General features: G+C 52.0%; 45 protein-coding genes. 18 read left to right on the top strand and 27 right to left on the bottom strand.

Annotated elements, in window-relative coordinates; all coding sequences use genetic code 11:
- The first annotated feature begins 86 nt into the window (after window positions 1-86).
- From BS639_RS16540 to BS639_RS16500, 9 genes are all read left to right on the top strand, one after another.
- Window positions 87-1,157, top strand: a complete 1,071-nt coding sequence (locus tag BS639_RS16540) for a dipeptidase (protein ID WP_055775853.1) — start codon at window positions 87-89, stop codon at window positions 1,155-1,157.
- A gap of 186 nt (window positions 1,158-1,343) precedes the next feature.
- Window positions 1,344-1,421, top strand: coding sequence for a pyrroloquinoline quinone precursor peptide PqqA (gene pqqA, locus BS639_RS16535; RefSeq protein ID WP_038328232.1), 78 nt, complete (start codon window positions 1,344-1,346; stop codon window positions 1,419-1,421).
- Window positions 1,422-1,478: 57 nt separating this feature from the next.
- Entirely contained in the window at window positions 1,479-2,390 is a 912-nt protein-coding gene (gene pqqB, locus BS639_RS16530; protein ID WP_084983662.1) for a pyrroloquinoline quinone biosynthesis protein PqqB, read from the top strand.
- Between the two features lie 10 nt (window positions 2,391-2,400).
- Window positions 2,401-3,168 carry a pyrroloquinoline-quinone synthase PqqC gene (gene pqqC, locus BS639_RS16525; RefSeq protein ID WP_055775847.1) on the top strand — a complete coding sequence of 256 codons (768 nt, stop codon included), beginning with the start codon at window positions 2,401-2,403 and terminating at the stop codon, window positions 3,166-3,168.
- On the top strand, window positions 3,165-3,452 hold the full coding sequence (gene pqqD, locus BS639_RS16520) for a pyrroloquinoline quinone biosynthesis peptide chaperone PqqD (RefSeq protein ID WP_084983661.1): 288 nt from the start codon (window positions 3,165-3,167) through the stop codon (window positions 3,450-3,452). The genes pqqC and pqqD overlap by 4 nt, the downstream gene beginning before the upstream one ends.
- A complete protein-coding gene (pqqE, locus tag BS639_RS16515; protein WP_084983660.1) occupies window positions 3,439-4,584 on the top strand; it encodes a pyrroloquinoline quinone biosynthesis protein PqqE in 1,146 nt (381 codons plus the stop codon). The genes pqqD and pqqE overlap by 14 nt, the downstream gene beginning before the upstream one ends.
- The gene (gene pqqF, locus BS639_RS16510) at window positions 4,581-7,007 is read left to right on the top strand and encodes a pyrroloquinoline quinone biosynthesis protein PqqF (protein ID WP_206601162.1); all 2,427 of its coding nucleotides are present in this window, start codon (window positions 4,581-4,583) and stop codon (window positions 7,005-7,007) included. The genes pqqE and pqqF overlap by 4 nt, the downstream gene beginning before the upstream one ends.
- Before the next feature lie 189 nt (window positions 7,008-7,196).
- On the top strand, window positions 7,197-7,796 hold the full coding sequence (gene wrbA / locus BS639_RS16505) for an NAD(P)H:quinone oxidoreductase (protein WP_084983659.1): 600 nt from the start codon (window positions 7,197-7,199) through the stop codon (window positions 7,794-7,796).
- Window positions 7,797-8,215: 419 nt separating this feature from the next.
- Window positions 8,216-9,610: an MFS transporter gene (locus BS639_RS16500; RefSeq protein WP_084983663.1), complete on the top strand. Its 1,395-nt coding sequence runs from the start codon at window positions 8,216-8,218 to the stop codon at window positions 9,608-9,610.
- 70 nt (window positions 9,611-9,680) lie between these two features.
- On the opposite strand, the gene BS639_RS25350 is transcribed toward BS639_RS16500, so the two are convergent.
- On the bottom strand, window positions 9,681-9,881 hold the full coding sequence (locus BS639_RS25350) for an HVO_A0114 family putative DNA-binding protein (protein WP_456153888.1): 201 nt from the start codon (window positions 9,879-9,881) through the stop codon (window positions 9,681-9,683).
- A 279-nt stretch (window positions 9,882-10,160) separates the two neighbouring features.
- Here BS639_RS25350 and BS639_RS16490 point away from each other — a divergent pair, with 279 nt between their 5' ends.
- Complete coding sequence (locus BS639_RS16490; protein ID WP_084983658.1) at window positions 10,161-11,288, top strand: GNAT family N-acetyltransferase; 1,128 nt, start codon at window positions 10,161-10,163, stop codon at window positions 11,286-11,288.
- A gap of 7 nt (window positions 11,289-11,295) precedes the next feature.
- Here BS639_RS16490 and BS639_RS16485 read toward each other — a convergent pair whose 3' ends face one another.
- Complete coding sequence (locus tag BS639_RS16485; RefSeq protein WP_084983657.1) at window positions 11,296-13,128, bottom strand: ABC transporter ATP-binding protein; 1,833 nt, start codon at window positions 13,126-13,128, stop codon at window positions 11,296-11,298.
- Window positions 13,129-13,270: 142 nt separating this feature from the next.
- The gene (locus BS639_RS16480; RefSeq protein WP_084983656.1) at window positions 13,271-14,788 is read right to left on the bottom strand and encodes an MDR family MFS transporter; all 1,518 of its coding nucleotides are present in this window, start codon (window positions 14,786-14,788) and stop codon (window positions 13,271-13,273) included.
- 85 nt (window positions 14,789-14,873) lie between these two features.
- Here BS639_RS16480 and BS639_RS16475 point away from each other — a divergent pair, with 85 nt between their 5' ends.
- Complete coding sequence (locus tag BS639_RS16475; protein ID WP_055775827.1) at window positions 14,874-15,584, top strand: TetR/AcrR family transcriptional regulator; 711 nt, start codon at window positions 14,874-14,876, stop codon at window positions 15,582-15,584.
- A gap of 87 nt (window positions 15,585-15,671) precedes the next feature.
- The gene (gene cytX / locus BS639_RS16470) at window positions 15,672-16,937 is read left to right on the top strand and encodes a putative hydroxymethylpyrimidine transporter CytX (protein ID WP_055775824.1); all 1,266 of its coding nucleotides are present in this window, start codon (window positions 15,672-15,674) and stop codon (window positions 16,935-16,937) included.
- On the opposite strand, the gene BS639_RS16465 is transcribed toward cytX, so the two are convergent.
- From BS639_RS16465 to BS639_RS16420, 10 genes are all read right to left on the bottom strand, one after another.
- Window positions 16,934-17,605 (bottom strand): GntR family transcriptional regulator, encoded by a 672-nt coding sequence (locus BS639_RS16465; RefSeq protein WP_055775820.1) that lies wholly within the window; start codon window positions 17,603-17,605, stop codon window positions 16,934-16,936. The genes cytX and BS639_RS16465 overlap by 4 nt on opposite strands.
- Window positions 17,606-17,687: 82 nt before the next feature.
- On the bottom strand, window positions 17,688-18,476 hold the full coding sequence (locus BS639_RS16460; RefSeq protein ID WP_084983655.1) for a carboxymuconolactone decarboxylase family protein: 789 nt from the start codon (window positions 18,474-18,476) through the stop codon (window positions 17,688-17,690).
- Window positions 18,473-18,877, bottom strand: coding sequence for a cupin domain-containing protein (locus tag BS639_RS16455; RefSeq protein WP_055775815.1), 405 nt, complete (start codon window positions 18,875-18,877; stop codon window positions 18,473-18,475). The genes BS639_RS16460 and BS639_RS16455 overlap by 4 nt, the downstream gene beginning before the upstream one ends.
- A gap of 14 nt (window positions 18,878-18,891) precedes the next feature.
- Window positions 18,892-19,791: an NAD(P)-dependent oxidoreductase gene (locus BS639_RS16450; protein ID WP_084983654.1), complete on the bottom strand. Its 900-nt coding sequence runs from the start codon at window positions 19,789-19,791 to the stop codon at window positions 18,892-18,894.
- A gap of 21 nt (window positions 19,792-19,812) precedes the next feature.
- Complete coding sequence (locus BS639_RS16445) at window positions 19,813-21,159, bottom strand: MFS transporter (protein ID WP_055775807.1); 1,347 nt, start codon at window positions 21,157-21,159, stop codon at window positions 19,813-19,815.
- A 168-nt stretch (window positions 21,160-21,327) separates the two neighbouring features.
- Entirely contained in the window at window positions 21,328-21,723 is a 396-nt protein-coding gene (locus tag BS639_RS16440; protein ID WP_055775804.1) for a carboxymuconolactone decarboxylase family protein, read from the bottom strand.
- 87 nt (window positions 21,724-21,810) lie between these two features.
- Entirely contained in the window at window positions 21,811-23,247 is a 1,437-nt protein-coding gene (locus tag BS639_RS16435; RefSeq protein ID WP_084983653.1) for an aldehyde dehydrogenase family protein, read from the bottom strand.
- A 2-nt stretch (window positions 23,248-23,249) separates the two neighbouring features.
- The gene (locus BS639_RS16430) at window positions 23,250-24,137 is read right to left on the bottom strand and encodes an NAD(P)-dependent oxidoreductase (protein WP_084983652.1); all 888 of its coding nucleotides are present in this window, start codon (window positions 24,135-24,137) and stop codon (window positions 23,250-23,252) included.
- A gap of 41 nt (window positions 24,138-24,178) precedes the next feature.
- On the bottom strand, window positions 24,179-24,508 hold the full coding sequence (locus BS639_RS16425; RefSeq protein WP_228779692.1) for an NIPSNAP family protein: 330 nt from the start codon (window positions 24,506-24,508) through the stop codon (window positions 24,179-24,181).
- A gap of 45 nt (window positions 24,509-24,553) precedes the next feature.
- Window positions 24,554-25,363, bottom strand: coding sequence for an N-acyl homoserine lactonase family protein (locus tag BS639_RS16420; protein ID WP_055775788.1), 810 nt, complete (start codon window positions 25,361-25,363; stop codon window positions 24,554-24,556).
- Window positions 25,364-25,598: 235 nt separating this feature from the next.
- Here BS639_RS16420 and panE point away from each other — a divergent pair, with 235 nt between their 5' ends.
- A complete protein-coding gene (gene panE, locus BS639_RS16415; RefSeq protein ID WP_055775786.1) occupies window positions 25,599-26,519 on the top strand; it encodes a 2-dehydropantoate 2-reductase in 921 nt (306 codons plus the stop codon).
- 91 nt (window positions 26,520-26,610) lie between these two features.
- On the opposite strand, the gene BS639_RS16410 is transcribed toward panE, so the two are convergent.
- The 10 genes from BS639_RS16410 to BS639_RS16365 all read right to left on the bottom strand — a co-directional run bounded on the left by BS639_RS16410 (window position 26,611) and on the right by BS639_RS16365 (window position 37,845).
- A complete protein-coding gene (locus tag BS639_RS16410; protein ID WP_055775782.1) occupies window positions 26,611-28,257 on the bottom strand; it encodes a malate:quinone oxidoreductase in 1,647 nt (548 codons plus the stop codon).
- Window positions 28,258-28,746: 489 nt separating this feature from the next.
- The gene (locus tag BS639_RS16405) at window positions 28,747-30,378 is read right to left on the bottom strand and encodes a GMC family oxidoreductase (protein WP_055775779.1); all 1,632 of its coding nucleotides are present in this window, start codon (window positions 30,376-30,378) and stop codon (window positions 28,747-28,749) included.
- A 67-nt stretch (window positions 30,379-30,445) separates the two neighbouring features.
- On the bottom strand, window positions 30,446-31,864 hold the full coding sequence (locus BS639_RS16400) for a c-type cytochrome (RefSeq protein WP_407690312.1): 1,419 nt from the start codon (window positions 31,862-31,864) through the stop codon (window positions 30,446-30,448).
- A 240-nt stretch (window positions 31,865-32,104) separates the two neighbouring features.
- Entirely contained in the window at window positions 32,105-32,677 is a 573-nt protein-coding gene (locus tag BS639_RS16395) for a sorbitol dehydrogenase family protein (RefSeq protein WP_055775776.1), read from the bottom strand.
- A gap of 453 nt (window positions 32,678-33,130) precedes the next feature.
- Complete coding sequence (locus tag BS639_RS16390; protein ID WP_084983649.1) at window positions 33,131-33,922, bottom strand: anti-sigma factor family protein; 792 nt, start codon at window positions 33,920-33,922, stop codon at window positions 33,131-33,133.
- The gene (locus BS639_RS16385) at window positions 33,912-34,418 is read right to left on the bottom strand and encodes an RNA polymerase sigma factor (protein WP_267463934.1); all 507 of its coding nucleotides are present in this window, start codon (window positions 34,416-34,418) and stop codon (window positions 33,912-33,914) included. The genes BS639_RS16390 and BS639_RS16385 overlap by 11 nt, the downstream gene beginning before the upstream one ends.
- A 48-nt stretch (window positions 34,419-34,466) precedes the next feature.
- Entirely contained in the window at window positions 34,467-35,030 is a 564-nt protein-coding gene (locus tag BS639_RS16380; protein WP_084983647.1) for a tetratricopeptide repeat protein, read from the bottom strand.
- Entirely contained in the window at window positions 35,027-35,599 is a 573-nt protein-coding gene (locus tag BS639_RS16375) for a cytochrome b (protein WP_084983646.1), read from the bottom strand. The genes BS639_RS16380 and BS639_RS16375 overlap by 4 nt, the downstream gene beginning before the upstream one ends.
- 111 nt (window positions 35,600-35,710) lie before the next feature.
- The gene (locus BS639_RS16370; protein ID WP_084983645.1) at window positions 35,711-36,271 is read right to left on the bottom strand and encodes a GNAT family N-acetyltransferase; all 561 of its coding nucleotides are present in this window, start codon (window positions 36,269-36,271) and stop codon (window positions 35,711-35,713) included.
- Window positions 36,272-37,086: 815 nt separating this feature from the next.
- Window positions 37,087-37,845, bottom strand: coding sequence for an SDR family NAD(P)-dependent oxidoreductase (locus tag BS639_RS16365; protein ID WP_084983644.1), 759 nt, complete (start codon window positions 37,843-37,845; stop codon window positions 37,087-37,089).
- 127 nt (window positions 37,846-37,972) lie between these two features.
- Between BS639_RS16365 and BS639_RS16360 the strand changes: the two genes are divergently transcribed.
- From BS639_RS16360 to BS639_RS16345, 4 genes are all read left to right on the top strand, one after another.
- Window positions 37,973-38,872, top strand: coding sequence for a LysR family transcriptional regulator (locus tag BS639_RS16360; protein ID WP_173882104.1), 900 nt, complete (start codon window positions 37,973-37,975; stop codon window positions 38,870-38,872).
- 100 nt (window positions 38,873-38,972) lie between these two features.
- Window positions 38,973-39,986 carry an inner membrane protein YhjD gene (yhjD, locus tag BS639_RS16355; RefSeq protein WP_084983642.1) on the top strand — a complete coding sequence of 338 codons (1,014 nt, stop codon included), beginning with the start codon at window positions 38,973-38,975 and terminating at the stop codon, window positions 39,984-39,986.
- Window positions 39,987-40,330: 344 nt separating this feature from the next.
- Complete coding sequence (locus BS639_RS16350; RefSeq protein WP_055775752.1) at window positions 40,331-41,653, top strand: MFS transporter; 1,323 nt, start codon at window positions 40,331-40,333, stop codon at window positions 41,651-41,653.
- Window positions 41,654-41,711: 58 nt separating this feature from the next.
- Window positions 41,712-42,470: a CDP-diacylglycerol diphosphatase gene (locus BS639_RS16345; protein WP_084983641.1), complete on the top strand. Its 759-nt coding sequence runs from the start codon at window positions 41,712-41,714 to the stop codon at window positions 42,468-42,470.
- Window positions 42,471-42,540: 70 nt separating this feature from the next.
- Here the strand turns inward: BS639_RS16345 and BS639_RS16340 are convergent, their stop codons facing one another.
- On the bottom strand, window positions 42,541-44,604 hold the full coding sequence (locus BS639_RS16340; protein ID WP_084983640.1) for an AsmA family protein: 2,064 nt from the start codon (window positions 44,602-44,604) through the stop codon (window positions 42,541-42,543).
- Between the two features lie 238 nt (window positions 44,605-44,842).
- Here BS639_RS16340 and kdgK point away from each other — a divergent pair, with 238 nt between their 5' ends.
- Entirely contained in the window at window positions 44,843-45,775 is a 933-nt protein-coding gene (kdgK, locus tag BS639_RS16335; RefSeq protein ID WP_084983639.1) for a 2-dehydro-3-deoxygluconokinase, read from the top strand.
- Window positions 45,776-45,855: 80 nt separating this feature from the next.
- On the opposite strand, the gene BS639_RS16330 is transcribed toward kdgK, so the two are convergent.
- The 3 genes from BS639_RS16330 to BS639_RS16320 form a co-directional block, all read right to left on the bottom strand.
- On the bottom strand, window positions 45,856-47,394 hold the full coding sequence (locus BS639_RS16330) for a M16 family metallopeptidase (protein ID WP_055775740.1): 1,539 nt from the start codon (window positions 47,392-47,394) through the stop codon (window positions 45,856-45,858).
- Window positions 47,395-47,803: 409 nt separating this feature from the next.
- A complete protein-coding gene (locus BS639_RS16325) occupies window positions 47,804-49,084 on the bottom strand; it encodes a dicarboxylate/amino acid:cation symporter (RefSeq protein ID WP_055775737.1) in 1,281 nt (426 codons plus the stop codon).
- A gap of 293 nt (window positions 49,085-49,377) precedes the next feature.
- The gene (locus BS639_RS16320) at window positions 49,378-50,748 is read right to left on the bottom strand and encodes an EAL domain-containing protein (protein WP_072156439.1); all 1,371 of its coding nucleotides are present in this window, start codon (window positions 50,746-50,748) and stop codon (window positions 49,378-49,380) included.
- Window positions 50,749-50,975 lie beyond the last annotated feature (227 nt).

Below are 50,975 nucleotides of genomic sequence, written 5' to 3'. Positions count from 1 at the left end.
GGGCGTACTTAATGTCCAATGCGCTATAATTTATTTAATATTTTTTAATAGATACACACTCTCCTTTTCACATACTGAATATCCTGATGACCCATAATCCGCAATTCCCGCTTCAGCCTGTTTTTGACGGTCATAATGACCTTTTGCTGCGCCTTTGGTTGAACGATGCGCCAGACCCAGTCGCGCTTTTTCTAGACGGCAAGCGGGAAGAAAAACCTGATGGAACGCCGGACGGTCATCTGGACCTGCCGCGTATGCGGACAGGCGGTTTTGCCGGTGGCCTTTTTGCGGTGTTTATTCCTCCCGCGTCTTACATGCCCAAGCTGAAACCGAATGCTGCCACACAGCCGCACGATCCGCTGGCGATAACGCATCAGCAAATCAGCCTGTTGAAGCGTATCGAGAGTCAATCTTTCGGACGTGCAAAAATTTGCTGTACGGCGCGAGAGATTGAAAATTGCATCGAGCAGGGCGTGTTGGCGATGGTGCTGCACATAGAGGGCGCAGAAGCCGTTGACGTTTCGCTGAGTAATCTGGATGCGCTCTACCAGACGGGCCTGCGCAGTCTGGGGCCGCTGTGGAATTTACCGAATCAGTTTGGCGTAGGCGTGACCGGCGATTTTCCCGGCTCCCCCGACAGCGGTGACGGCCTCACGCTGGCCGGCCTTGGCCTGCTGCGCGCCTGCAATCGCAAGAAAATCCTCATCGATCTCTCGCACATGAATGAGAAGGCCTTCTGGCAGACGGCGCGCTTTAGCGATGCACCGCTGGTCGCTACTCACTCCAATGCTCACGCACTGTGCGCCCAACCGCGTAATTTGACCGATAAACAGTTGGCGGCGATTGCCGAAAGCGACGGCTTCGTTGGCGTGAATTTTGGCAACGCTTTCCTGCGCGCAGACGGTAAACGAGACGCCGACACGCCGCTGGAACGGATAGTGCAGCACATTGACTATTTGCTGGAAAAATTGGGCGAAGACCACGTCGGGCTGGGTTCTGATTTTGACGGCATCAGTGTCCCCGACGCGTTAGGCGATGTTACGGGTCTGCCATTACTGTTACAAACGATGAAACAGGCCGGTTACAGCGACGCGCTGATCGAGAAACTTGCCTATCGCAACTGGTTAAAAGTATTAAAGCAAACTTGGGGTGAATAACCTTAACAAGGGCTTACGACGCGCTGTTCGAGCCATACCCCTATTCTTTGTGTGGTTGATATCACTTTAGCTTAGGAGGAACATCTGCCGCGCCAAATTTTGAATATTTGACAACGAGCACTTCATCTGCCGCAATGATTGTTGGCATGATGTTTTTTTAACCTGCAACACCACGAGGAGTCGACCATGACTACATGGACCAAACCTAAATTTGTTGATCTGCGTCTGGGCTTAGAAGTTACTCTGTATATCTCTAACCGCTAGTCCCCCCTGCCCGCAGTTCGCTGTGGGCATTTTTTTCTTTCTACTCCTGGTCTACACATGCTGATTAACGTTCTTGGTTCCGCTGCCGGCGGTGGCTTCCCTCAGTGGAACTGCAACTGCCACAACTGTCAGGGCGTGCGCAATGGCACCATGAAAACCTCGGCACGTACGCAATCGTCGATTGCTATCAGTGACGACGGTATTGATTGGGTGCTGTGTAACGCCTCCCCCGACGTTTGCCATCAAATTGCCGCCACGCCTGAGTTGATTAAACACGGTGTGCTGCGTGGTACGGCGATTGGTTCAATCATTCTTACGGATAGCCAGATTGATCACAGCGCAGGCCTGCTCAATTTGCGAGAAGGCTGTCCGCATCAGGTGTGGTGCACGCCAGAGGTCCATCAGGATTTGACCACCGGTTTTCCGATTTTCACCATGCTTTCTCATTGGAACGGCGGCCTGGTGCATCACGCTATTGACCCCGACGAGGCGTTTTCAACCGCGGTTTGTCCGGCACTGAAATTTACCGCTATCCCGCTGCTGAGCAATGCGCCGCCGTATTCCGAATATCGCGGCAAACCACTGCCGGGACACAATATTGCCCTGTTTATTGAAGATACCCGCACCGGTAAGACGCTGATGTATGCGCCAGGTCTGGGCGAACCTGATGAGGCGCTGATGGGCTGGCTTAAAAAAGCCGACTGCCTGCTGATCGACGGCACGCTGTGGCGCGATAACGAGCTGGCCAATACTGGCGTCGGTCGCAATACCGGCAAAGATATGGGCCACCTGGCGCTGGCCGAGAAGCAGGGCCTAATAGAGCTGCTCTCCGCTCTGCCCGCCGAGCGTAAAATCCTTATTCATATCAATAACACTAACCCGATCCTCGACGAGTCCTCCGCTGAACGTGTGGCGCTTACCGCGCAAGGCATTGAGGTCAGTTGGGATGGCATGCGTATTGCACTTTAGGTAACCGAAGATGAACGCTTTTAATTCCACGGCGGCGCTAATGTCGCCGCAAGAGTTTGAACAGGCACTGCGCGCGAAAGGTGCTTATTATCATATTCACCATCCTTATCATATCGCGATGCACAACGGCCAGGCCACGCGCGAACAGATTCAGGGATGGGTAGCGAACCGCTTTTATTATCAGACCAGTATTCCCATGAAAGACGCGGCAATCATGGCTAACTGTCCTGATGCCCAAACACGCCGTAAATGGGTGCAGCGCATTCTCGACCACGACGGTCATGGCGACAGTGAAGGTGGAATAGAAGCCTGGTTGCAGCTCGGTGACGCTGTGGGTCTTGATCGTGAAGAACTGCTTTCAGAAGAAAGAGTGCTGCCTGGCGTACGTTTCGCCGTTGACGCCTACGTCAGCTTCGCCCGCCGTGCGGTGTGGCAGGAAGCCGCCTGCAGCTCTCTGACCGAGCTGTTCGCGCCGCAAATTCACCAGTCGCGGCTCGACAGTTGGCCGAATCACTACCCGTGGATCCAACAGGAAGGTTATCACTACTTCCGCAGCCGTCTGAGTCAGGCAAATCGCGACGTCGAGCACGGTTTGGCACTGGCGCTGGAGTACTGTAATACGGTAGAAAAGCAGCAGCGCATGCTCGAAATCCTGCAGTTCAAGCTCGATATTCTGTGGACCATGCTCGACTCAATGACCATGGCCTATGAGCTCAACCGCGCGCCTTACCACAGCGTAACGCAGCAGCCGGTGTGGCATAAAGGAAAGCTTCTGTGATCGAAATTAACGTCAATCAGGTGCCCATGTTTCGTCGCGGTTTCCGCTTGCAGTGGGAGCCGACGCAAGATTGCCACGTGATCCTTTACCCCGAAGGTATGGCAAAACTCAATGAAAGCGCCGCCATGATTTTGGAAAACGTCGACGGTAAACGCCCGCTTTCAGAAATCATTGACGGGCTGAATCAGCGTTTCCCAGAAGCGGGCGGCGTTGACGACGACGTGAAAGAGTTTTTTGCCCAAGCCTATGAACAAAAATGGATAATTTTCCGTGAACCTGCTTAAACCCCAGGTCAAACCGCCGCTTTGGTTGCTGGCGGAGTTGACTTATCGTTGTCCGTTGCAGTGTCCATACTGCTCAAATCCGCTCGATTTTGCCAAGCAGGAGAAAGAGCTGACCACCGAACAATGGATTACGGTGTTTGAACAGGCGCGGGCGATGGGCGCGGTACAAATTGGCTTCTCCGGCGGTGAACCGCTGGTGCGCAAGGATTTGCCCGAGCTTATTAAGGCGGCGCGCGACCTCGGTTTTTATACCAATCTGATCACTTCTGGCATTGGTTTGACCGAAAAGAAAATCGACGCTTTCGCCGAAGCCGGTCTGGATCATATTCAGATTAGCTTTCAGGCCAGTGACGAAACGCTCAACGCCGCGTTGGCCGGTTCTGCCAAGGCATTTCAGCAGAAACTGGATATGGCCAAAGCGGTGAAAGCCCACGGTTATCCTATGGTGCTTAACTTTGTACTGCATCGCCATAATATTCATCAGATTGATAAAATCATCGAACTGAGCATTGAGCTGGAGGCCGACGACGTCGAGCTGGCGACCTGCCAGTTTTACGGCTGGGCACAGCTGAACCGCGAAGGCCTGCTGCCAACTCGGCAACAAATCGCTGATGCCGAAGCGGTCGTGGCGGAGTATCGCGTCAAGATGGCCGACAAAGGCAATCTGGCCAACCTGCTGTTTGTGACGCCCGATTATTATGAAGAGCGCCCGAAGGGCTGCATGGGCGGTTGGGGCGCAATTTTCTTAAGCGTAACGCCGGAAGGTATGGCGCTGCCTTGTCATAGCGCGCGCCAACTGCCGGTCGAGTTTCCGTCGGTGCTGGAACAATCCTTACAAGACATCTGGTACAACTCGTTTGGCTTTAATAAATATCGCGGCTTTGACTGGATGCCGGAGCCTTGTCGTTCCTGCTCGGAAAAAGAGAAAGATTTTGGCGGCTGCCGCTGTCAGGCCTTTATGCTGACCGGCAATGCCGATAACGCCGATCCGGTATGTTCCAAATCAGAGCATCACGGCATGATTTTAGAAGCGCGCGAGCAGGCCAACTGCACCAATATTCAGGTCAGCCAGCTACAGTTTCGCAACCGCAAAAACTCGCAGCAGCTAATTTTCAAAGCACCGGTGCCATGATTCAAAAAAGGCTGCAACTGGCGAACGGCCTGCGGGTCAATCTGACTCACAGTCCGCAGGCATCGCACGCGGCCGCTCTGTTTCATCTCTCAGCCGGCAGTCATCACGAACCCGAGATGTGGCCGGGGCTAGCACACTTATTCGAACACGTGGTGTTTGCCGGCAGTAAACATTATCAGGGTACACAGCGCCTGATGAGCTGGGCGCAGGCCGAAGGCGCGCGGCTCAATGCCACCACCCTGCCAACGACGACCGCCTGGTTTTTTGATATCGCCGCGCCCAAGTTGGTTGACGGCTTTGCCCGGCTGGTTGATATGCTGGCACATCCGCTGCTTGCCGCAGATGCTATCGTGCAAGAAACGGCGATAATCGATGCCGAGTTTAGGATGTTAAGCACCGATATCGACACATTGTGCGAGGTATCGCTCGGCGCAGCATGGGTATCACCCGCAGCATTAACTCGCTTCCACGTTGGAAATCTGGCGCATTTTGGCAAAGATATCGATGCCCTACAGCACGCGCTACGCGATTATCACCAGCAGTATTTCCACGGCGGTAATCTCACACTCTGGCTCTCGGGGCCGCAGTCAATTGATGAACTCGCCGCCTTGGCGACGCAGTACGCGACAGTATTCTCATCAGCACAGGGTAAGCAACCGCCGGTGACTCAGCCGCTCACGCTGCGCCCTGAACGTAGTTTCTCGATGCAAAGCGGCGCGACCCCGCGTTTACAGCTGTCTTATATGTTGCCAGAGACCCATCGCCTCGATGCGCCATCGCTGACTTTGCTGCGCCAGTTTTTAACTGACGAGGCACAGAACAGCCTGCTGGCGGCGCTGCGCACGCAGGGATATTGCGATACTTTGCAGCTATTGTTGCCCTATTGCAGCGAAAATGGCTCAATTATCAGCGTAGAAATAATGCTTAATGATGCGAGGCCCGAAACCGCGGCTCACGCCGAGGCCCTCTTCCAGCACGGGTTAAGACATTTAAGGTCGGTGACGACGCTACAACTGCGTCATTATGCCAACCTTGCAGCTCAATCGTTTTCACAGCTGTCGCCAGTCGATAAGTTGCGCACTACCGCCTTTGGTTTCCCTCCGATTGTACAGAGCGATGCTGAGCTGCTGGCCGGTTGGAAAACTCTGCTGGGGCAACTTAACGCCGACAATCTGACGCGGCTGTGGGTCACGCCAAACGTTGATAATTCAATCCGATGCGTGCAAGGTTTCGAGCTCGGGCTGGCCCCGATAAGCTGGCCTTCAGGAAGCACCGCAGACCTCCCTCTTCTGACTTTTTATCCGCAAAACAGTGCGCCAGGACGACTCGACTTTCCCACAGAAAAGGTCAGCCTGCCTCAGATAAAAAGTGAGTACAGCGAGGGCGTACTGATCCTCAGTCCGGCGGCGAAAAGCCCCTTACCGCTGCGCAATGCTCATCAGATACTGGCCGGCCTGCGCGCTATTATTGGCGACTGTGCACATCGAGGAGGCAACCTTTCCTTTGAACGCCATCAGGGACAGTGGCTGTTGCAGTTAAGCGGCAGCGATGATGTGATACTCAGTACGCTAAGTGCGTTAATAGTGCAGCTTTTAGCGATGCCGAAAACGCTACAAGAGCAGGGTGAAAGGCAGTATCTCCTCGCCGAGAAGGCCTTACAAAGCGATATCGCCATTCGCTGCTTGCTCAACCAGTTGCCAAGGCTGCTCAGTGGCGAAGTAACGGGTGAAAGAGAAGCCACGCACATTAGCCGTATTAGCTGGAACGCGGCGTTGTATGGCGGAAGTTCAGTGCTTTTAGAAGGAATTTCACATCTTTTAAGTCTTTTTCCTGGGGATATAAACGATGAAGCAGCTCGTGCTTACGTGCCACATGCCGCTAGGATCGACGCTATTCTCCCTACCGACAGCAAAGATGCTGCCGTTTTGCTGTTTTGCCCTCTGCCTGAGCAAACTGCCGTCTGCCTTGCCGCCTGGCGTATTCTGGCGTCATTTTTTGAACCGCGTTTTTTCCAGCGACTGAGGGTTGAAAAAAATATTGGCTATGTCGTCACCTGCCGTTTTATGCAATCGGCGGGCGAAAGCGGAATAATGTTTGCAGTACAGTCTCCCAGTCATTCTACCGAGCAAATATTGGCTGAAATACGGCAGTTTATCGTCGATATGCAAGCCATCATCCGCGAAATTTCGCCTATAGATTTCAATGAAAAATGTGCTGCGCTAAGGCACAGCATTGAGATTGTCGAACAAGGTAAGCTTGAGCAGTCGCGCGAAAGTTGGCTAAACGCTCACACCTATGCTCCCCCGCTTACCGCTGAGACGATTTCAGGTCTCACATTGTCAACACTCCAGCACTTCCAGCAACTGTTGGTTCAGGAAAAAGCGCCGTGGTGGATAGTGAGCAACCCTCCCTCGCTGAAATAACGTTCAATAAAACTGACCGAGCCAATCAAAAGTTTAGGGTTGTTAAGTAACCAATATGCGCCGAGGATGTAATCTTTCACTCATCAACTATCCAAAGTTGTGGAGGGTAACGTGGGATTACTGAGTCAATTCTTCGCAAAGTTATTGGGTAATGATTCGACACCTGAACCCCTGAAAGAGGAACCAAAAATGACTAAAGTTTTAGTACTTTACCATTCGATGTATGGTCACATCGAAACCATGGCGCAGAGTGTTGCAGAAGGTGCAAAAAGCGTTGCAGGCGTTGAGGTTACGCTCAAACGTGTCCCCGAAGTGATGGACGCCGCGTCCTTTGCCGCAGCCGGCGGTAAGGCCGACCAGACTGCACCGATTGCCGATCCGGCAGAGCTGGGCGACTACGACGCCATTATCCTCGGCACGCCGACCCGCTTTGGTAATATGTCGGGCCAAATGCGTAACTTCCTCGACAGAACCGGCGGTCTGTGGGCTAAAGGCGCTCTAGTGGGTAAGGTCGCCAGCGTATTTACCTCTACCGGCACCGGGGGTGGACAGGAAATGACCATCACCTCTACCTGGACCACGCTTGCACATCACGGCATGATCATTGTGCCAATCGGCTATAGCTCACCCGAATTGTTCGATATTTCTCAAGTAGGTGGCGGCACGCCCTACGGCGCATCGACCATTGCAGGCGGTGACGGCTCACGCCAGCCCGACTCTCGCGAATTGACCATTGCCCGTCATCAGGGCCAATATGTTGCGCAGATTGCCGCGAAGCTGAAAGCTTAATCCGTTGAAAAGCCTGGGATGATGACTTTCCTTCCCAGGCATACTTCCTCCTGGTTTTATTCCTTCCTCTCTCATATTTTCATTATTTTAAAACTCACTCAGACGTAGTTCACAGTTTACTAAAACAGTTCCCAAAATTTTAATTTTTTTTAAATTACTGTGGGCAATGTCATAGTCAATTGGGTATTTTCATAAGGATCACTGCGTTATTCCCATTATTTCTCGACATAAGCACAATGACCACCTTCTTTTTCCGCCCTATATTGGATAAATCAATAAAAAATTGCCCCTACGAAATTTAATATGCGGCAATTAATTTTTCTTTTTAGCTTTCCTCAAAAACTGTTATTACCGAAGAACTGTGCACCCTACTGCCGCTACCGGTTGATAACTCAATAATACAATAGGAAAATAAAATGATGTTATCCAACAAGGCAGCCGATAAAAAATCTTATGTGCGCGTTGGCATATTAATGCTAATTTTATTTTTATCCGTCGTAGCCTATGCAGACCGGTCTATCTTATCGATCTCTGGGTCAGCCATTAAAGACGAGTTTGGACTTTCCTCTATTCAATTAGGCTTTATTCTCTCTGCCTTTAGCTGGGCGTATGTGATTGGGCAAATCCCCGGCGGGCTGTTTCTCGACCGCTTCGGGGCAAAAAAGGTCTATGGTGTGACGCTCGTTCTGTGGTCACTCTCTACGTTGGCAATGGGTTTTGTCGGTGAGTTTGCGCAAGGCGCAGCGGGCGTTATTTTTATCATGTTCAGCCTGCGATTTTTATTAGGACTCATCGAGGCACCTAGCTTTCCAGCCAATGCCCGCGTCACCATTATGTGGTTCCCCAAGGCTGAACGCGGCAGGGCCTCTTCGCTTTTTGCCTCTTCCCAGTATTTCGCCGTCGCTATTTTCTCACCGTTGTCGGGTTGGTTGGTCTCTGAATTTGGCTGGCAATGGCCGTTTTTTGTATTAGGCCTTATTGGCATCGCCTCGTTTTTTGTATGGATGACTTTTATGCGCGAACCGCGCCATCATCCGCTGGTGTCGAAAAAGGAGCTGGAATATATTATTGACGGCGGCGGCCTGGTGGATATTGATTCTATTCAGGAACGCAAAGCTAAATCCCGTTTATCACGCGCTACCGTTAAGGGTTTATTGACCAGTCGAATGCTGTGGTGTGCCTATTTGGGTCAATATTGCATTATTGCCCTAAGCTACTTCTTTATTACTTGGTTCCCGATTTATTTGGTTCAGGCACGCGGTATGGACATATTGCACGCCGGATTTGCGACCATTGCTCCGGCTATCTGTGGCTTCGCGGGCGGCATCTTCGGCGGTTATATTTCCGACTCTTTACTGCTTAAAGGGGTGTCGCTGTCTTGGGCGCGCAAAGCCCCCTACATCGTTGGCATGGTGATGGCGGCCACGCTGATTGGCGCAGCGATTGTCGACAGTAACGTATGGATTGTCGCCATTATGTCCTTCGCCTTCTTTGGCAAAGGCGTCGCCGCAGGGGCCGGAACCTGGACGGTTATCAGCGATACCGCTCCAAAAGAGGCCATTGGATTGGCCGGTGCGATTTTTAACTGCGTCGGCAATATTGCCGGTATCGTCACTCCAATTATGTTCGGCTACATCGTGGCGATCACCGGTAATTACAGCATGGGCCTGCTGTTTGTCGGCGCGCACTGCATTGTTGGCGCGCTGCTGTTCCTGTTTGTGATGGGCCCAATTGAGCGCGTCAGGAAAGGCCAAAATGATGTGACCAAAAGAGAAATGCCCGATTTTAAAACGGGACAGCGGGCACATCGCTAATAAACCAATAATAATAAATAAGAATGCCGCCACTGGGGGGCATTCTTAACGCCGCGAATAATCATCAGTATTAAGCGACGGCTCTAACTGTGAAATCGAAATGAATTTCTTCGTAAGGGAAAATGACGCCATTATCTGAACGCTCGATAATGCCCACGAGCAGAAGAGCATAAACATCACCCTGTACAGCCTTAACATCTCGCCCCCCTCTGCGTGCAACTTCACGTATCGATAACTCTCCGCTTTCGGCCATAGCTTTAATGATAGCCATGCGTTTTGGCGAGAGCGTGTTATGAAATTGCTCCCAATTCAGGAAGTGATGAACGAACCACGTTCATTCCTATCCCCTGACAGAGCCGCAGCCATGCTCTGTTAAGCGTCTTCAATCGACATTACCTTGATAATCACTGTTCACGTAAGTGCCTCCTTAAGCATCATTGCATCCTCCATCATTAAAAAGCCAGATTGCCTTAGCGACTGGCTTTTTAATTTTCCGCGCAGGTGTCATTATCAGGGGGAACTTCTTCTAGCACTTCTTCGGGAAAAACCTATGTCGTTAACGTCCCTTGCCTGTCTTGGCGATTTGCCCGCCGAAGAGTGGGATGCGTTGGTCCCTGCCGGACAGCCCTTTCTGCGCCACGCTTTTTTAACCGCATTGGAAGACAGCGGTTCGCTTGGCCCCAATTCGGGCTGGCAAAGTGAACACCTACTGTGGCAACAAAAGGGTAAAACGCTGGCGGCTGTTCCCGGCTATCGCAAATCGAACTCCTCCGGCGAATACGTGTTTGACCACGCTTGGGCCGATGCCTGTTATCGCGCCCGCATTCCCTATTATCCAAAATGGCTAGGCGCGGCACCGTTTAGCCCAGTTGGCGGAAGACGGCTGCTCGGCACGCCCGATGCGGCGCAGCAACTTTTGCAGGCATTACCCGAGTTTCTGCAGCAGCAGGGACTTTCCAGTGCACACATCAACTTTACCGACTCGCGTGATAATCAGTTGGTTGGCGAACAAAGCGAATGGCTGCATCGGCTGGGGTGTCAATATCACTGGCACAATCGCGGCTATCGCGACTTTCAGGATTTTCTCGATACGCTGACCTCGCGTAAACGCAAGCAGATGCGCAAAGAGCGCGAGCAGGTCGTCGCACAGGGTATTGAATTCCAATGGCTTGAAGGCGCGCAAATCACTGAGGCGCAGTGGGATTTTATCTATGCCTGCTATGCCAATACCTACTACGTTCGCGGGCGTTCACCTTACCTGACGCGAGAATTTTTCAGCCTGCTGGCAGAACGGATGCCAGAAACTGTTCAAGTCGTGATGGCTGAACAGCAGGGTCGTCCAGTGGCAATGGCGCTGAGTCTGGTCAGTGGCGACACCTTTTATGGCCGCTACTGGGGCTGCCTGGCCGAATTCGACAGGCTGCACTTTGAGACCTGCTTTTATCAGGGAATGGACTATGCGATTGCCAAAGGTCTTGCACGCTTTGACGCCGGTGCACAGGGCGAACATAAGCTAATTCGTGGATTTGAGCCGGTATTAACCGACTCATGGCATTATTTACGTCATCCAGGTTTGCGCAGTGCGGTGGAGGATTTTTTGCAGCAGGAGCGGGACGGCGTGCGCGCCTGGGCTATTGAAGCCCGCGACGCGCTGCCTTATCGGCAGGAACAGGCCTGATATTTACTCAGTCCATGCCCACAAAACCACCGGTCTGATGCTGCCACAGTCGGGCATACAGGCCTTTTTTGGCCAGCAGTTCGCCGTGACTGCCAATTTCAACAATTTGCCCCTGATCGAGCACGACCAGCCGGTCCATTTTGGCGATGGTCGACAGTCGGTGCGCGATAGCAATGACCGTTTTGTGGGTCATCAGGGTTTCTAAACTCTCCTGAATTGCCGCCTCCACCTCTGAGTCCAATGCGGAGGTCGCTTCGTCCATAATCAGGATCGGTGCATTTTTCAGCAGTACGCGAGCAATGGCAATACGCTGGCGCTGTCCGCCTGAGAGTTTCACCCCACGTTCGCCCACGTGCGCGTCCAGCCCCCTTCGCCCCTGCGGATCTGACAGCTCGGGAATAAACTCGTCGGCGCGCGCCTGACGGATAGCATTGACCAATTCTTCGTCGCTGGCACTCGGCCGGCCATAAAGCAGGTTGTCGCGAATCGAGCGGTGCAGCAGCGAAGTGTCCTGCGTTATCATGCCGATTTGCGCGCGCAGGCTCTCCTGTGTGACCTGCGATATGTCCTGATCGTCAATCAAAATTCGGCCGCCGTCGAGGTCATAAAGCCGGAGCAGTAGGTTCACCATCGTCGACTTACCGGCACCCGAAGGCCCAATCAGGCCAATCTTCTCACCGGGGCGAATCGTCAAATCCAAACCGGTAATCACACTGCGGCTTTTGCCATAGTTGAAGTTAACGTGGTCAAAACGAATCGCACCCTGACTGACTTTCAACGCCGGTGCCTGCGGTTTGTCGGTCACGCTGACCGGCTGCGCAATAGTCTGCAGGCCGTCCTGCACCATGCCGATATTTTCAAAAATACCGTTGACTACCCACATGATCCATCCCGACATACTGACGATACGAATAACCAGTCCCGTCGCCAAGGCAATCGCACCGACGCTAATTAACGACTGTGTCCACAGCCACAGCGCCAGTCCGGTCGTGCTCACAATCAGCACCCCGTTTAGCGTAGTGATGGTAAAGTCCATGCTGGTGACCAGACGGCTCGCAAGCTGGGTTTTCTCCGTCTGCTCGGTAATCGCCTCACGCGCATATTTTTGCTCGAGGTCGGTGTGTGCAAAAAGTTTGAGGGTGGTGATGTTGGTATAACCATCAACAATGGTGCCCATCAGCTTGGAACGCGCCTCCGAAGAGACCACCGAACGTGCCTTCACGCGCGGCACAAAGTACCACAGGCACAGGCTGTAGAGCACAATCCAGACGGTAAGTGGGATCATCAAATGCCAGTCGGCTTCGGCAAAAAGAAACAGCGCACTGGCGGCATAAATTACCACGTGCCAGATGGCATCGACTGCCTGCACCGCCGAATCTCGCAGTGAACTACCGGTTTGCATAATGCGTTGAGCAATGCGCCCGGCAAAATCATTCTGGAAAAAATTCACACTTTGGCGCAGCACATAGTTATGGTTCTGCCAACGGATCATGCTGGTCATGCCGGGGCTGATCGATTGGTGCACCAACAGGTCATGCAGGCCAATAAATATCGGCCGCATAATCAGTGCAACCGCCGCCATCCACAGCAGTTCTCCCGCGTGATCGCTAAAGAAACTGGCGGTGGGCGTTTCGCGAGTTAGGTCGATAATGGTGCTGAGATAGCTAAACAGCGACACTTCAATCAGCGAGCCAATCAGGCCCACCACCAACAACGCGGTAAAGCTCGGCCAAACCTGACGCAGGTAGTAAAAGTAAAAGGGCCAGACTTTATCGGGCGTTGCCTCACTGGGAGGCGCTTTGAAAATATCAATCAACCGTTCAAATCGACGGTACAACATACAAGCCTCTCATATCCTGCTGTTATTCAAATATGGGCATCCGGAGCGGTCCTGCTCCAGTCCAAACAAGAAAAAACGTTAAGATACTCAGCTTAGTTGATTTTGATGAATAATTTCCGCCCAATTCATTCACAAAGTGCGATCACCTTTTGCGTAACGGGTAATTTTTCATAAACAGTGAAAGCAGGAAAGCCACCGCCATTACGCAGGCGGCAATCTGATAAACCTGGTGAATTGCCCCACCAAACGCCTCGAGATAGTCAGTACGTATCGCCTCCGGCAGCTGGTGAATACTTGCTGCACTCATCGCCCGTGGCAGTTGGGTGCCGTCCGGTATTGAAGCCATCAATCCGCTTTGCAAAGAATGAGTAAAAACCGCGCCAAATACCGCAACGCCTACCGAGCTGCCGATAGAGCGGAACAGAGTGGTACTGGACGTCGCTACGCCAACCTGCTGCGGCTCAACGCTATTTTGCGCAGCCAATACCAGAACCTGCATTACTAACCCCAGACCGGCACCGAGCAGGGCGATATAGGCATAAAGCATGTGCAACGGGGTGGCGTTTGTCAGCCTCATGCCGAGCAGCAGCATCGCCACCAGTGCCAAAAAGGTCCCGATAATCGGGAAGAGGCGGTATTTACCGACTTTGCTGATAATACGCCCACTGATTATTGAGGTTGTCAGCAGGCATCCCATTAGCGGCAGCAGCTGCATACCCGCCTGCGACGGCGTCGAGCCTTTTACTACTTGTAGATAAAGCGGCAGGAAAGTCACGGAACCCAGCAGTGCCATACCGATAATAAAACCTATCAGGCAGCTGAGTACAAAGGTCCGTTGGCGGAAAAGTGCGAGCGGGATAATCGGCTCAATCGCCAGCCGCTCCTCATAAATAAACCCGCCGAGGCAGACCAGGCCAAAAGCTAAAATGCACCACAGCTGACCCGAATCCCACGCCATCACCGTGCCGCCTTCACTGGTAAACAAAATGATGCACGTCAGTGCAACCGCCAGGTAAATAGCGCCAAGATAGTCGATTTCACGTCTGATTTTAGCCACATGCGGCTGAAATACCGCGCCGATAACCACCAGCGCAAACAGGCCAAGCGGCAGGTTGATATAAAATATCCAGCGCCAGGAAAAGTGCTGCACCAGAAAACCGCCAATCAGCGGCCCCACGACGGTAGCCAAGCCGAAAACGCCGCCAAACAGTCCCTGATAGCGACCGCGATCGGCAGGTGGAATAACATCCGCCACCGCCGCCATACTGATAACCATTAACCCGCCGCCGCCCAATCCCTGGAGTGCGCGCATCAGAATAAGCTCGGTCATGTTTTGCGCCAGCCCGCACAGCGCAGAGCCGAGCAGAAACAGCACAATGGCGATTTGCAACACCCGTTTACGACCAAACAAGTCACCAAACTTGCCGTACAGCGGGACGACAATCGTGGAAGAAAGCATGTAGGCAGTGACCACCCACGAGAGTTTTTCCAGCCCGCCCAGTTCACCCACAATCGTGGGCAACGCGGTAGAGACAATGGTTTGGTCAAGGGCGGCCAACAGCATCACCAGCAGGAGTGCCGAAAACAATAAACGAATTGACGGCGCAGCTTGGGTAACCTGCTCTACACTTTCAGCATTACGTTGATTTTGAGTGGCCATAGAGGCTAACTTGCCTTGATATTAATTAACTAGGTAATTAATATATGAGTTTACTTCCCCTGCGGTCAATGGGTACGATGGCATAATGAACAGTAAAAAATCTGAAACGACCTTATTGCAACAGGATCAATTGCCTGAAGAATCCACGAATTTTCCCCGAAGACCTGGGCGCCCAAGAGGTGTAGCGAAAGGTGCTGAACGCCGTGCGCTGCTGCTGGAAACTGCGCTGGCGATGTTTGCACGCAGAGGAATTGCCGATACGCCACTGACCGCAATCGCCCGCGAAGCCGGTGTCACGCCCGCGATGCTGCATTACTATTTTAACAGTCGTGAGCAACTGCTCGACGTGCTGATTGAGGAGCGTTTTATGCCAATACGCGCCTCCTTCAGCAACCTGTTTCAAGACTCTACCCACGATCCGGTTGCGGCAATTACCCAACTGGCCGAGCAGTTTATTGCGATCTCGGTCGAACACGCCTGGTTTGCGCCGTTGTGGGTGAGGGAAATTATGAGCGAAAGCGGCTTGCTCAAGCAGCGCATGGACCAACGCTATGGCGACAACCGGCGTAACGAGTCGCTGCGCTGCATTGCCCGCTGGCAAGATGAGGGGAAACTGAACGCTGATTTAAGTCCTGAATTGATTATCTTCACACTGTTTGGGCTCACTTTTTTCCCGATTGCCTCGTCGCACGCGTCCAATAGTGCACCAGGAAAACGGGTCGATACTACGCAGTTAGCCAAACACGTCGTGGCACTGTTGCGTGGTGGACTTGGCCCACAGCCCGCAAACAAGTGAGTGCCCGACCAAAAAGTGCGCTTGTCATCACTCTGGCACATAGAGTGTGCTATAAAATGCGCTCTGCATGATAACGGCATTAACCACATGAAAAACAATAGTATTTATACTCCCGCACGGCCCGTATCTGCCGAAACCCGCGTGCTGGGCTGGCGTGACTTATTTTCACTCTGGTTCTCTCTGGGAATGGGGCTGATGGTGCTACAGGCCGGTGCTATTTTGGCTCCGGGACTGGGGATGGCAGGGTCACTGCTGGCGATTTTTATCGGCACACTGGTTGGCGTAATACTGCTGGCACTGGTTGGGGTGATTGGCGGACAAACTGGCCTGTCGTCAATGTCTTCACTTACGCTAAGTCTGGGCAAAAAAGGCATTGCTCTGCCCGCGCTGTTTAATATTTTACAACTAATCGGCTGGGGTGCCTTTGAGATTGTGGTCATGCGCGACGCTGCCAGTCTGTTGGCCAAGCAGGCATGGGGTGCACAAAGCTTCTGGGCTAATCCTACGCTGTGGACACTGATTTTTGGTTTTGTCGCCACGCTGTTGGCAGTTTGCGGGCCGCTGGCGTTTATCCGCGTAGTGCTGCGCCGCTGGGGAATTTGGTTGCTGATGGGCAGTTGTATCTGGCTAACCGTGAATCTGTTCCAGCACGCGTCACTGAGTACGCTGTGGCACAAGGCTGGGGATGGCAGCATGCCGTTTGCGCTGGCCTGCGACATTGTGGTGTCGATGGCACTGTCTTGGTTGCCGCTGGTGTCTGACTACACGCGCTTTGGCAAATCCTCACGGCAGAATTTCCTGGGCACCGCCTGCGGATTTTTCCTCGGTAGCCTATGGATGATGACGCTGGGTGCCGCCTACACGTTGGCATTTGTCAGCTCGGCAGACAGTAATGCATTATTGCTGGCACTCTCCGGCGTGGCGCTGGGTATTCCACTGCTGCTTATTTTGGTTGATGAACACGAAAATACGTTTGCCGACATTCACTCGGCGGCGCTTTCTGGTGCTACGCTGCTTCCCAAGAGTATCAGCATCGGCAAGCTCAGTTGGGGAGTGGGCCTGATTTGTACACTGATTGCCTGGGGCATTCCGCTCGACAGATACGAGAACTTCCTGCTGCTGATAGGATCGGTTTTCGCTCCGTTGTTTGGGGTGGTGCTAATGCACTATTTCATTCTGCGCCATCGCCAGCCCGCTGAAAGCAATATGAACTGGCGAGCGTTGAGCGCCTGGGTTATCGGCATCGTGACCTATCATTTGATTGCACAATTTTACCCAAATCTTGGCGCAACAGTGCCCTCCCTGCTGGTCGCTGCGCTATTTTGCGGCTTACTCAGCAAACGCCGCGCCTAAGACTCGGCTTTGCTGAGCATTTGCAACGCCACGGTCTGCGCATTGGCCACGTGCAATCGCGCGGCTTTTTCTGCGCCGTCACCGTCGCGCGCCTTGATTGCCTGATACAAAGAGTCAATCTCCTGCAGGCTATGAGGCAGGCGATCGGGGTGCATCAGCGAGGTGGCCCGCAGCAGATTGACCCGCGAATGCAGGCTGGTCAGTGCTTCTTTGACCAGTTCGTTGCCGCAGCGCTCAAGCATAATGCCGTAAAGCGCATTTTTAGCCTGCAATACACTGGCCTGATCCTGCGCCAGTCCGGCTTTACGCAGCGCCTGGGCGGCAGCGCCAAACTTAGCTATATCGGCATCGCTGGCGCACTGTGAAAACTCGCGCGCCACAAAGCCTTCTAGCAGGCCGCGCAGCGCGTAGAGGTCCGTCGCCTCTTTAACGGAAATAGTGGCAACGATCGGTCCTTTATGCGGAACAATATCCACCAGCTTTTCGGCTTCGAGTTTGCGCAAGGCTTCACGGATTGACGTGCGGCTCACACCCAGCGTTTCGCAAAGTTCGCGCTCAATCAACCTTTCTCCGGGGACAAATCGGCCATTAATTATCGCTTGTCGTAACGCATTTTCTACCTGAAAACGCAGCGTTTCAGGCCGTACTAGGCCGATATCTGAAGACATGATTGTATTCCTGTCCGACAAGTTTAAGTTACCCTCATCATAGCGGCCTGTCCGGTGAAAAGCGATGCCTATCTTTTAACCCTCAGGACGCCTGAGAGGGGGTCATTGGCGTAAATAGCGCGGCCTGTGCCAGCGCCTGTTCAACGAGGGGTGCCGCCACCGTAGCGCCGTGAATACCAATCACGCTGACAATCTCCAGCACCTCCATGATCTCCTCTTTACTGGCACCATAGTTGATGGCGTTGCGCATGTGCAGCTTAAGCCCCTGCTGATAAAGATGGGTCGCCGAGGCGTCGAAGGCACAGTAAATCAACTCTTTTATCTTGGGCGGCAACACACCGGTACGCCAAGGTACCGACGAGAATTCGATATAAGCTTCAAACAGTTCGGGGTCGAGTTCCAACAGCCCGTCCCAAGAGGCATGCCAATAGCCACGATTGTCGATAAACGCCTGTTTCAGCGTTTCCCGCCGAGCATCCAACGGCGCAGGCCCGTGGCGTAACCCTTCTTCTTCCAGCACCTCAAGCAGCAGCGGCACGCCGATATTCGCGGCGTGAATGCCGAGCGTACTGGTCAACTCCAGCACCTCAGTCAGCTCCTGCTGTGTGGCACCAAACGCTACGGCAGCACGTAAATGCTGCGCAATTCCGGGAAGATAAATGTGCGTCGAGGCCACGCTGGCACTGAGGGCTACAAACGCTTTCACTTTGTTTTCAAGATGATTTTTCTTCCAAGGCACGGAGGAAAATTTAAGATACCCGTCGATAAAGTCGGCGTCCTGAAGCAGCAGGCTTTCCCACTGTGCGTCCCAGGTTTGATGCTGCTGAATAAATGCCGCCTTAACCTGTTGCTGCTGTTGGGTAAGATTCATGACGCATTCCCTCCCTTTATCGCCCGCTGATACACCTCCTCCGCCACTTCTTCCTGCCACAGAGTCTTGCCAAGCGATGTCGCGGTATGCAGCATAAAACTGTCTTTACCGGCTCCGTGCCAGTGACGCTCGTCCGCCGGTATCCACACCGTATCGCCTTGGCGTATGGCCTGGGGTGACTCGCCGTCCACGCAGACCCAGCCGCTGCCCGAGACCACTTGCAGTATTTGTCCCTGCTGATGGGTGTGCCAGTAAGTGCGCCCGCCGGGGGCGAAAAATACGCTATTGATGGTCACGTCATCGGTGGTTGGCATCACCGGATCGCCCCAGACTTCTCCGCTAAAAGTGCTGCTGCGCTGCTCTGAAATCACCCCTTCAGCCCTGCCATGAAATACTTTCATTGCCCTTCTCCCGTTTAGTTTGATTTGTCGTACAGGCGAACACCGCCGGACACGTCGCCAATCGCGTCAACCACCCGATTGCTGATGACATCGCCATAGCCGAGCGAAGTTGCCAAGCCAAAGCTCGCCAGTGGGCCAGATGCATTGAGTGAAACCACGCCCAGCTCGCGCACGCGATCGACGTAAAGCGCCACATCCTTGGTCATCAGCTTGCCGGTCAGACCGCCTTCTAGATAATCGCCATCAACAATTTTTGGGAAACGATTCAGAGTGGCGAAGTTCACCCCACTGCTGCTGTTGAGGACGTCGAGCAGGCAGTGCATGTCCAGCCCAGCTTTTTTCCCAGCCACCATCACTTCGGCGGTGGCGGCGAGGCTCACGGCATTGAGGAAATTGTTCAGCAGCTTGGTGGTGTGCCCACTGCCGCTGCCGCCCATCGCAATGACCTTGGCCGCAATAGGCTTGAAAGCCCACGCTATGGCGTCTATCGCCTGCGCGTCACCGCCCACCATCAACGTTAAGGCCCCTTTTTCAGCCGCGGCGGCACCGCCCGAAATACCGGCGTCGATATAGTAGACGCCTTTACCGGCGAACAACCCGTGCAGGCGAACCGTCGAGCTGGCGGCGGCAGTGCTGAGATCAATCACCGTTTGCCCACGGCGGCAGTGTGCAAGAATGCCGTTTTCCCCCTCAACCACCGACTCCACTACCTTGCTGTCGGGCAGTGAGAGCATGACAACGTCGGCATAGCCCATCACGTCGGCCAACGACGCGGCAGCGCTGGCACCTGCGGCGGCGGCGCGTTCTACTACTGGGTCAAAACCCAGCACGTTTATTCCGGCATCGACCAGGCAACGCGTCATACGCCCGCCCATATTTCCCAAACCTATAAATCCAACGCGCTCGGTATTCATCAGGGACTCTCCACAAATAGTTTAAAAATCGACGTCTTTGGTTTCTGGCCCCATATAAGCGCCGAGGGTGCCTATCACCGCGCCCAGCGCCAGCAGCACCACCGAGGTCAGTGCCAACGGCATCAGTGCGCTAAGCCAATCCATATAAAACGCATAGAAAGAGGGAATAATGACCGACAGGCTAAAGCCCATGCCAAAGCCGGTGGCGCGCACGTCGGTAACGAAACGCTCGTTGATGTAGGTCACTATCACGCCCCACGGCGAGGTCACCAGCACGGCCAATACGCCCACCAGCAGCATAATGGTGCCCAGCGAAAGGCCGGGAACGGTGGTCAGCACATAGAGCAGCGCCGAGCCCAGCACGGCAATTAACGGGCCTGCAATCAGGAAAAAGCGCCGGCGGCCAATTTTCTGGCCCAGCATGCCTGAGCCGATATAGCTGAAAAACAGCACGCAGTAGGTGATAAGCAGCGTCGAGGTCATCTCAAAACCGCTGAGATGCAGGGTATGAACCAGCAGGCCGGTCGGCAGATAGATAGTGATAATATTTTGCGTCAGCCAGAAACCACTCATCATCAGCAGCACCTGCAGCAGGTTACGCCCACTCTTGCCACGCAGCAGATCGCTTAACGCCAGTTTTTCGCGCTTTACACCGCCGGTTTCGCTTTCCCAAATTTCTGATTCTTTAACCTTAAAGATGTAATACAGCGCTAAAAAGGCCGCCAGTACGCCGCCGATGATAAAGGGTATGCGCCAGCCCCACTGCACATAGGGTGAATCCAGCCCGTTAAGTGGAAACAGGAAGAACACCAGCATGGTGATCAGATTAATGCTGACATAGGCGGCAGGGAATCCGCTGATAATCAAGCCACCGACGAAGCCCCGCTGATGTTTTTTCGAGTATTCAATCGCCAACGGCATTGCACCGGTGTAGCCGCCGCCAAGAAAAATTCCGTCAATAAAGCGCAGTAATACCAGCATCACGTAGGCGCCAATGCCAAGGGTCTGATAGCCCGGCAGGCAGGCTATCAGCAGCGTCACAACGCCAAAGCCGGAGACCGAATAAATGGAGGCTTTGCGCCGCCCTATGCTGTCGGCCATGATGCCAAATAGCAGCGCACCCAGTGGTCTTCCGAGCAGTGTAGTGATAAACACCAGCGAGGCGAGAATGGTCTCGGTGCCGCTTGATAGATTAGGCGGCTGGAAGTAAAACAGCACCGGCGAGAGGGCAACCACCGGCAGGTAAATATCAAACATATCGATGTATTCAGAAAAGAAAGCGCCTTTAATTGCACTCTTTCTTTTTACATCAATGGATTGTTCGCTTTCGGCGCGATGGGCGCCGACTTGTGCGGTCAGAGTTTCCATTTCAGTCTCCTGTCTCTTTATTGCCGCATCTCTTATGGATGCGTGTGTAGGGAACCGTCGGGCGCGAACCAGACGGGCAGGCAATGCAGGTAAGACGTTTGCTGACGAGAAATTTACCCATCAGCTGACTGCCGGTGTTGGCGAAATAATGTGCTTATGCTTGGAACATCAGGCTTTGGCTTTCTCCTCCTCCCAGGCTTTGATAGCCTCGCTTGCCACGCGAAATGCCGCCAAAGCCAACGGCGCGCCGCAGTAAACGCCCGCCTGCATCAGCACTGCGCGGATCTCCTCTTTGCTAACGCCGTTGTTTAATGCTCCTCTGACGTGTACCGAAAGCTCATGGTGCTGGCTCATCGCGGTCAGCATGCCAATATTGAGCATGCTGCGGGTTTTAAACGACAGTGTAGGATCGCCCCAAATGTCGCCCCAGCAGTACTCGGTCACCAGCTTTTGCATCGGGCGATTAAAGTCATCGGCGTTGGACCACGACTTCTCGACGTGAGCCGCGCCCAACACCTCTTTGCGGTTGGCAAAACCTTTCTCAAAGCTCGGATTATTTTCCATCATTGTTTCCTTTTTAGCCGCACATGGCCCACATTTATGTATGATTGTATGACAGTGAATTTAGGCAAATTTTTTTGCCCTACTGCATCAGGCATCCGATAGACCAAAGCCGACCATCGATTTAATTTCCAGGTATTCACGCAGTCCTGCCTCGCCCCACTCGCGTCCGTTGCCCGAACGTTTATAGCCGCCAAACGGCGCATGAAAATCGGCGGGAGGATAGTTCACATGCACACTGCCGGCACGCAGCTGACGTGCTACGCCTTGGGCTCGCGCCTGCGAGGCCGACTGAACATAAGCAGCCAGTCCATATTGAGTGCCGTTGGCAATCGCGATAGCCTCCGGCTCGGAGTCATAGGCGATAATCGATAGAACCGGGCCAAAAATCTCTTCTTGAGCGAGCGTCATTTCAGGCGTTACCGCGCTGAACACCGTTGGCTTGACGTAATAGCCGTGAGTGAATCCCTCAGGTCGGCCAACGCCGCCGGTCACCAGTTCAGCGCCTTCATCAATGCCCTGCTGAATCAGCTTTTGTACCCGCTCAAACTGGTTGCGGTTAACCAAAGGTCCGAGCTGAGTAGTAGGGTCGTCCGTCGGCCCCAAGCGGTAGGTAAGTGCGGCCTGTTTGGCGATTTGCGCCGCTTCCTGCAACAGGCCGCGTGGCACCAGCAGGCGCGTAGGAATCGAACAAGATTGGCCGGAGTTGGTGAAACACGCCGCCACGGCGCGGGTCACGGCGTCCGGCAAATTAACATCGTCGAGCAAAATATTGGCCGATTTACCGCCCAGTTCCTGCGCAACGCGTTTCACCGTTTCAGCGGCCGTTTTCGCCACTTCAATGCCTGCACGGGTTGAACCAGTAAACGACACCATATCAATGTCGGGATGTGCGGCAATGGCGGCACCCACGCGCGGGCCATCGCCATTAACCAGATTAAATACCCCCGCAGGCACACCGGCTTCCTCCAGCACTTCGGCAAACAGCAGCGCCGTCAGCGGTGAATATTCGCTAGGTTTCAACACCATCGTGCAGCCCGCCGCCAGTGCAGGCGCAATTTTCACCACGATTTGGTTCACCGGCCAGTTCCACGGGGTGATCAATCCGCAAACACCCACCGGCTCCAGACGCAGTCTGGTCGTGCCCTGCTGTTGCTCAAACTGAAAGGTTTTTAGCACCTCAATCATTGCATTCAAATGCGCAGGTCCGCGCGCCGCCTGCCCTTGCCTTGAAAAGGTAATCGGTGAACCCATTTCAAGGCGCATCGTTTCTGCAAACTCCTCATAGCGGCGCTCATAAACCGCGACAATGCGCTGCAGTAGGGCCAGCCGCTCGGCCGCCGCCGTCGCTGAAAACGACGGCAATGCGCGCCGTGCCGCAGCCACCGCCAGGTCAACGTCGGCGGCATCGCCCATCGCAAGCCGCTCAAATTGGCGCTCGGTTGAAGGGTCAGTCAGGTCAAACCAGGCGGGCGCAACGGGGCTAACCCATTGACCGTCAATATAAAAATGTGAGGCGTGAGTCATGATTACCTCCCCTCTTCATCAGCAAGAAAACGATACATTTCAGTGTGATCGGTTGCCGGTGTTGCCTGCTGCGAAACGCTGTCCCAGAGATCGGTGCAGGCCACGCCAAGTTTCATCGGATAGCCCACCGACATAGAGAGCGCGCGGGCAATCTTCAAGTCTTTGTTCATTAACTGCAAAGCAAAACCCGAGCCGAATGAACCGCTTAGCATGAAAGGTTTGACTTTATTTTCCGACGTATTGCTGCGCCCGGTGGAGGCATTGAGCACGTCGGTCATTACCGCAGGCTCAATGCCGAAGCGCTGTGCAATGTGTAAAGCTTCGACGGTAGCAATCAGACCGGCGGCCGAGACATAGTTGTTCAGCGCCTTAGCCGCGTGGCCCGATCCCGCTGTGCCAATGTGCAAAATGCTTTTGCCCATCGCCTGCAGCAGAGGGCGACAAGCCTCAAGCACCGCCGCATCACCGCCGACTAAAATAGAAAGCTCACCGGTGTTGGCTTTTTTTACTCCGCCAGAGACCGGGGCATCGAGATAGCGCAGTTCCAACTGTGTTAGCGTAGCGCCCAGTTGGCGCGAACGTTCAGGCTCGGAGGAGCTCATATCAATCACCACCGCCGCCTGCGCCAAACCTGATGCCCATCCCCGCTCGGGGTCGAGCAACACGCTTTCAACAATCGATGAATTTGGCAGCATGGTGATCAACACGTCCAGCTCGCCAATATTCGCACTGCCTAGCGCCGTTGCCGGTAAAGACTCGCACAGTGCAGTGACGCGCTGTGCGTCTGCATCGGCAATAAATAGCGTATAGCCCGCCGAGGCCAAGCATTTCACCATCGGTGTGCCCATCATTCCTAAACCTATAAAACCAATCTTGTTAAGCGAAGTCATGTCATTGGGCCTTTTGGATGAAAACGTCTTTCGGTAAAAAGTTAACGAAGCGCTGAAAAGTCTGTAGGCGCTAAAAAGTGGTTCTCAATACGTTCCACAATCGGTTGCTGTGCCTCACTGGCGCTGCGCTTGGCCTGCCATTCTTTGTCGGCCTGAAAGGCGTTCCATTTCTCTTCGCGTTCCGCCAGACTCTCCCATTGCAGCAGATAAGTCAGTGCGTGATTGCTCGGGCCAACAACGGTAGTCCAAAAGCCAATCTGTTTGATGCCATACTTATCGAAAAATGCCAGCGTAGTGTTTCTAAAACGCTCCTGTAACGCCGGTAAGCGACCTGCGGCACAGTGATAGACACGCATTTCTACAATCATCATTTACTCCATTCGACGTTATTCTGCGCCTGGTGCGCAGAAGGAAAGTTAATCAGGCCGACGCGGGTCAGCGTCTACCCGCGCAATCCAACCCTGAGTGTCGGCGTTGAAAGCGGGATAGTATTGCAGCACCAGCGGATCGTGGCCGGGAATGATATGGTCATCGGAATCAGCGAGGCGACGCAGCGTGGCATAGCCTTCAAGCATGTCACCGATGTTATAAACAATAGGATATGCCAGGTTGCGCTGCATATTGGCGTAGTAGTGTGAGGCGTCCGAGGCCAACACGACCCAGCCGCGCGCGGTGTTAACGCGTACCACCTGTAGGCCATCTGAGTGGCCTCCAACTCGATGTAAAGTAATCCCTGGTGCCAGCTCCGAATCGCCGTCGTGGAACTGCACGCGACCTGCAAAAATTTTTTCGACCATCGATTTCACGTCCTCGACTTCAAAGGCGTGGCGGATGCCGTGATGACACATACAACGACCGGTGCAAAACGCCATTTCGCTGTCCTGCACGTGAAATCGTGCCTGTGGAAACAGGCTGTGATTCCCCGCGTGGTCGTAGTGCATGTGGGTGATCACGACTTGCTTGACGTCGGCAACGCGGATACCCAGTTGCCCCAACCCCTGCTCGACGCTGTGCACGATAGTCCTTCCGCGCCTGTTGGCCATTTCAGCATCAAATCCCATATCGACAACGTACGTTTCTGAAGTGCCGACAATGGCCCACACGAAATAGTCCAGCGGCATCGGCACGTCGTGAGGATCGCCGCCGATAAAGTTCTCGCTCGACATGCGGTCGTGGTGCGCATATTTGATGGCGTAAATTTGATACTGCTCGCTCTCGGACGACATGCTCATTCCCCGCTGCTATTTTGTTGTGGTCAAAAAACATGCTGCAATCATACAATCAGTCAATATGATAAAAAGGTGATTGCACTCACACAATAATACAAAATACAAATTAGTGCGTAAGCGGTGGTTACGCTTCTGCGGTTGACGCGCCGAGGCTTGCCGACCTATGTTGATAAATTGACATTTTTTAATCACCGCTTCATGGGCGGTTTTAATAACTTAAAAGGAAAGCAGCATGCGCATTCTGGTAGTCGGGGCCGGAGCAACCGGTGGATATTATGGCGGACGCCTTGCACAGGCGGGCAGAGACGTGACTTTTTTGGTGCGCGAAAGGCGTGCAGAATCACTGCAAAAGTCTGGCCTGCATATCCAGACGCCTGACGGCAGCTTTTCCGTGCAACCCAAGCTGTTGCTGGCCTCGGAGCTCAAAGAGACTTTCGACGTTATTATTTTGACGGTAAAGGGCTTCTCACTCGACGCGGTATTAGAAGAGTTTGCACCCGCCGTTGGCGAGCAGACGATGATTGTGCCCGTCTTGAACGGCATGCGTCATATGGAAATCATTCAGAAGCGTTTCGGAAAACATAGGGCACTGGGAGGACTTTGCCGAATCCACGCCACGCTTGATAAGCAGGGACAGGTGCATCAGATGACGCAAATGCATGAGTTTGTCTATGGCGAGGTTGACGGCCAACGTAGTGAGAGAGTCGCCAAACTCGACGACGTATTGCAAAACGCTGGGTTTAATGCGCGCCTTTCTGAGGCGATCGTCAGCGAAATGTGGGAAAAATGGCTATTTTTATCAAGTCTTGGCGGAATTACCTGCCTGATGCGCGGCAATATAGGTCAGGTGGCACGAGCGGCGGGCGGTGAGAAGTTTGCCACCGGTTTCATTGAAGAGGTTCTCTCCATTGTGATCGCGGGAGGTTATCAGGAAAGAGCCCACGCCACGGCCCAGACGCTGAAAGAGTTAACCAGAAAGGAGTCTGAGCAAACGTCTTCAATGTATCGCGATATGATCCAAGGTCTGCCGGTTGAAGCCGATCAGATCCTCGGCGATCTGGTCGAGATCGCGTTAAAAGCGGGATTAACCACGCCGCGGGTCAATGCCGCCTACAGCCATATGTCGGTCTATCAGGAAAGTATCAAGAAATAGTCGCGTCACCCATTTTTGGTAGGATTAAGGCGGGGGAATTGGAGAGTATCGACGTCCCCCGCTTTTACTGCGGGGGACGTGATTTTATAAATTACGAGGTCAACTCTTCCTGCAGGGCTTCTTCTTCCTGAACCTGAACCACTGGCTGAACTACGGCCGCAGGTTTCGCTGGCGTAACGTCAGCATGGGCGTCTTCAAGCTGTAGAATACGGCTAGTGCGGTTCATTTCTCTTTCTGAAAGCTCCACATTGCCATTCATTTCCTGACCATAAGACGGGATCATTTCTTTCAGTTTACTCTGCCATTCAGGCGAAGCAATTTTGTCTTTAAATACCCGCTCCATCAGCTGCAACATGATTGGCGCCGCGGTAGAAGCGCCCGGAGATGCCCCCAACAGTGCAGCAATCGAGCCATCCTGTGAGGTGACCACTTCAGTGCCCAAACGCAGGACACCGCCCTTTTTGCCTTCTTTTTCAATAATCTGCACGCGCTGACCGGCAACAACCAAACGCCAGTCCTGCTTTTGCGCATCCGGGAAATACTCTTTCAGCGCGCTTAAACGCTGATCTTCACTGAGCATCACCTGATTAATCAGGTACTTCACTAGGTCAAAGTTATCAAGCCCAACGCGGACCATCGGGAAAATGTTATGCAGATTAACGGTGCCAAACAGGTCCCACAGCGAGCCATTTTTCAAGAACTTGCTGGAAAATGTCGCGAAAGGCCCGAACAACAGCACTTTTTTGCCATCCAGCACGCGTGTATCAAGGTGCGGAACCGACATCGGCGGCGCGCCAACGGAGGCTTTACCGTAAACCTTGGCCTGATGACGTTTAACGATGTCAGGATTATCGGTTACCAGGAACTCGCCGCCGACCGGGAAGCCGCCGTAGCGTGAAGCCTCAGGAATGCCTGATTTCTGCAACAGTGTCAGCGACGCGCCACCGGCACCAATAAAGATAAAGCGAGTCGTTACGCTGGTTTCGCGGCCACCTTTGGTTTTAGCAAAGGTCACAGTCCAGGTTTGGTCGGCATTGCGTTTTATATTTTTAACTTCGTGGCCCAGATTCAGGCTGAAGTTTGTTTTTTTGCGCAGTGATTCAACCAGCTGATGCGTGATTGCCCCGAAATTAACGTCAGTACCGCTGTCGATACGGGTGGCAGCCACCTTTTCACCCGGCTTGCGGCCTTCGAGCACCAGCGGGATCCATTTTTCAATCTGCGTGCGGTCTTCCGAGAATTCCATGCCGCGGAACAGTGTGCTGTTTTGCAGCGCTGCGTGGCGTTTGCGCAGGAATTCTACGTTTTTCTCACCCCAGACAAAGCTCATATGCGGCACGCTGGTGATGAATGAACGCGGTTCGCCGAGCACCTTTTTCTCAACCTGATACGACCAAAATTGGCGAGAGACTTGGAAAGCTTCGTTAATCTCTACCGCTTTGGAAATATCCACCGAGCCGTCGGCTTTTTGCGGGGTATAGTTCATTTCTGCTAGAGCAGAGTGGCCGGTACCGGCGTTGTTCCATCCGTTAGAACTTTCGTCAGCCACGCTATCCAGTCGCTCATACATATTAATCGACCAGTCAGGCTCCAGTTCCTGGAGGTAAGTGCCTAAGGTGGCGCTCATAATTCCGCCACCGATCAGGACAACATCAACGATTTTATTTTCCGCCGCTGTCGCGTGTTTAGACAGCGCCATAAGGCCGATGCCTAGAGCACTGGATAGTCGATTTTTCATGGTTAACTTCTCACTTTTTAGCTAAAGCAGGTGAAAAACCCAACATTCCTTGTGACCAAGGCGGCTTAGTCTCTCATTACGGGGAGTAATCAAAAGCGGCCTACGTTTTCCACACTAACCTAGTGGTTATTTTTAACAAAAAATACCAATTTACGTAACTAACATAACATTATTGTCACTTGCGCGATAATAAATTTAATAATTCAAATATTATGATAATGGCATAGTTATGAGAAAAAATTAACCAGTTATTCACGCAATCCTTTGCTTAAAACAGTACAAAAATTCGCAATAAGTTGAATTGAAAGATGAAATAAAACAGGCGATGGGAGTACATACAATATGATTAGCGGAAATTATAGAGAAACCTGGGTGCTTAAAAACCGCACAGAATGATTAAGCTCTCTCAGTCGAACTACAGAGGCCACATTTTCGACAAAAAACCAGCCCGCAGGCTGGTTTACAAAAATATGACGGCAGAGAACGGCATTAGCCGTGAAGCATATCTTTCTTGATAGCATCTACAGCGCGCAGCGACAACGCCACCATGCTCAGTGTGGAATTGACCGTTCCTGCTGACGCCATCGCTCCGCCCGAAGCAATAAACAGGTTGCGATGGTCGTGGGTACGCATCCAGCCATCGACGACCGAATCCTTCGGATCATGGCCCATGATAGTGCCGCCCATAATATGGTTATTCGGGTTGAAGTAAGGCGTAGACTCAATTTCTGTCGCGCCGAACAGCTCCGCAATCTGCTGTAAATGCTGCCGCGAGCTGGCTTCCGCGCGCCGCACGTAGTCACCCACGTCATAGGTAATGTGCGGGTATGGGATGCCTAACCCATCCTTTTTGGTGCTGCTGAGGCGCAGACGGTTGTCGGGATTGGCCAGAATGTCGTGGTTAACATAAATGTCCATGCCGCAGGCTGCTCGACGGCGGATCTCTTCATCCAGCTTTTTACCCACCAGTCCCATTTGCAATGCCTTAACGCCCGCCTTGTGATTTTGCGAGGTGTTATTCATGCCGATTTGAATGGCAGAATGGTCACGTCGGAAATCGCCGTCGCGGAAATTAGTGATTGAACTCATCTGCACCGACCCGCCGCCGGTCCAGATAGGTTCCGCCGCCTGGAAGCTCATCAGGATGCCTGGGTGGTCCATCATATTGCGTCCAACGTGGCCTGAACTGTTGGCAATCCCGTTCGGATTACGGTCGTTGGCGGCCAGCAGCAGCAGTTTCGGTGACTCGATGCCGTTGCCTGCCAGCACAAATGTCTTACCGGTGACGCGGGTTGAGCGCTTATCCGGATCATAAAAGTTTACCGCCACAATTTCGTTGGCGGCATTGGTTTCCATGCTGTAGACCACGGCGTTGGGGATGACTTTCGCGCCAAACTTTTCGGCTTTAACAATGCTGTGGATACCGTTAAACATCGCACCAATCGGGCAGATTGGCATACAGTTATTGTTACCGCAGCACTGAGGTCGTCCGTTGTAAGGGCGGCTGTTTCGTGCCTGAGGAACTGGCGTGTTTTCATAACCGGCCTGGGCAACCACCTCGGTAAATCGGCGATCCGCGGGTCCGTAAGGCATCGGCTCCATAGGGAAAGGTTTTTTACGCGGTGCCACGAATTTCAAAGTGTCATCGTTTGGCCCGTTAACCCCCATTTCGACTTCGGCACGGTAATAATAATCTTCCAGCTCGTCATAAGTTACTGCCCAGTCACGACCCACGCCGTAGGTAGAGTAAAGCTGAAGGTCGTGCGGCAGAAAACGCCAGGTCGAGGCCGCCCAGTGCCAGGTGGTTCCGCCGACTCCGCGAACCACACCCTGCCGATAGGCCGATGCATCGGGACCGTCTACCTGCGGATATTCATTATAAGGATGCAACTGCGGATGGACCGCCCACGGAGATGAAGGATACGGCGTGGCATAGTCTGACTCAGACTTGTTGATAGGCGGCATGTTACGCCAGTTTTCAACCACCTGTGCACGTTCCCAGCGCGGACCGGCTTCCAGCACCAGCACTGACAGTCCAGTTTGCGCCAATTCTTGGGCAACAAAACCGCCGCATATCCCGCCGCCAATGATGACGACATCTGCACTCAATTCGTTAGACATTCATAACCTCTAAAATTTCAGCCCGCACCTTACTGGGCGCAGGAGATAAACCCGTTCGGAGCAGGGCTTAACGGCGTTTACGGCGCAAACGCCATACCACTAACAGCACCACGAGAATCAGCACAATCAGGCCAGCGCCAAGGGAAGCAGGCGCCGCAATTTTGGCGATGAGCGGCGTCGCTCCACCCTGACGTATCGTTTTCACGTCTTCTTCCGTTACCGAAAGCTGTGGGTTGCCATACTGCTTGAGCAGGTAATTACTCAAGGTCGCGACCTGTTTATCGGTCAACGCCTGCACGTCCGAATAGGGCCCAAACGCGGGCATTAGCACTGATTTACCGTTCACCGTGCGTTGGACGCCGAACAGAATCGCCGACACCAGATTGTCCGGCGAACTGCCACCCAGCGTGGTGTTATGCACCAATGAAGGGTAGAAACCGTCCTGCGTTCCTTTGCCGTCAGGCTGGTGACAGCTCGAACACGCCGCGTCATACAGCGTCTGCCCCGAGGCATCGGCAGAAAGGAATTTCGAAATCGGGTGAATGCCACGGGTGGCAGTATCTGTATTGGAAACGGTTCCAAAATCGGCCGCGGCTTTGGTTTGCGACGGGTCACGCACCGGTGGCAGAGTACGAAGATAAGCAATAATCGCTTTAATATCATCATCATGCAGATATTGCAGGCTGTTAGTGACTGCCTCAGCCATCGGGCCTGCTGCCTGTGCTTTGCCGTCGACATGACCGCTTTGCAGATACTGCGCCAAGTCTTTGTCGCTCCAGCTACCCAAGCCACTCACCGGATCACTGGTCAGATTTGGCGCATGCCAGCTGCCCAACATTGCGCCGCTGTACAATGCATCACCGCCCTGCAACGCCATCAATGCATTACGCGGCGTATGACATTCGCTGCAGTGCTCGACGGTATCGACCAGATATTTACCGCGATTCCAGGTCGCATCGTGGTCTTCCTGGGGTTTGAACGGCTTGTTGTGCAAAAACAGTAAATTCCAGCCAGCCATTGAGAAACGCATGTTGAACGGGAAATTGAGCGCGGTCTGCTGCGGCTGTTCGTCAACCGGTTTAACTTCATGCATAAAGTAGGCATAAAGCGCATGAATGTCTGCGTCGGTCAGCCCCGCATAGGACGGATAAGGCATCGCAGGATAGAGATAGCTACCGTCACCGCGAACGCCGTCACGCACTGCGCGAGAAAACTGCTCTTCCGTGTAGTTGCCAATACCGAACTGTTTAGAGGGTGTGATATTGGAGGAGTAAATAATCCCCATCGGCGAGTGGATCGCGTAGCCACCGGCAAACACCTTTTTGGAATCAGGATCGGTGTGACAGGCGGCGCAGTCTGAGGCTATCGCCAAATATTTTCCGCGAGCAATCAGGTCAACGCCAGTTTGGTGGTCACTGGGAGCCGCCAGCGGCAAACTTTCTGCTGCCTTCGCCGCCGTGCCGCTGAGTAAAACCGACGCCGCGATGCCTGCATAATAGAAGGCGCGCCTGAACGGCACAAAACCGGGTAAAGAGTGATTTATTGGCAAAAACGTGCTCTCCATTCTTCTCAATATTAATGACTACGTGCTGAATTTAGGGCGTAAAAAACCGCAGGGTTATTCCTTAAGGAAAAACCTTTCAGACGTGAAAACGTTGTTAAGTCGACCGCGCTTTCCGGTGAATTAAGGCCGGAACCCCAGCTCGCAACGGTAACGAGCTATCGATTAAAAAGTCAGCAGTCGATCAACCGGAGGCGGATTTGCCACCCAATAATCAGGGCCATTATGTGCGTAGGTCGGAATGACCATGCCGTCACGAGGGATCTGGTACATCAACGCCTGTTGATAGCCATAAACCGTGGCGTGATAGCCAGGTTCAATAACGCCGCTGTACCACGCTTTGACGATCGCCATCATCGGCTCATGCAGAGGATGCTGTTTTAATTTTTCGTCCAGTGTTTCAACGTCGGGAATATTGTTCTGCTGAACGTAATCAGACAACTGTTTAACCCACCCGGCAAACTGGGCATTTTGCTGACACATGGCGGAATATAAACGCTCACCGAGCTGGATATCCAAACTATTATGTCCGGTGAGTAACCGTGATAAACGAATAAATGCGGTGAAATCTGAGGCGTCATTATTTTCCGTGCTCGCCAAAGCGGGAACGGCGGTTAATCCACCGGAAACCAAGGCAAATCCGGCAATTAAAGAGCCTGAACGCGAAAGCAAATTTCGGCGAAATCGGCCACTCGTGCTGAGTTCAGATTTTTCTTCTGAATTATTGTTGTCTTTCATAATGCCTCTTACTGACACATTGCTTGATCTTAAAAAAGGGGGTTTTCTACACACCGCCACCTCACTGCCTACTTTTCGCTCACCCGCGCTAGCTAACTAAATTAAAAAACCGGTTCAGCTATAAATGGCGGCAAAGACAAAAAACATCCATGACATGGTGAAAATTGCGAGAAATTTATCAAATCGGACTAATAATAGGGTTATTTAGCGCGAGCGTCACGATTTAGGAGGGGGTTTTTGCGTCTTAAATGTAACAAATGTATCGAAATACGTAACTAAGTACGCACATTTTCTTAAACAAGAGAATAACAATATTGTTACACAGAAAAACGATGGCTAAATCGTTTTTTTAAAATATTGTTTTGATAAAAGGATCCGCTCAATAATTTTAAAATTACGATCCTCAAGGCGCGTGATTTGGCATAACATTGGTGTAGTGTGGTGATAGTGGCATTAGGAAATAGTTTTCAACAGATGTATTCCCTGCTGCTGAATATCAGCAGCGGGCGCATGACCGATCAACATGAAATTAAAACCCTGCCGACGCCAATAGACAACATTCATTCCTCGACGAACTTCCGCCGTCTGCTGAATATTTTTTGAATGATCGCTGCGCGTTATACACAGCGCCAGCGGCCCGTACTTTTCGTCCAGCCAAGAGATTTGTGCGATGTTGTATTCGTCATAGCGAAGAATGCGCGCGTTCTTAAGCTGCGCACCCTTAAGTTGCAGCTGCTGCGGAGTTAATCCGATCCCGACTGCTTTGGCTACGCGGTCTAGCTCAACCTGCTGTTGCAGCGGAGAATCAGGAATGTCGGCCAGCGTATCAGCGCTGTAAAGCGACATGTATTGGGCAACCAGGCTGCGCCAATTGTTGTCCTGTTTGTCTGACGCTGGAGCCAGAACATAGCGTCCGACGCCCGTGCCTATAACCAAAAAGCTCACCGCCGCTGCCAGTAAACTGCGGCGACTCACGCTATTATTGCTTTGATGCGGCAGGGATTTTTCTGTCTGTTTATCTAACGCCGCCTGCAGTTCAGCCAACGGTGCCTGCTCAAGCAGGGGCTCAAAGGCCGCCGCAAAATCAAACTGGCTTTGCTGAAGATAAGCCAGTCGGCTTGCCAACTGCGGGTCCTGCTGCAAACGCCTTTCGAACGCATGTTGCTGCTCAGCGCTGAGTTCGTTATCGAGATATGCCACCAGCAGGGTGTCGGCAACCGGAGATGATGAAATATTATCGGTCATGATTTTCTCCCCGTTGAGACAGAGCCCTCGGCTCGGCTGCGCCTTTTGCCAGTGTCTGCCGGGCGCTTGCCAGCCGACTCATGATAGTTCCAATAGGCACATTGAGAGTTTGCGCCGCCTCCAGATAGGTAAAACCTTCGACATAAACTAAAAACACCGCATTCCTTTGCGCCTCGGGGAGTTGATTGACACGCTGCATCACCTGATTGGCCTGCCGCTGATTGTCAAATTCATCAGGTGCGGCATCAAGTTCATCAATATCGACAAAACCCTGTCCCCGGCGCACCTGCTGAGCACGCGTTTCGTTGATCCAAATCGAATGCAGAATAGAGAAAAACCAGCGGTCAACCCGCGAACCGGCCTCAACCTGCTGCCCACGCTCAAGTGCGCGAACGCAGGTGGCCTGAACCAAATCATCAGCCACGTCGCGTTTTTTAGACAACACCATGGCGTAACGCCATAAACGCGCCAGACAAAGACTAAGCTCATTACGCAGGTCGTGAGGGGTAATTTCTGGTTGCCTCAGGTTATCAGGCACCCTGCATCAGGATTCAGGGTGCCCTTGTATTGCCGCATGCAAGTCCCGGTACTCTTCACATCCGGTGCCGCACAGCGATTTTATGGTCGCCAACTGCGCCTTGGCTAAATCAGGTCGGCCCTTGATCATGTAGGCCTCACCAAGATACTCACGTACCAGGCTGTACTTGGCGTCAAGAGCAATTGATTTCTGATAATAGCCGATACCCTCATCGGTGCGCCCCAATTTTCGCGTGGCATAACCGCGATAATTCCACGCCTCTTTAGTATTAGGCTGTTTCAGCGTGTCCAACAGGTTTAATGCCTGCTGATAGCGCCCGGTCTTTGCCAGATGATAGGCATACTGCGTTCTGTCTTCATCTGAAAGCATGCTGCTTTTTTCAATCATGCAGGCTTTAGTTTTACTGTCATAAACCTGACCCTTCGGGCAGTCCGGCGTTTTTTTAGAATCATCGCCCATCGCATGAGCCGCTAATGTCCAACCTGAAAGCCCGCTAACCAAGGTTAGCAACAGCAGGGGTCGGGTGAGTTTTTTTACGGTGAAAAGATAAGTTACTGTAAATAGTTTCATGGTGCCGTCCTGTCAGTAGTGGATAACATCCGCCTTAAAACACCGTCACGCAGTACATAGTGGTGGAACAATGCGGCCAGCGCGTGTAAACCGGCCAGAATAACCAGCGCCCAGGCGACGTTGTTGTGCAACATGCCAAAGGTGCGGCGCAAAGATGAGTCGATGCCAAAAACATCGGGAATAGGAAATATCGAGAAGAAATAGAACGGTTCGCCCTGCGCCCAGCGGAATAAAAATCCAAGGGTAATCTGCGTCAGCAGTAGGCTATAAAGCGCCCAATGCGTTAGCTTCGACACCAGTGATAGCGTGCGCGGCATAGGGATTTCATCAAGTTTAGTTCGGTGAGTCATGCGCCAGACAAGACGCCAGATAATCACCACGGCCAACAGGATGCCCACGGAGATGTGCACCGACTGTAGCCCTTTTCTTAGCGGCGTTCCACGCTCTAGTACTCCCCAGATATGGGCGCTGGCAAAAAGAAAAATCACGCACAGGGCGGTTAGCCAGTGCAGCAAAATGGTTAGGTGATCGTATCGCTTTCGCGAAGGTTGAAGCTGTGTGGTTTGCATAGTCGTGCCCTAGGTGATTTAAAATATCCAAAATATGTGTCGTTGCTGCTTCAAGTTCGACGGATATTGAGTAAACACCTAGGGGCCGAATTCTATTCGAGGATTTTTGAATTATTTTTTGTGGTGCAGATTATTCCACTCATCGCGGGTTATTTCCCACAGTTCTGAATCAAATTCGCCCCCGACGTAGGCCTTCTTTTCGGTTTTTATCAGCCGCATGCCGCTGGCGCGTGAAATGCGTCGTGAGGCTTCGTTAAGCTTGGCTTTGGGCGCGCGCAGCACTTCACGATTTAGCGTATTAAACCAATAGTCGGTGACCGCCATACTCGCTTCGGCCATCAGACCCTGCCCCTGCCAAGGCGGTAGCAGCCAAAAACCACGATTGTTATTTTCGGTATCGCTCAGGCAAATCACACCGATAAGCTCTGCCGGCGCATCTTTGCGGCGAAGGGTCCAGAACCAGCCGGTTCCCTCAGCCGTTGAAGCCAGCGCGACATTATTAACATAGTGATGCGCGCCGTTGTCTGGAAACGGCCAGGGTACCGTGGCGGCAAGATATTGCACAATTTCCCAATGCGGAAAGAGGCGCTGAATAACCGGCGCGTCGTGAGGGGTCAAGGGTTGTAGTACCAGACGCGCAGTTTCAAGCACCGGCGTGGAAACAGTCAGCATATGAACTCCTTTTCTAAAATGAGTAAAAAGGTTAAGAAAGAATAAAAAGAAACTCTATAAAACTGACGAATTGGAAGTAACAGAAATCAAGGCTATACAATCGCAGAATGTGTATTTAAAAACAATAAAAAAGCGACCCGTTATATTTGAAAAAATCACTAATGAATATGCACTCAATATTTATCTTATTGGTCTCTTTAAATATTCGTTAAATTAATGATTCACAATACATCATTCATTACATGGATAAAAATTTTTTGCGATAACAATCACGGATATTAATAGCAACGAAGGTATAAATATCTAGCAGTACAAACCCACAAAAAAGAAATTAATATGGAAAATTATAATATTGATCATAACCCATCTAGACACCTTAATTAAAAGAGCCGTTTTAGGATATCCTGTAGGCTTAGCTGAAATCACTCGTGTATTTTCTATTGAAAGTTTCATACAAGGCAAAACATGAGATTTATCGCTCTATTATTCAATAGATTATATACGTGCCTACCGTATAGTCATCGTTCAATACCAATGCCTTTTAAAAATTTTATAGCAGCAACATTGTTCATGATAGTCATCGCAATACTGAACGCGAGTGTTCCTTATCTTGTCCGTGAGACCATGAATACGCTAACTCATCAATATCAGGTTAATTTCGTTATTTACTCTCTTTTATTCTCCGGTGCCTACGGCTTATGTTGTACCTCGGCACAGGTATTTGAATGGCTCAAAACGATACTCTCCTCCTCAATGCTTGCAAAATGTGATGCTGCCTTTCAGCGAAGTTATTACCTGCACCTAATGAGAGTTGATTACAAGAACATACCGCCCGATGCCTCGATTCGTTGGCCGTTTACCCAGCCGCTTTGCTCGCTCAACAACATGACCACCATTGCGCCGATGTCGTCCGGCATGCCAACACGACCTAAGGCGGTATTTTGAGCAATGTACTGATTTACCTGCTGGTTATCACGAACCGTTCCTCCGCCAAAATCAGTTTCAATCGCGCCCGGCGCCAAAATATTTACTGAAATTCCGCGCGCGCCCAACTCTTTGGCCTGGTAGCGCGTCAGCACCTCCATTGCACCTTTCATGGTGGCGTAGGCCGAGTATCCCGGCAGGCAAAAACGCGTCAACCCGGAAGAAACGTTGAGCACACGCCCACCGTCTGCAATGAGTGGCAGCAGTTTTTGGGTCAGGAAAAACGGGGCTTTGAGGTGAATATTCATCAGCAGGTCAAACTGCTCTTCGCTGGTCTCGGCGAAGGGAGCGTTAATGCCAATCCCGGCGTTGTTAACCAGAAAATCAACGTTTTTACGCTGCCACACACTCTCAAGCTGAGATTGAGTTTGCGCCACGAAATGATCGAAGGTGGCACTTTCGGCGACGTTAAGCTGCAAGGCGACGGCTTTTGCCCCTTTTTCCTGAATTTCACGCACTACTGCCTCAGCCTCTTCGCGCTGGCTGTTGTAAGTTAAAATGACGTCAATACCTTGTTCTGCCAGCTTTAATGCTGCGTTTTTACCCAATCCACGACTGCCGCCGGTAACTATTGCTATTTTATTGCTCATTTAGGACTCCAGAGTTGCAACGTTGTGTGATAAACAGCCTATTGGAGTCGAAGAGAATGATAAATAGTTTAAAATGAGTTTCACTGTCTCAATAGAAACAACAATCAGCGATTTTAGTGAGGAAGATGTGGATAAAATTCAATCAATGCAGGTTTTTGTCCGCGTAGCTGAACTCAGTAATTTTACGCGCGCCGCGGAGAGTTTGGGGTTACCTAAGGGCAGTGTCTCGCGCCTGATCCAACAGCTTGAAAGCAGAATGTCGGCGCGCCTGCTGCATCGTTCGACTCGTCGAGTGCAGTTGACGCAGGATGGACAAATTTTCTATGAGCGCTGCAAAGAGCTGTTGGCAAACATGGACGATCTTGAGTCAATGTTCCAGTCCAATCCCACCACGGTCAGCGGCAAGTTACGAGTAGATATGCCACTCACGATGGCGACGCACATGGTGTTACCGCGATTGGCCGAGTTTCTCAACCGTTATCCGGCGTTGGAAATAGAACTGAGCAGCACCGACCACCGGGTGGACATCGTTCGCGAAGGATTTGACTGCGTTATAAGCGTTGGCCAGTTGAAAGACTCAGGGTTAATTGCACGCCCGCTGGGGCACCTTAACGTGCTCAACTGCGCCAGTCCGGATTATTTGCAGCGTTACGGCACGCCAGACCACCCAGATCAACTCACGCAGCATGCCATGGTGAACTACGATCAGGCACTGCGCAGCCGCAGCAGTGATTTTGAGTATCTCGATGGCAAAGAGCTGAAAATCGTTAAATGCGGCGGTACCATTACGGTGAATAGCACTGAAACCTACGTGGTGGCCTGTCTGTCAGGGCTCGGTATTATTCAGGTACCGATAATCGGCATTCGCCCTTATCTTGCAAACGGGCAGTTGGTCAGTATTTTGCCGCAGTTTAAGGCACCCCCGATGCCGGTCACGCTGGTGTATCCACACCGTCACCCTATCTCGCGTCGGGTAAAAATCTTTATGGATTGGCTAGGCGAAATTATGCAAGCCTTTATTGCATAAGCTTTTTATAACGCTTATTTATCGCTTAACGGGCCATAAAAGCAGATGAAAGCTATACTTAATGCTGGAACTTGAACAACACTAAGGACTAAGTGGATTAATGCCATTACCCACAAAAGAAAAAATGACACCACAAGACAGCCAAACGCCGCTGATCAATATCAAAACCGGTAATCAAAAGGTGGACGCTACCTTGTCGGGATTTTCACGCCTAATTAGCCGAGTGCAGGCGTGGCACTGGGTGGCGCATCTGCTGCGCGCTGCCGATAGGTTCAACGACAGGTTGGGCAGCCAGTTTGGTGCGGCTATCACCTACTTCTCATTCTTGTCGCTTATCCCGATTTTGATGGTCTCTTTTGCCGCCGTCGGCTTCGTGCTGGCCTCCAATCCTGATCTGCTGGCGAAGCTTATTAACAAAATCGTCAGTAGCATCAGTGACCCGAACCTGGCCAATACGCTCAAGAGCACGGTAAATACGGCTATTGAGCAAAGAACGGCGGTGGGATTATCGGGACTGCTTATCGCGCTGTATTCGGGGATAAGCTGGATGGGTAATCTGCGTGAAGCGATCCGCGCCCAGTCGAGAGACGTGTGGGAGAGAAATCCTCAGGATCAGGAGAAAATTTATACCCGCTATCTGCGCGATCTTGTCTCACTGACCGGGCTGGTGCTGGCGCTGATTATTACGCTGTCGCTGACTTCAATCGCCGGTTCTGCTCAGCAAAGTATTGTTGATGCCCTAGGCTTGGGCGGGATCGAGTGGCTGCGTCCGGTGATGACCGTCATCACGCTGATCATTTCTATAGCCGCCAATTACCTGTTATTTCTGTGGATTTTTTGGATACTGCCGCGACACAAGCCGAGAAAAAAGGCACTGTTGCGCGGTACGCTGATCGCCGCTATCGGCTTTGAAGTGATTAAATTTATCATGACCATGATGCTGCCTCGCCTGGCCAGTTCGCCTTCAGGCGCGGCCTTCGGGTCTGTTATCGGCCTGATGGCTTTCTTCTACTTCTTCGCGCGCCTCACACTATTTTGCGCAGCCTGGATAGCCACAGCACGCTACAGTGATGACCCACCGATGCCCGACGTGGAACACGCTCACAAGCCTTAACCAACCCCTTCATGCCAGACAGCGCCAACTGTCTGGCATAAAATTCTAATAATCACGCTAAAAACCAGTTAATAGCTCTAAAATATCGACAAAGTCGCGACCAAACCCAGAACAACCCACTACCTCGCTCACTTTTCTTTCACTCATTTACAGAATGTTACTCTGAAAATAAATCATTCGACAAACTTATGACTAACCATCCCACCTATTTGCGGAGCAATCTCCCATTTCAGCCGAAATCCCTATTTCATGCCCCCTCTGGCCGGTTGAAACTCCTTTAGGCAGTGCTTAAGATGATTTTTTTAAACAAACCAATTTACATAAAAAACAAATAAGAAACACTTATGCAAGCCATCATCACTCCAGAACTCGAGGCTGACGCGGAACTCGTTAGCCAAAACTCTCGCGGCAAAGTTATCATCGCGTCACTGATCGGTACCGCCATCGAGTTTTTTGACTTTTATATTTATGCGACGGCGGCAGTTATTGTCTTCCCGCACATTTTCTTCCCTCAGGGTGACCCTGCTGCCGCTACGCTTCAGTCGCTAGCAACGTTTGCCATTGCCTTTATTGCACGCCCAATTGGCTCTGCGCTATTTGGCCACTTTGGTGACCGCGTAGGCCGCAAAGTCACGCTGGTTGCATCACTACTGACCATGGGTATCTCAACCGTAATCATTGGCCTGCTGCCGACTTATGCCACCATTGGCGTATTCGCTCCTCTGCTATTGGCGCTGGCCCGTTTTGGTCAGGGCCTCGGGCTCGGGGGTGAATGGGGCGGCGCGGCGCTGTTGGCGACCGAAAATGCGCCACCGAAAAAACGGGCGCTTTACGGCTCTTTCCCGCAGTTGGGTGCGCCAATCGGCTTCTTCTTTGCCAACGGCATGTTCCTGCTGCTTTCATGGCTGCTGACAGAACAGCAGTTCATCGACTGGGGATGGCGCATACCGTTCCTGCTTTCTGCCGTGCTGGTGCTCATTGGTCTTTACGTGCGCGTTTCTCTGCATGAAACGCCGGTATTCGCCAAAATCGCCAAAGCGGGCAAGCAGGTAAAAGTGCCTATTGGTCGCCTGTTTAGCAAGCACCTGAAGGCTACCGTACTGGGTACCTTCATCATGGTGGCAACCTACACGCTGTTTTATATCATGACTGTTTACTCACTCGGTTACGGCACCACGCCGAAGCCGGCGGGCCTGGGCATTACTCGTAACGACTTCCTGCTGATGCTAATGATTGGCGTGATTGGTTTTGGTGTAATGGTGCCTATTGCTGGGCAGTTGGCCGACAAATTTGGCCGCCGTAAAACCATGATCTGCATTACACTGCTGATTATTCTGTTTGCGCTGACTTTCCCGTCAGTCATTAGTGGCGGTTCAATCAGTGCAGTGATGGTATTCCTGATCTGCGGCTTTAGCGTAATGGGGCTAACCTTCGGCCCAATGGGCGCGCTGCTGCCGGAGCTTTTCCCGACCGAAGTTCGCTATACCGGCGCATCTTTCTCCTATAATGTGTCTTCAATATTAGGCGCTTCCGTTGCTCCTTATATTGCAACCTGGCTGGCAACCCATTACGGGCTGTTTTATGTCGGTGTTTATCTGGCTTCAATGGCAACGCTTACTTTGATTGCTCTGCTGCTGACTAAAGAAACCCGCCACCAGTCACTCTGATTATTTCGCTCGGCATCGCGGCCTCGTCGATGCCGAGCTTTATCAAAGAGCCATTCAAATGCGCTTGAAACCTCGTCTGCTGTTCCCCCTGATTATTTTTCTGGCCGTTATTGCCGCCGTGGCTTATTACGTTTGGCCAAGCTCCGGCAACCCTAGTGCGCTGTGGAATATAGTCAGTCAAAAATGCGTTCCCAATCAGCAAAAGAATGGCCAACCGGCACCCTGTATGCAGGTTGATGAGCAGCAGGGTTTTGTGGTGCTCAAAGATAGGGTCGGACCGCTACAGTTTTTGTTGATGCCAACCGCCAGAATAACCGGCATTGAAAGTCCGGCACTGCTGGAAGACAATACGCCAAATTTCTTTGCTCAGGCATGGCAGGCTCGGCACTATATGGCCGATAAATACGGCAAACCGATTGATGACAGCAATATCTCGCTGGCAATTAACTCGGAATATGGCCGCAGCCAAAATCAGCTGCATATCCACATCTCATGCCTGTTGCCTCAGGTAAAAAACCAGCTCAGTGAAGAAGTGGGCCAAGTTGGCTATCGTTGGCAGACGCTGCCAGAGAAGCTGATAGGGCATACTTATCTGGCGCGTAAAGTGTCACCGGCCGAGCTGAGTGAGAAAGGCGCATTTCGACTGTTGGCTGAAGGCGTGCCGGAGGCGCGCGAGAAGATGGGCCATTTCGGCATGGCGATGGTGAGCCTGAAAGGGGGAGATTTCCTGCTGCTGGCCAACCAGCGTAATTTGTTGCAACTCAACAATGCCTCCACTGAAGAAATTCAGGACCACGACTGTGCGGTCCTGAATTGAATGACTCAGTGATAGCGTTTTAAACACTAAACGCTTTTCATAACAATATCCTTTAGCAGAAAATGAAGGCCTATTTACCGGCCTTCATTTTCTGCAAGATAGCGCCACATTGGTTTGACTCATTGTCACTTGGGGAAACCAGTGCCAGCAGTGCCGCTGCCGGGGCAACGATAGCCCCCAGTGCAACCGCTGCCGCACCGCGAGCGATAAGTGGCCCCGCTTTCACACCTGCATCCGGGTTTTTAAAGGTGCCGCGCACGTACAACGGCGAGCGCAGGGTCAATACGCGCAGCCCCTTACTTTCAGGATCAATCGATAAATCCAGTCGCTCGGTAGCAAAGTTGCTGGTGCCGCTGACGTTGATGACCGCATTTTCGGTATCAAACACCAGCAGGCTTGGCCGCGCGAGTCCGCTTTTAATATTCACATCGGCTGCCGCACAGTTGATTGCCACCTCATCGTCACCGAACAGTTTGGCTACCACGTAGTTACCGACGTTAAGCCCCGCGATTTCCATCAGGCCACGACTTATTACGCCATCATTAATCAACAGTTTCATTTCGCCATTGCTGGTGCCGAGCAGTGCCGCCACTGAGTTACCGGTGCCGGTAAGCTTGGCGTCACCGTTGAGCTGACCCAAACTTTTCTTCATCGACTCAACATTCGGCACTAACTCTTTCAGCTGTAAACCGCGCGCGTGCATATCCACCCGCCCCTGCATCGGCGTTTTATCACCCTCGAGCCTGACGGTCGAATTCAGGTTACCGCCCGCCACGCCAAAGCGCAGCGGATCGAGAAGCAGGTTGCCGTCATTCAGCTTAAGATGGGTATTTAGATTGCTGATTGGCAAAGACTTGCCGTGTTCAATGCGTTTAGCGCTGAACTGCACATCGGCGTCCATCACCCGCCAGCTTTTGGTATCAAATTTCTCGACCGGCAACACTTTGTCGGACGGTTGGCGCGTCGTTTCACCGCGTTTGGCTTTGTCCTTATTCGAGTCAGCCCCAATCAGCGGCGCAAGGTCAGCGAATCTCAGCTGATTGGAGGTCAGTTCACCCTTTAACTGCGGACGAGGCTTGCTGGCAAGATAGGTAAGCGAGCCGTGAATATCACTATCGCCGATTTCACCATTGAAGCCCTGATATTGAAATTTGGCGCCGTTTTTGTCATGAAGTTGCGCAATAAGATGGCCGTCGGTCTCATAAGGCGGCGTTTGTGGCAATAGCACGCCGGTGAGGCCATAGAGGTCCGACAGGGTCTGGCCGGAAAATTTCAGACGCAGGTCCAAAGCACCCAAATTCATGGGATCGGTTAGCGTACCGGCCACCTGCACACGAGTATTGCCCGAGCGCACATCGGCCTGCAGTGGGAAGAGAGCGTCAGAGTCTTGCAGTGCAAGCATACCGCCAATTTTACCGCTGCCGCTTAATGATTCACCTTTGTATTTGCCATCAACCTTCCAGCCGAATACGTAGTCTGGCGTCACGTTTTTATCGTCATCCTTACTGCCTTTATCACTTTTCTTTCCCGTCACCTCAGTGAAAGGCAGTGGTTTACCCAGCGGGTCAATGACCGCACGAAAATCAGCCTTCAGCGTTGCGTCTTTAAAGTCAATTTGGCCGCGATCGAAAACAATATCGTTCATTTTAAACGACCAGGCAGAAGGTGGTTCACTGCTGTCTTTGCTGTCGCTATTTGCCAGGTTAAAGGTCCAGTTGTTTTTGCCGTCGGCGAGGCGAATCAGAGAGGCGTCCGGCTGCTTCAACCAGATACGCGGAATAAAGACCTGTTTATCGAGCAGCGCAAGCGGCGCGAGGCTGGCATCGACCCGCTGCAAGTGCACCATTGGCGCATCACTCGGAATATTTTCAGGATTGCCGAGCACGATGTCTTCGGCGTGAATGTGCGGCCACGGAACCCAGGCGCGCCAACCTCCTTCATCCTTTTGCCGCGACCAGTCAACGCCCAGGTCACCGCGAATGGCAAAAGGCCGATTCAGTTCGGCCGAAACCTTCTGATTTATCGTTGGCTTAAGTCGATTCCAATCAAACAACGCCACAAAAATAATAATGGCAACGATCAGTATGACCACTATACCTGCCGTCCAGCTCAGCGCTTTTCCTGTGCGAGTCATAGGTCCGTTCCTGTCAGACAATCAATTGATAAGTTTCATTAAAGATAGTTGAGATTATGCAGCCCTGCCCAACGCGTGCCGCAACAAGAGCATTTACGCGTGGAAAAACCTATAAAAGAATCTATAAACTTCGAGGCGTCTTGGAAAATAATAAAACACCGTTTTAATACTATTGACTGATTCATCTCTTGCGAAGAAACTGGGACGCATCTTCCTAAATCACTGATGGGCCCGCTTCATGACCAGTAAAAAAATTGCCGTTATCGGCGAGTGCATGATCGAATTATCGCAAAAAGGTGAGCTGTTAAATCGAGGTTTCGGTGGCGACACGTTAAATACTGCCGTTTATATTGCCCGTCAGGTGGCTGATGAAGCCCTTAAAGTGCATTACGTCACTGCATTAGGTACAGACAGCTTTAGCAGCGACATGCTTTCCGCGTGGCAGCAGGAGGGCGTGGCAACCGATTTAATTCAACGCCTCGACAATAAGCTGCCGGGACTTTATGTGATTGAAACTGATGCCAGCGGAGAAAGAACCTTCTATTACTGGCGCAATGACGCTGCCGCCCGCTACTGGCTCAATAGTCCGGACTCGGAGGCCGTTTGCAGGGCATTGGTCGATTATGACTATCTTTATTTGAGCGGGATAAGCTTGGCCATTCTCAGTCAGGAAAACCGTGACCGCCTGATGTTTTTGCTCGGCGAGTGTCGCGCTCGCGGTGGAAAGGTTATTTTTGATAACAACTATCGGCCGCGCCTTTGGGACAGCAAAGAGCAAACGCAGCAGGCGTACCAGGCAATGTTGGCCTGCACCGATATTGCATTCTTGACCCTGGACGACGAAGACATGCTGTGGGGCAAGCAGCCCTATCAGGACGTGATTTCACGCACCCATGCGCTGGGTGTGCAAGAGGTGGTGATTAAGCGCGGAGCCGAGAGCTGTATTGTTTCCAATGAAACAGGAGAACAGCATGAAATTCCAGCAATTAAGCTGGAAAAGGAAAGCGTCATTGATACCACCGCGGCCGGTGATTCATTTAGTGCCGGGTATTTGGCAAAACGCCTAACGGGAGCCAGCGAAGAGGAAGCGGCAAAACGTGGACACCTAACCGCCAGTACGGTGATTCAGTATCGTGGTGCCATTATTCCTCTAGAAGCTATGCCATCCTGATCTATTGCGGGTTGAAACAGATGTTTCTCAGGTAAAAGGAGCGCAGCCGATTGCGTAGCAGCGCTCCTCATTACCCCCTATTACTGAGCCGTTCCTGCCGCACCCGAGCCGGAAGACGTCGCGGTCTGTGCATCCGTAGTCGGCATGTCGGTGGAAGACGAGGCCGCAGTAGGGACTACAATCGCGCTATAGGTGTCTTGCAGCGTTTTCACACTCAGTTCCGGCTCGCCTTTGGGTTGAACCAGCAGCATAGAAGGGTCGTGAGAAAGCTGCTGTCTCAGCTCCTGATTAAAATCAGGCAGCGTCAAGGTCGATAAGAACGCCTGGCGCAGTTTCTGATACTGCTCTGGTGCAATATCAACCACGCCATTTTGCTGTGAGCGAAGACGCTGGCTCATCAGCACGCCGGTATCGGTGCGCGCATAGGTCGCAAACAGCTGCCCGAGCTGGTCTTTCTTCTGGCCTATCAGCGCATCAAACTCGGCCTGTGACAGACCGGTGTCGCGCAGTTTAACCAGTTCGGTGGCTAATCTTTTCAGGGAGGGCTGAATTGCCTCCTGTGCGGCTTCAATACGAATAGCACACTGCGCGTGTTGATACTGCACGCGGCAGTCAAAGCCCAGAGCTGGCTGAACAGAACCGCCCTCTTTGGCCTCTTTTTCTTCCGCTGGCGTTTTCAGCGCCTGCTGCAAATGCAGGAACAGTGCTTCTCGTGCCAAATCACTACGCCAATAAGCGCTAAGTGCCGGAGAGTCCTGAATCGGCTGCCACGGCATGCTCCAGACAAGCGACAGGCGATCCTGGCTAATTGTGGGGTCAAAAGTGGCCATCGCTTTGGCCGGTAGATCAGAAAGCGTTGGCAGCGTTTGTGGCGTTTGGCGGCTTCCCTTTAGCGAGGAGAACGCACTTTTGATCTGTTCGGCCATGCCACGGCTGTCAACGTTGCCCACCACGTAAAGCGTCATGGCGTCAGGGGTGTACCACTGATGATAAAATTTGCTGAGGTCTGCTGCTTTGGCCATTTTGGACGGCAGCAGCTCAGGACTATGGCCAACCAGCGTGGAGCCGTTAATGCGATAACGCCACCACACGTCCTGAGGGTCGGACGGCACGGTGTCGATGGGATCCTGCGGTGCCTGATAGGCAGCGTGAACCGACTCAGGCGTTATCACCATTTTGCCGCTGCTATCCACAAGCCAGTTGAGCGCCGACTTAATCAAGTCAGGGCGGCCGTTAGGCAGGCTCAAATTATAAGAGGTGAAATCATACGAGGTAACAACCGGCGACATCGGGCGTTGATTATCAATCGCCTGCTGCCAAAAAGACTGAAGCTGTGCAGTGGTGAAACCCTCACTGCGGATTAACGCAATGCGCGGTAAGAAGTGCGCAAAGCCTTGCTGCTGCGGATTTTCTGCCAATGATCCGGTACGAACGACTAACCTCAGTTCGATGCGATCGCTGGGACGCTGCGGCGTAGTAAACAATTGCCAGGTGAACCCGTTGTCCAATTTACCCTGCTGCCAGGCCGGATCGGGTTGTAGTGCTTCAGCTTGCACGTTGCCGCAGGCTGAGGCCAACAACAACCCACCAACGAGTAAGCGAATTCTGGTGCCCTGCATGTGAACCCCTACGTAATAACTCTACCCGCCGTGGTTGAGTCTGCTTGTGCAGCAACGCCAATGACCGCGGGTAATCCAATTTTCAATAATTAAATCTTGCTCTTACCCTAATTTAAGGAGGCAAGCTCGAATGCAAAAAACGAAAACGGCGAGTGTAGCACTGTGTTAGACAGCGCAGCTTCGCATATGTCACGAGCAGCCATAAAAAAATCTGGCGCTGAGGCCTGACAAAGACTGACGCACATAGGATTCGAGATTCGGTATGGAGATAAATATCGGTATATTATGAATATAATCCACCGGTTACATCAAGTAACCGGTGGATTAAAAGAGAAATTAGCGTCAAAAGGGGCGATTTTTACTAAACCACCCCACTTTTTTGCCTAAAACGTGGGCTTAAAAAGAAAGATCAGGCCGCCTTATCGACAGCGATCGCCTTCTTGCCAGAAAGAGTCGCATTAAGCTGCTCCTCATCTAACTGACCGACCCATTTAGCAACCACTACTGTTGCCACGCCATTGCCAATCAGGTTGGTCAGCGCGCGCGCTTCCGACATAAAGCGGTCGATACCAAGGATTAACGCCAGACCGGCAACCGGCAAATGCCCTACCGCTGAAAGCGTGGCGGCCAGCACGATGAATCCACTGCCGGTAACGCCTGCGGCCCCTTTAGAAGAGAGCAGCAACACGACCAGCAACGTAATCTGATGCCAGATATCCATGTGACTATTAGTGGCCTGAGCAATAAACACCGCCGCCATTGTCAGATAGATAGACGTCCCGTCGAGGTTAAAGGAGTAGCCAGTTGGAATCACCAATCCAACCACCGATTTCTTGCAGCCCAGCTTCTCCATTTTGTCGAGCATACGCGGCAGTGCAGACTCGGAAGACGACGTGCCCAAGACGATCAGCAGCTCTTCCTTAATGTAGTTAACAAACTTGAAGATACTGAAACCGGTGAAGCGCGCAATCAGACCCAGTACCACGACCACAAAAAGTACGCAGGTCAGATAGAAGCAAATAATCAACTGACCCAGCTGCACCAGTGATCCGACGCCGTATTTACCGATAGTGAAGGCCATAGCACCAAACGCACCCAACGGTGCCAAGCGCATGATCATGTTAATAATGCCGAAAATGACTTTTGAGAAGCTGTCGATAAAGTTGAAAATCAGTTGGCCTTTATCGCCTAAACGATGCAGTGCAAACCCAAACAGCACGGCAAACATTAGCACCTGCAAAATATTTCCGCTGGCAAAGGCACCAATCACACTGCCCGGAATAATATCAAGCAGGAAAGGAATAATCCCCTGCGTCTGCGCCTGTTCGGCGTAAACAGCTACCGCTTTGGCATCCAGCGCAGCGGGATCGACGTTCATGCCCGCACCAGGCTGGACGATATTTACGATAACCAACCCGAGGATCAGGGAAATAGTACTGACGATTTCAAAATAGAGCAGCGCAATCGCGCCTGTGCGTCCGACCGCTTTCATGCTTTCCATGCCAGCAATGCCGGTCACCACGGTACAGAAAATCACCGGAGCGATAATCATTTTAATCAGTTTTACGAAACCGTCTCCCAACGGCTTCATTTGCGCCCCCAGATCGGGATAAAAATGCCCAAGCAACACCCCAAGGGTAATGGCGGTGAGCACCTGGAAATAAAGACTCTTAAATATCGTTTTTTTCATTTTTACGGCCATCCTGTAGTGAAAGTATCCCCAAAGATTTCAATACGCTGGAACGGAGCGAACTGAAAGGAGGAGGGTACATCGCCTTGCATATACAGCAGTCGAGCGAATAGCGACAGCCGGAAAATAACACTCAGCTAACAGGATGGAAATAAATTGTTTCGCTTTGCAATCATTGTTATTGCAAAAAGTGAACTGAAAGGATTCAGCTAACAAATTAGATAAATATTAATATTAAGTTTCGCTAGGGTGGGTGCGGCTTTGCGGGGAGCTGACTCAGAATTAAGCCAGCATTACGTAGAGATAAATTTTACCTCAAACTCACTGATTGGTAATGGTGCTGAAAACAGTTCACCTTGAACAAAAATTATCCCTTGTGACAACAGCCAATCCCGCTGTGGCTCTGCTTCAACACCGTCAGCAACCAGTCGAATTGAAACCCCTAGCGCGCGTAATTCTCCCAGCGTGGACACCATGCTCCCCCAGTCGTTTATGAGCGCCGTTTCTGTGATTTGCAGCATCAGATAACCTTGGCCGATCTGGTAGCGCCTCAGCAGGGTTTTTAGCGACTGCAAGAGAGGAAATCGTTGGACCTGCACGCCAGAAAGTGTGATCGCCAGCGGCAGCTTAATATCACGGCGCATCCAATCGGCTAAGGTACGGCATGACAGCTCGAGCAATTTTTCGCTCAGCGAAGCTACCGCAGCGAGCTCTTTGCCCGTAACGATAACGTCATTTTCCTGAACACCCTCGCCGCCAGCAAATTCTCGGCATAAGAAAGCTTCCGCACCGCTTAATTCACCGGTGAGCAGATTGATTTGCGGCCGAAGTAACAGGCTGAAATCGTTTTGATTTATAGCACGGAGAACGTCATTTTCTTGTCGCGAATCAAAAGTCAGGGTTTGGCTGTTGTCCTGCTGGCGGGAGGAGAGTTGCGACGTTGACTGCATCGCTTTCAAGGCTTTATCAAGCAGTAGCTGATTACGATTGTAGCTGCGGATCAGCACCCCGAGCTCATCATCTTCATGACGTGGGCGTGCGGCCAATTGATGATAATGCACTTCGCTTTCGGGCAGAGCCTGAAGTTCGCGCGCAATCGATCGCAAAGGGTGAATGATTAGGCGATTAATGCACCAACTGATGGCTATCGAGAGAATAAGCGCCAACAGCAAGTAAGTCGTCAGCATGGTCGAGAGCGCGCTGACAATAAACTGGTACATGCGATAGGGATCCGCCTGCAACACCAAATAAGCCAGTGGCTGAGCGTTTGTCGGATTGGCAGCAGGGGAATAAAGTGGCACCGAGACTTTAATCGGCAGATCAAACCCTTTGGTTATCCAGCTGGGAACCGAACGCCCTTCAGGATAGTGAGTGCTCAACGTTTGAATTTGATTGGGCAAGACTACGTCTGCGCGGTTAAGAATACCCACCGGTCTTAGCGTATTCAGAATATGCTGGGTCTCATCGAGATCGGCATTAAGCACTGACTGTGAAAGTGGTCTGGCTACCGAATGGGCAATATTTTCAAGCTGTTGGGCATAGTCATCCCTCCGCTGTTCGACGAAGTGAAACAGCTGGATAACAATGAATACACAGATAGTCACCAGCGCTACGCTGGACACCGCTGCCATCTGTTTAATCGTTAATGAACGTCTTACCCGCAATATATCCTCCATCACCGACTGTCGGCAGCTCTTCCCGAGCGCATGATAGCAGCTAGAGAACCTAGGTGCAGTACTCCTGTTTAAGCTTCGTATAACAATCAGAAAATAGGAAAAAAGAGGATTCTGTGTGAAAAAATAAAAAAATATAATTTTTATGGTTTGATTAGCCGGTAAATTATATAGCCGAGAAGTTATAAACACAGTTTAAATGAAAGTGGGGTAATGAG

It is taken from the genome of Rouxiella silvae (assembly GCF_002093625.1).
GTDB classification, from domain to species: Bacteria; Pseudomonadota; Gammaproteobacteria; order Enterobacterales; family Enterobacteriaceae; genus Rouxiella; species Rouxiella silvae.
This window is presented reverse-complemented; position numbering and strand designations above follow the sequence as displayed.

Coding starts and splice junctions, on each gene's coding strand:
- BS639_RS16405 (WP_055775779.1), bottom strand. CDS start 30,378: ATGTCTAACGAATTGAGTGCAGATGTCGTCATCATTGGCGGCGGGATA.
- BS639_RS16460 (WP_084983655.1), bottom strand. CDS start 18,476: ATGAATCTTACCCAACAGCAGCAACAGGTTAAGGCGGCATTTATTCAG.
- BS639_RS16395 (WP_055775776.1), bottom strand. CDS start 32,677: ATGAAAGACAACAATAATTCAGAAGAAAAATCTGAACTCAGCACGAGT.
- pqqB (WP_084983662.1), top strand. CDS start 1,479: ATGCTGATTAACGTTCTTGGTTCCGCTGCCGGCGGTGGCTTCCCTCAG.
- wrbA (WP_084983659.1), top strand. CDS start 7,197: ATGACTAAAGTTTTAGTACTTTACCATTCGATGTATGGTCACATCGAA.
- kdgK (WP_084983639.1), top strand. CDS start 44,843: ATGACCAGTAAAAAAATTGCCGTTATCGGCGAGTGCATGATCGAATTA.
- pqqC (WP_055775847.1), top strand. CDS start 2,401: ATGAACGCTTTTAATTCCACGGCGGCGCTAATGTCGCCGCAAGAGTTT.
- BS639_RS16380 (WP_084983647.1), bottom strand. CDS start 35,030: ATGAAACTATTTACAGTAACTTATCTTTTCACCGTAAAAAAACTCACC.
- BS639_RS16435 (WP_084983653.1), bottom strand. CDS start 23,247: ATGACTCACGCCTCACATTTTTATATTGACGGTCAATGGGTTAGCCCC.
- pqqA (WP_038328232.1), top strand. CDS start 1,344: ATGACTACATGGACCAAACCTAAATTTGTTGATCTGCGTCTGGGCTTA.
- BS639_RS16455 (WP_055775815.1), bottom strand. CDS start 18,877: ATGAAAGTATTTCATGGCAGGGCTGAAGGGGTGATTTCAGAGCAGCGC.
- BS639_RS16450 (WP_084983654.1), bottom strand. CDS start 19,791: ATGAATACCGAGCGCGTTGGATTTATAGGTTTGGGAAATATGGGCGGG.
- BS639_RS16485 (WP_084983657.1), bottom strand. CDS start 13,128: ATGTTGTACCGTCGATTTGAACGGTTGATTGATATTTTCAAAGCGCCT.
- BS639_RS16430 (WP_084983652.1), bottom strand. CDS start 24,137: ATGACTTCGCTTAACAAGATTGGTTTTATAGGTTTAGGAATGATGGGC.
- BS639_RS16480 (WP_084983656.1), bottom strand. CDS start 14,788: ATGGCCACTCAAAATCAACGTAATGCTGAAAGTGTAGAGCAGGTTACC.
- BS639_RS16345 (WP_084983641.1), top strand. CDS start 41,712: ATGCGCTTGAAACCTCGTCTGCTGTTCCCCCTGATTATTTTTCTGGCC.
- BS639_RS16475 (WP_055775827.1), top strand. CDS start 14,874: ATGAACAGTAAAAAATCTGAAACGACCTTATTGCAACAGGATCAATTG.
- BS639_RS16490 (WP_084983658.1), top strand. CDS start 10,161: ATGTCGTTAACGTCCCTTGCCTGTCTTGGCGATTTGCCCGCCGAAGAG.
- BS639_RS16375 (WP_084983646.1), bottom strand. CDS start 35,599: ATGCAAACCACACAGCTTCAACCTTCGCGAAAGCGATACGATCACCTA.
- BS639_RS16440 (WP_055775804.1), bottom strand. CDS start 21,723: ATGGAAAATAATCCGAGCTTTGAGAAAGGTTTTGCCAACCGCAAAGAG.
- BS639_RS16330 (WP_055775740.1), bottom strand. CDS start 47,394: ATGCAGGGCACCAGAATTCGCTTACTCGTTGGTGGGTTGTTGTTGGCC.
- BS639_RS16425 (WP_228779692.1), bottom strand. CDS start 24,508: ATGATGATTGTAGAAATGCGTGTCTATCACTGTGCCGCAGGTCGCTTA.
- BS639_RS16465 (WP_055775820.1), bottom strand. CDS start 17,605: ATGTCTTCAGATATCGGCCTAGTACGGCCTGAAACGCTGCGTTTTCAG.
- yhjD (WP_084983642.1), top strand. CDS start 38,973: ATGCCATTACCCACAAAAGAAAAAATGACACCACAAGACAGCCAAACG.
- cytX (WP_055775824.1), top strand. CDS start 15,672: ATGAAAAACAATAGTATTTATACTCCCGCACGGCCCGTATCTGCCGAA.
- BS639_RS16370 (WP_084983645.1), bottom strand. CDS start 36,271: ATGCTGACTGTTTCCACGCCGGTGCTTGAAACTGCGCGTCTGGTACTA.
- pqqF (WP_206601162.1), top strand. CDS start 4,581: ATGATTCAAAAAAGGCTGCAACTGGCGAACGGCCTGCGGGTCAATCTG.
- BS639_RS16365 (WP_084983644.1), bottom strand. CDS start 37,845: ATGAGCAATAAAATAGCAATAGTTACCGGCGGCAGTCGTGGATTGGGT.
- BS639_RS16420 (WP_055775788.1), bottom strand. CDS start 25,363: ATGTCGTCCGAGAGCGAGCAGTATCAAATTTACGCCATCAAATATGCG.
- BS639_RS16540 (WP_055775853.1), top strand. CDS start 87: ATGACCCATAATCCGCAATTCCCGCTTCAGCCTGTTTTTGACGGTCAT.
- BS639_RS16340 (WP_084983640.1), bottom strand. CDS start 44,604: ATGACTCGCACAGGAAAAGCGCTGAGCTGGACGGCAGGTATAGTGGTC.
- BS639_RS16410 (WP_055775782.1), bottom strand. CDS start 28,257: ATGAAAAATCGACTATCCAGTGCTCTAGGCATCGGCCTTATGGCGCTG.
- BS639_RS16350 (WP_055775752.1), top strand. CDS start 40,331: ATGCAAGCCATCATCACTCCAGAACTCGAGGCTGACGCGGAACTCGTT.
- BS639_RS16390 (WP_084983649.1), bottom strand. CDS start 33,922: ATGACCGATAATATTTCATCATCTCCGGTTGCCGACACCCTGCTGGTG.
- BS639_RS16500 (WP_084983663.1), top strand. CDS start 8,216: ATGTTATCCAACAAGGCAGCCGATAAAAAATCTTATGTGCGCGTTGGC.
- BS639_RS16325 (WP_055775737.1), bottom strand. CDS start 49,084: ATGAAAAAAACGATATTTAAGAGTCTTTATTTCCAGGTGCTCACCGCC.
- BS639_RS16445 (WP_055775807.1), bottom strand. CDS start 21,159: ATGGAAACTCTGACCGCACAAGTCGGCGCCCATCGCGCCGAAAGCGAA.
- panE (WP_055775786.1), top strand. CDS start 25,599: ATGCGCATTCTGGTAGTCGGGGCCGGAGCAACCGGTGGATATTATGGC.
- BS639_RS25350 (WP_456153888.1), bottom strand. CDS start 9,881: ATGGCTATCATTAAAGCTATGGCCGAAAGCGGAGAGTTATCGATACGT.